This window comes from Candidatus Binatia bacterium, assembly GCA_036563615.1.
Taxonomy (GTDB): domain Bacteria; phylum Desulfobacterota; class Binatia; order UBA12015; family UBA12015; genus DATCMB01.
On record DATCMB010000023.1, the window covers coordinates 1 to 57,671 of the forward strand.

46 protein-coding genes and 1 pseudogene (1 of these 47 running past the window's edge) are annotated in these 57,671 nt (G+C 70.0%); 23 read left to right on the forward strand and 24 right to left on the reverse strand.

Going from position 1 to position 57,671, the window contains the following annotated elements; genetic code table 11:
• From VIS07_21220 to VIS07_21240, 5 genes are all read left to right on the forward strand, one after another.
• Positions 1-765 (forward strand): hypothetical protein (locus VIS07_21220; protein ID HEY8518038.1); only part of this gene is annotated, 765 nt, incomplete at its 5' end.
• A gap of 436 nt (positions 766-1,201) precedes the next feature.
• Positions 1,202-1,801 (forward strand): Lrp/AsnC family transcriptional regulator, encoded by a 600-nt coding sequence (locus VIS07_21225; GenBank protein ID HEY8518039.1) that lies wholly within the window; start codon positions 1,202-1,204, stop codon positions 1,799-1,801.
• Between the two features lie 91 nt (positions 1,802-1,892).
• A complete protein-coding gene (gene gltB / locus VIS07_21230) occupies positions 1,893-6,440 on the forward strand; it encodes a glutamate synthase large subunit (GenBank protein ID HEY8518040.1) in 4,548 nt (1,515 codons plus the stop codon).
• A 74-nt stretch (positions 6,441-6,514) separates the two neighbouring features.
• On the forward strand, positions 6,515-7,966 hold the full coding sequence (locus tag VIS07_21235; GenBank protein HEY8518041.1) for a glutamate synthase subunit beta: 1,452 nt from the start codon (positions 6,515-6,517) through the stop codon (positions 7,964-7,966).
• 376 nt (positions 7,967-8,342) lie between these two features.
• Positions 8,343-10,226 (forward strand): hypothetical protein, encoded by a 1,884-nt coding sequence (locus tag VIS07_21240; protein HEY8518042.1) that lies wholly within the window; start codon positions 8,343-8,345, stop codon positions 10,224-10,226.
• Between the two features lie 150 nt (positions 10,227-10,376).
• Here VIS07_21240 and VIS07_21245 read toward each other — a convergent pair whose 3' ends face one another.
• From VIS07_21245 to VIS07_21300, 12 genes are all read right to left on the reverse strand, one after another.
• Positions 10,377-11,690: a hypothetical protein gene (locus VIS07_21245; protein HEY8518043.1), complete on the reverse strand. Its 1,314-nt coding sequence runs from the start codon at positions 11,688-11,690 to the stop codon at positions 10,377-10,379.
• A gap of 48 nt (positions 11,691-11,738) precedes the next feature.
• The gene (locus VIS07_21250; GenBank protein HEY8518044.1) at positions 11,739-13,007 is read right to left on the reverse strand and encodes a DUF4010 domain-containing protein; all 1,269 of its coding nucleotides are present in this window, start codon (positions 13,005-13,007) and stop codon (positions 11,739-11,741) included.
• 141 nt (positions 13,008-13,148) lie between these two features.
• Positions 13,149-13,415 carry a hypothetical protein gene (locus tag VIS07_21255; protein HEY8518045.1) on the reverse strand — a complete coding sequence of 89 codons (267 nt, stop codon included), beginning with the start codon at positions 13,413-13,415 and terminating at the stop codon, positions 13,149-13,151.
• 1,014 nt (positions 13,416-14,429) lie between these two features.
• Positions 14,430-14,756, reverse strand: coding sequence for a c-type cytochrome (locus VIS07_21260; GenBank protein ID HEY8518046.1), 327 nt, complete (start codon positions 14,754-14,756; stop codon positions 14,430-14,432).
• A gap of 17 nt (positions 14,757-14,773) precedes the next feature.
• The gene (locus VIS07_21265; protein HEY8518047.1) at positions 14,774-14,971 is read right to left on the reverse strand and encodes a hypothetical protein; all 198 of its coding nucleotides are present in this window, start codon (positions 14,969-14,971) and stop codon (positions 14,774-14,776) included.
• Positions 14,968-15,609, reverse strand: a complete 642-nt coding sequence (locus tag VIS07_21270) for a hypothetical protein (GenBank protein HEY8518048.1) — start codon at positions 15,607-15,609, stop codon at positions 14,968-14,970. The genes VIS07_21265 and VIS07_21270 overlap by 4 nt, the downstream gene beginning before the upstream one ends.
• Before the next feature lie 26 nt (positions 15,610-15,635).
• A complete protein-coding gene (locus tag VIS07_21275; protein HEY8518049.1) occupies positions 15,636-17,771 on the reverse strand; it encodes an OmcA/MtrC family decaheme c-type cytochrome in 2,136 nt (711 codons plus the stop codon).
• Between the two features lie 142 nt (positions 17,772-17,913).
• Complete coding sequence (locus tag VIS07_21280) at positions 17,914-18,618, reverse strand: hypothetical protein (GenBank protein ID HEY8518050.1); 705 nt, start codon at positions 18,616-18,618, stop codon at positions 17,914-17,916.
• Positions 18,615-19,184, reverse strand: coding sequence for a hypothetical protein (locus tag VIS07_21285; GenBank protein HEY8518051.1), 570 nt, complete (start codon positions 19,182-19,184; stop codon positions 18,615-18,617). Before VIS07_21285 ends, VIS07_21280 begins: the two co-directional genes overlap by 4 nt.
• 8 nt (positions 19,185-19,192) lie before the next feature.
• Positions 19,193-19,534: a hypothetical protein gene (locus tag VIS07_21290; protein HEY8518052.1), complete on the reverse strand. Its 342-nt coding sequence runs from the start codon at positions 19,532-19,534 to the stop codon at positions 19,193-19,195.
• A gap of 2 nt (positions 19,535-19,536) precedes the next feature.
• Positions 19,537-20,175 carry a cytochrome c3 family protein gene (locus tag VIS07_21295; protein ID HEY8518053.1) on the reverse strand — a complete coding sequence of 213 codons (639 nt, stop codon included), beginning with the start codon at positions 20,173-20,175 and terminating at the stop codon, positions 19,537-19,539.
• Positions 20,172-21,677: a hypothetical protein gene (locus VIS07_21300; protein ID HEY8518054.1), complete on the reverse strand. Its 1,506-nt coding sequence runs from the start codon at positions 21,675-21,677 to the stop codon at positions 20,172-20,174. The genes VIS07_21295 and VIS07_21300 overlap by 4 nt, the downstream gene beginning before the upstream one ends.
• A gap of 295 nt (positions 21,678-21,972) precedes the next feature.
• Here VIS07_21300 and VIS07_21305 point away from each other — a divergent pair, with 295 nt between their 5' ends.
• From VIS07_21305 to VIS07_21315, 3 genes are all read left to right on the forward strand, one after another.
• On the forward strand, positions 21,973-22,746 hold the full coding sequence (locus VIS07_21305; protein ID HEY8518055.1) for a hypothetical protein: 774 nt from the start codon (positions 21,973-21,975) through the stop codon (positions 22,744-22,746).
• A 61-nt stretch (positions 22,747-22,807) separates the two neighbouring features.
• Positions 22,808-24,322, forward strand: coding sequence for a hypothetical protein (locus tag VIS07_21310; GenBank protein ID HEY8518056.1), 1,515 nt, complete (start codon positions 22,808-22,810; stop codon positions 24,320-24,322).
• An 82-nt stretch (positions 24,323-24,404) separates the two neighbouring features.
• Positions 24,405-25,052 (forward strand): alpha-ketoglutarate-dependent dioxygenase AlkB, encoded by a 648-nt coding sequence (locus VIS07_21315; protein HEY8518057.1) that lies wholly within the window; start codon positions 24,405-24,407, stop codon positions 25,050-25,052.
• A gap of 90 nt (positions 25,053-25,142) precedes the next feature.
• Here VIS07_21315 and VIS07_21320 read toward each other — a convergent pair whose 3' ends face one another.
• Positions 25,143-26,534 (reverse strand): alpha/beta fold hydrolase, encoded by a 1,392-nt coding sequence (locus tag VIS07_21320; protein ID HEY8518058.1) that lies wholly within the window; start codon positions 26,532-26,534, stop codon positions 25,143-25,145.
• Between the two features lie 128 nt (positions 26,535-26,662).
• Here VIS07_21320 and VIS07_21325 point away from each other — a divergent pair, with 128 nt between their 5' ends.
• Complete coding sequence (locus VIS07_21325) at positions 26,663-27,859, forward strand: alpha/beta fold hydrolase (GenBank protein ID HEY8518059.1); 1,197 nt, start codon at positions 26,663-26,665, stop codon at positions 27,857-27,859.
• A 133-nt stretch (positions 27,860-27,992) separates the two neighbouring features.
• Here VIS07_21325 and VIS07_21330 read toward each other — a convergent pair whose 3' ends face one another.
• Entirely contained in the window at positions 27,993-28,349 is a 357-nt protein-coding gene (locus VIS07_21330; protein HEY8518060.1) for a hypothetical protein, read from the reverse strand.
• A gap of 227 nt (positions 28,350-28,576) precedes the next feature.
• Between VIS07_21330 and VIS07_21335 the strand changes: the two genes are divergently transcribed.
• The gene (locus VIS07_21335) at positions 28,577-29,353 is read left to right on the forward strand and encodes a hypothetical protein (protein ID HEY8518061.1); all 777 of its coding nucleotides are present in this window, start codon (positions 28,577-28,579) and stop codon (positions 29,351-29,353) included.
• A 112-nt stretch (positions 29,354-29,465) separates the two neighbouring features.
• Positions 29,466-30,302, forward strand: coding sequence for an HPF/RaiA family ribosome-associated protein (locus VIS07_21340; GenBank protein HEY8518062.1), 837 nt, complete (start codon positions 29,466-29,468; stop codon positions 30,300-30,302).
• 149 nt (positions 30,303-30,451) lie between these two features.
• Here the strand turns inward: VIS07_21340 and VIS07_21345 are convergent, their stop codons facing one another.
• Positions 30,452-31,381: an NAD(P)/FAD-dependent oxidoreductase gene (locus VIS07_21345; GenBank protein HEY8518063.1), complete on the reverse strand. Its 930-nt coding sequence runs from the start codon at positions 31,379-31,381 to the stop codon at positions 30,452-30,454.
• Positions 31,382-31,680: 299 nt separating this feature from the next.
• Positions 31,681-33,888, reverse strand: a complete 2,208-nt coding sequence (locus tag VIS07_21350; protein HEY8518064.1) for a hypothetical protein — start codon at positions 33,886-33,888, stop codon at positions 31,681-31,683.
• A gap of 680 nt (positions 33,889-34,568) precedes the next feature.
• Here VIS07_21350 and VIS07_21355 point away from each other — a divergent pair.
• Complete coding sequence (locus tag VIS07_21355) at positions 34,569-36,173, forward strand: carboxylesterase/lipase family protein (protein HEY8518065.1); 1,605 nt, start codon at positions 34,569-34,571, stop codon at positions 36,171-36,173.
• 6 nt (positions 36,174-36,179) lie between these two features.
• On the opposite strand, the gene VIS07_21360 is transcribed toward VIS07_21355, so the two are convergent.
• Both VIS07_21360 and VIS07_21365 read right to left on the reverse strand, forming a co-directional pair.
• Positions 36,180-37,607 carry an amidohydrolase family protein gene (locus VIS07_21360; protein ID HEY8518066.1) on the reverse strand — a complete coding sequence of 476 codons (1,428 nt, stop codon included), beginning with the start codon at positions 37,605-37,607 and terminating at the stop codon, positions 36,180-36,182.
• A 189-nt stretch (positions 37,608-37,796) separates the two neighbouring features.
• Entirely contained in the window at positions 37,797-38,846 is a 1,050-nt protein-coding gene (locus VIS07_21365; GenBank protein ID HEY8518067.1) for a tetratricopeptide repeat protein, read from the reverse strand.
• A 179-nt stretch (positions 38,847-39,025) separates the two neighbouring features.
• Between VIS07_21365 and VIS07_21370 the strand changes: the two genes are divergently transcribed.
• The 3 genes from VIS07_21370 (at position 39,026) to VIS07_21380 (ending at position 44,095) form a co-directional block, all read left to right on the forward strand.
• Positions 39,026-40,006 carry an alpha/beta hydrolase gene (locus tag VIS07_21370; GenBank protein HEY8518068.1) on the forward strand — a complete coding sequence of 327 codons (981 nt, stop codon included), beginning with the start codon at positions 39,026-39,028 and terminating at the stop codon, positions 40,004-40,006.
• Between the two features lie 151 nt (positions 40,007-40,157).
• Positions 40,158-42,836 carry a hypothetical protein gene (locus VIS07_21375; protein HEY8518069.1) on the forward strand — a complete coding sequence of 893 codons (2,679 nt, stop codon included), beginning with the start codon at positions 40,158-40,160 and terminating at the stop codon, positions 42,834-42,836.
• A gap of 182 nt (positions 42,837-43,018) precedes the next feature.
• Positions 43,019-44,095, forward strand: coding sequence for a PQQ-dependent sugar dehydrogenase (locus tag VIS07_21380; GenBank protein ID HEY8518070.1), 1,077 nt, complete (start codon positions 43,019-43,021; stop codon positions 44,093-44,095).
• A gap of 166 nt (positions 44,096-44,261) precedes the next feature.
• On the opposite strand, the gene VIS07_21385 is transcribed toward VIS07_21380, so the two are convergent.
• On the reverse strand, positions 44,262-46,223 hold the full coding sequence (locus VIS07_21385; protein ID HEY8518071.1) for a hypothetical protein: 1,962 nt from the start codon (positions 46,221-46,223) through the stop codon (positions 44,262-44,264).
• Positions 46,224-46,373: 150 nt separating this feature from the next.
• On the opposite strand from VIS07_21385, the gene VIS07_21390 reads away from it, so the two are divergent.
• The 3 genes and pseudogenes from VIS07_21390 (at position 46,374) to VIS07_21400 (ending at position 49,731) form a co-directional block, all read left to right on the forward strand.
• Positions 46,374-47,981 carry a D-aminoacylase gene (locus tag VIS07_21390; protein ID HEY8518072.1) on the forward strand — a complete coding sequence of 536 codons (1,608 nt, stop codon included), beginning with the start codon at positions 46,374-46,376 and terminating at the stop codon, positions 47,979-47,981.
• Positions 47,982-48,119: 138 nt separating this feature from the next.
• Positions 48,120-49,286: a Fic family protein gene (locus VIS07_21395; GenBank protein HEY8518073.1), complete on the forward strand. Its 1,167-nt coding sequence runs from the start codon at positions 48,120-48,122 to the stop codon at positions 49,284-49,286.
• A gap of 124 nt (positions 49,287-49,410) precedes the next feature.
• Positions 49,411-49,731: pseudogene (locus VIS07_21400) on the forward strand (molybdopterin-dependent oxidoreductase).
• Here VIS07_21400 and VIS07_21405 read toward each other — a convergent pair.
• From VIS07_21405 to VIS07_21415, 3 genes are all read right to left on the reverse strand, one after another.
• Positions 49,728-50,738, reverse strand: coding sequence for a zinc-binding alcohol dehydrogenase family protein (locus VIS07_21405; protein HEY8518074.1), 1,011 nt, complete (start codon positions 50,736-50,738; stop codon positions 49,728-49,730). The pseudogene VIS07_21400 and the gene VIS07_21405 overlap by 4 nt on opposite strands.
• Positions 50,739-50,862: 124 nt before the next feature.
• On the reverse strand, positions 50,863-51,798 hold the full coding sequence (locus tag VIS07_21410; protein ID HEY8518075.1) for an aromatic alcohol reductase: 936 nt from the start codon (positions 51,796-51,798) through the stop codon (positions 50,863-50,865).
• 20 nt (positions 51,799-51,818) lie between these two features.
• Positions 51,819-52,367 (reverse strand): SDR family NAD(P)-dependent oxidoreductase, encoded by a 549-nt coding sequence (locus VIS07_21415; GenBank protein ID HEY8518076.1) that lies wholly within the window; start codon positions 52,365-52,367, stop codon positions 51,819-51,821.
• Between the two features lie 111 nt (positions 52,368-52,478).
• Between VIS07_21415 and VIS07_21420 the strand changes: the two genes are divergently transcribed.
• Both VIS07_21420 and VIS07_21425 read left to right on the forward strand, forming a co-directional pair.
• Positions 52,479-53,381 (forward strand): LysR family transcriptional regulator, encoded by a 903-nt coding sequence (locus tag VIS07_21420; GenBank protein HEY8518077.1) that lies wholly within the window; start codon positions 52,479-52,481, stop codon positions 53,379-53,381.
• Positions 53,382-53,441: 60 nt separating this feature from the next.
• Complete coding sequence (locus VIS07_21425; GenBank protein ID HEY8518078.1) at positions 53,442-54,086, forward strand: sulfite oxidase-like oxidoreductase; 645 nt, start codon at positions 53,442-53,444, stop codon at positions 54,084-54,086.
• A gap of 48 nt (positions 54,087-54,134) precedes the next feature.
• On the opposite strand, the gene VIS07_21430 is transcribed toward VIS07_21425, so the two are convergent.
• On the reverse strand, positions 54,135-54,599 hold the full coding sequence (locus tag VIS07_21430) for a GFA family protein (protein ID HEY8518079.1): 465 nt from the start codon (positions 54,597-54,599) through the stop codon (positions 54,135-54,137).
• Positions 54,600-54,788: 189 nt separating this feature from the next.
• Between VIS07_21430 and VIS07_21435 the strand changes: the two genes are divergently transcribed.
• Positions 54,789-55,775 carry a hypothetical protein gene (locus VIS07_21435; GenBank protein HEY8518080.1) on the forward strand — a complete coding sequence of 329 codons (987 nt, stop codon included), beginning with the start codon at positions 54,789-54,791 and terminating at the stop codon, positions 55,773-55,775.
• Here the strand turns inward: VIS07_21435 and VIS07_21440 are convergent.
• Positions 55,729-56,301, reverse strand: a complete 573-nt coding sequence (locus VIS07_21440) for a hypothetical protein (protein HEY8518081.1) — start codon at positions 56,299-56,301, stop codon at positions 55,729-55,731. The genes VIS07_21435 and VIS07_21440 overlap by 47 nt on opposite strands.
• A gap of 179 nt (positions 56,302-56,480) precedes the next feature.
• Here VIS07_21440 and VIS07_21445 point away from each other — a divergent pair, with 179 nt between their 5' ends.
• Both VIS07_21445 and VIS07_21450 read left to right on the forward strand, forming a co-directional pair.
• On the forward strand, positions 56,481-56,963 hold the full coding sequence (locus tag VIS07_21445) for a MaoC family dehydratase (GenBank protein HEY8518082.1): 483 nt from the start codon (positions 56,481-56,483) through the stop codon (positions 56,961-56,963).
• 65 nt (positions 56,964-57,028) lie between these two features.
• Positions 57,029-57,671, forward strand: partial view of a sodium:alanine symporter family protein gene (locus tag VIS07_21450; protein HEY8518083.1) — the beginning only. Its footprint extends 725 nt past the window's final position; the window shows 643 of its 1,368 coding nt (coding positions 1-643); the start codon lies at positions 57,029-57,031; its stop codon lies off the right edge, out of view.

The window sequence follows — 57,671 nt, forward strand, 5'->3', positions numbered from 1 at the left end:
GACGGCTCGAGCTACCTGAGCCTCGAGGACGGCAACCTGGGCAACGAGCCCGGGGTGTCGCAAGCGTGGGCGGCGTTCGCGCTGGCGGGCGAGCCCGGGCCGACGGGACCCACGGGTGAGCAGGGGCCTGCGGGTGAGCAGGGTCCCACGGGTCCCTCGGGACCGCAGGGGCCGACGGGTCCGACGGGACCGACGGGTGAGCAGGGGCCTGCGGGCGAACCGGGGCCTGCGGGCGAACCGGGGCCCGCGGGACCGACGGGTCCGACCGGGCCGACGGGGGCGACGGGCCCCGAGGGTCCTGCGGGGTCGGGCGGCGGCACCCTGCTCGTCGGCGGCACGCTCGACGCGATCGAGGAGGCGGGGACGTACTACGTCGCGCCGGGCGTGGGCACGGTGCAGAACGATCCCTCGCTCGCCTCCGTGCCCGTCCTGGCCGGCACGCTGAGCCGCCTGCAGGTGCACTCGACGCAGCTCCCGTACCCGCTGCAGACGATCATCTTCCACGTGTTCGTGAACTCCCAGGCAACGAACATCTCGTGCCAGCTGTACGGCATGCTGCAGAGCTGCTCGGACACGTCGAACAGCGCGACGGTCGACGACGGGGACCTGGTGTCGATCCAGATCCTCTCGGACTACCCCTTCTCGCAGCCGTCCTTGCTCACCTTCTCCTTGCGCCACGAGGAGGGACCGGCCCCGACGCCGACCCCGGGCCCGACGCCCACGCCGGCGCCGTCGTCGACCCCGCAGCCCACGCTGACGCCGTAGGCTTTCGTCCTGCTCGTCGTCGGCGGCCTCTCGTCGGCGACGGCAGTCGTTCATCGACGACGCCGGAGGCCGGCTCGCCCGAGCCGGCCTCCCGCCGCGGCGCGCGCCGTCACCGCGGCTCGCCGGCGCGCGCCCGCCGGCCACCTGCCCGACGCCGTGTGGGCCCGTGCCGGCGCCGTCGTGCCGACCGGCCCACGGACTCGCCCGGGCCGCAAGCCGGGCCGCCCCGGCGGCTAGCCGAGACGGTCGGCCGACCCCGCCACCACCCTCCGAAAAAAACCGTTCGTTCGCAGCGAACGGGCTCCGTTCGCCCGCACGTCACGCTTCGAACGTGCCGAACGGCGCGTCATAGGAATTTCCACGTTGTGGCAAAACGGACCGTTGACGCAGAGGCGATTCGTTCGCTATCCGTAAGGTCCCCGCCGTGAGGGACCTTATGAAATTAGGCGCTGGAGAAGAGCTCGAGCTTGACGCGATCGATCTGCAGATCCTGCAGACGCTGCAGCAGGACTGCAAGATTCCGCTCGCCCGGATCGGCGACCTGGTGGGGCTGTCGGCCCCGTCGGTGATCGACCGGATCAAGAAGCTCGAGCACAGCGGGGTCATCCGCGGCTACCACGCCGAGATCGACGGCCGCCAGATCGGCCTGGACGTCACCGCCTTCATCGGCGTGCTGGTCGAGCACCCGGCCGGCATCGAGGAGTTCGAGATGAAGGTGTCGGCGCTCGAGGGCGTGCTCGAGTGCCACCACGTCACCGGGCAGCACACCCTGCTGCTCAAGGTGAAGACGGCGAACACGTCGTCGCTCGAGAAGCTGATCCGCCAGATCCGCAGCGTCCACGGCGTCGCGCGCACCGAGACCATGGTGGTGCTGTCGACGCACGCCGAGCGCTCGCAGCTGCCGCTCGGCGCGCAGCTCGAGGCGCTGCGCAAGCCGGCGGGGACGCCGCGCCGGCGCGGAGGGCGCGGCAACGGCGAGCGCAAGGTGCTGGCGATCAAGCCGGCGGACAGCGCCAAGCCGTCGGCGGTTCCGTGATCGAGGCTCGAGAGAGGGAAGTGAGCGAGGGGCAGCGATGATCGAACACCGCGAGGACTGTGAGCTCTACCGCCGCGAAGACGTCGAGGCGATGCGCGAGCGGCGACGGCTCGCCGAGGAGAGAGGCCTCTACCGCTCGATGACGGAACGCGACGCCTGCGGCGTCGGCTTCGTCGTCAACATGCGCGGCGAGAAGTCCCACGACATCGTCCAGAAGGGGCTGCAGATCCTGCGCAACCTCGAGCACCGCGGCGCGTGCGGCTGCGATCCGCTGACCGGCGACGGCGCCGGCATGATGCTGCAGATCCCGCACGAGTTCTTCCTGCGCGAGTGCTTGACGCAGGGAATCGTGCTGCCGCCGGTGGGCGAGTACGGCGTCGGCATGGTGTTCCTGCCGCGCGACGTCTTCGAGCGCAACGTCTGTCTCGAGATCTTCGAGAAGGTCGTGCGCGAGGAGGGGCAGCGTCTGCTCGGCTGGCGCACGGTACCGGTCGATCCGGAGCAGGCGGGTCCGCTGGCGCGCGCGTCGATGCCGGAGATCCGCCAGATCTTCATCGCGCCCGGCCGCGGCGTGAACGACCAGATCGCTCTCGAGCGCAAGCTGTACGTGATCCGCAAGGCGGTCGAGAAGCAGGTCCGCGCGGCGACGCACCTGCGCGACGCGGAGAGCTTCTACGTCCCGAGCCTGTCGTCGCGCACGATCGTCTACAAGGGCCTGCTGCAGCCCGAGCAGATCCCGGCGTTCTACGCCGATCTGCGCGATCCGAACTTCAAGAGCGCGCTCGCGCTGGTGCACCAGCGCTTCTCGACCAACACCTTCCCGTCCTGGGACCGCGCGCACCCGTACCGCTTCATCGCGCACAACGGCGAGATCAACACGCTGCGCGGCAACGAGAACTGGATGCACGCGCGCGAGAAGATGTTCGCCTCCGACGCGTTCGGCGAGGACATCGAGAAGATCCAGCCGGTGATCGACGAGCGCACGAGCGACTCCGGCAAGTTCGACAACGCGCTCGAGCTGCTCGTGCAGACCGGCCGCTCGCTGCCGCACGCCGTCATGATGATGATCCCCGAGGCGTGGCAGAAGCACGAGAGCATGAGCGACACCAAGCGCGCGTTCTACGAGTACCACGCGTGCTTGATGGAGCCGTGGGACGGCCCGGCGTCGATCGCGTTCACCGACGGCACGGTGATCGGCGCGGTGCTCGACCGCAACGGCCTGCGTCCGTCGCGCTACGTCGTCACCAAGGACGGCCTCGTCGTGATGGCCTCCGAGGTCGGCGTGCTCGACATCCCGCAGGGGGACATCGTCGCGAAGAACCGCCTGCAGCCGGGCCGCATGTTCCTCGTCGACACCGCGCAGGGTCGCATCGTCGACGACGAGGAGATCAAGGAAGGCATGGCGGCGCGCAAGCCGTACCGCCAGTGGCTCAAGGACAACCTCGTCAAGCTCGAGCAGGTTCCGGCGGTCGATGCGTCGCACCTGCCGGCGGAGGAGTCGGAGCAGGACCTGCTCAAGCTGCAGCAGGCGTTCGGCTACACGCTCGAGGACCTGCGCTTCATCATGGCGCCGATGGCGATCAACGCGCAGGAGGCGGTCGGCTCGATGGGCACCGACACGCCGCTCGCGGTGCTGTCGGACAAGCCGCAGCTGCTGTTCAACTACTTCAAGCAGCTCTTCGCGCAGGTCACGAACCCGCCGATCGACCCGATCCGCGAAGAGCTCGTGATGTCGCTCAAGACGACGATCGGCTCCGAGCAGAACCTGTTCGAGGAGACGCCGCTCCACTGCCACCAGCTCGAGCTCGAGCAGCCGATCCTCACCAACGAGGAGCTCGCGCGCATCAAGCGGCTCGACAGCGGCAACCTGCGCACGGTCACGCTGTCGACGCTGTACTGGGTGGCGGGCGGCGCGAAGGCGCTCGAGCACGCGCTCGAGGAGCTGTGCGCGAAGGCGTCCGCGGCGATCGCCGACGGCGCGACGCTCCTCGTGCTGTCCGATCGCGGCGTCGACCGCGACTGGGGCGCGATCCCGAGCCTGCTCGCGACCGCTGCGGTGCACCATCACCTGATCCGCGAGGGCACGCGCACGCGCTGCGGTCTGATCGTCGAGAGCGGCGAGCCGCGCGAGGTGCACCACTTCTCGCTGCTCGTCGGCTACGGCGCCGGCGCGATCAATCCGTACCTCGCGTTCCGCACGCTGCGGCAGCAGGTCCGCGACGGCGTGATCAAGAACGTCTCCGAAGAGGAGGCGATCGAGCACTACATCAAGGCGATCGGCAAGGGCTTGCTCAAGGTGATGAGCAAGATGGGGATCTCGACGCTGCAGAGCTACCGCGGCGCGCAGATCTTCGAGGCGGTCGGCCTCAACTCGGAGTTCATCGACAAGTACTTCACCTGGACCGCGTCGCGCATCGAGGGCGTCGGCATCGACGTCGTCGCGCGCGAGACCGAGATGCGCCACAAGGCCGCCTTCCACACGCCGGCGGCGCTCGACGGCGAGCTCGATCCGGGCGGGCAGTACCAGTGGCGGCGGCGGGGCGAGTACCACATGTACAACCCCGAGACGATCGCGACGCTGCAGCACGCGGTCCGCAAGGGCGACTACAAGCTCTTCAAGAAGTACTCGGAGCTGGTCAACACGTACGACCGCAAGCTGTGCACGATCCGCGGCCTGCTGCGCTTCAAGCCCGGCACGCCGATTCCGATCGAGGAGGTCGAGCCGGCGACCGAGATCGTCAAGCGCTTCAAGACCGGCGCGATGTCGCTCGGCTCGATCAGCCGCGAGGCGCACGAGAACCTCGCGATCGCGATGAACCGCCTCGGCGGCAAGTCGAACACCGGCGAGGGCGGCGAGGATCCCGTGCGCTACCAGCCGGATCCGAACGGCGACTCGCGTCGCAGCGCGATCAAGCAGGTCGCGTCGGGACGCTTCGGCGTGACCAGCTACTACCTGGTCAACTCCGACGAGCTGCAGATCAAGATGGCGCAGGGTGCGAAGCCCGGCGAAGGCGGCCAGCTCCCCGGCCACAAGGTCGACGAGTACATCGCCAAGATCCGCTACTCGACGCCCGGCGTGGGTCTGATCTCGCCGCCGCCGCACCACGACATCTACTCGATCGAGGACCTCGCGCAGCTGATCCACGACCTGAAGAACGCCAACAACCGCGCGCGCATCAGCGTCAAGCTGGTCGCGGAGGTCGGCGTCGGGACGGTCGCGGCGGGCGTGTCGAAGGCGAAGGCCGACGTCGTGCTGATCAGCGGCGACTCCGGCGGCACCGGCGCTTCACCGCTGACCTCGATCAAGCACGCTGGCGCGCCGTGGGAGCTCGGCCTCGCGGAGACGCAGCAGGTGCTCGTGATGAACGACCTGCGCGGCCGCATCCGCGTCGAGACCGACGGTCAGCTCAAGACCGGTCGTGACGTCGCGATCGCGGCGCTGCTCGGCGCCGAGGAGTTCGGCTTCGCGACCGCGGCGCTGGTCGCGTCGGGCTGCATCCTGATGCGCGTCTGCCACCTGAACACCTGTCCGGTCGGCATCGCGACGCAGGATCCCGTGCTGCGCGCCAAGTTCGAGGGCAAGCCCGAGCACGTGGTGAACATGATGCTGTTCATCGCGGAGGAGCTGCGCGAGATCATGGCGGAGCTCGGCTTCCGCACCGTCGACGAGATGGTCGGTCGGGTCGATCGCCTGGATGCCGCGGACGCGATCGAGCACTGGAAGGCGAAGGGCATCGATCTCACCGAGATCCTGCACAAGCCCGAGGTGCCCGAGGGCGTCGCGATCCGCTGCGTCGCCGAGCAGGACCACGGGCTCGACAAGGCGCTCGACAACCAGCTCATCGAGCTCTCGCGCGACGCGCTCGAGTACAAGCGTCCGGTCGAGTTCTCGATGCCGATCCGCAACGTGAACCGCACCGTGTGCACGATGCTGTCGGCGGAGATCTCGCGTCGGCACGGCGAGCAGGGTCTGCCGCCCGACACCATCAAGATCCATTTCCGCGGCTCTGCGGGTCAGAGCTTCGGCGCCTTCATGGCGAACGGTTTGTCGGTGACGCTCGAGGGCGACGCCAACGACTACTTCGGCAAGGGCATGTCGGGCGGACGCATCGTCGTGATCCCGCCGCGCGAGGCGACGTTCGTGCCCGAGGAGAACATCATCGTCGGCAACGTGTCGCTCTACGGCGCGACCGGCGGCGAGGTCTTCCTGCGCGGCATGGCGGGCGAGCGCTTCTGCGTGCGCAACAGCGGCGTGACGGCGGTCGTCGAGGGCGTCGGCGACCACGGCTGCGAGTACATGACGAAGGGTCTCGTCGTCGTGCTCGGTCCGACCGGTCGCAACTTCGCTGCGGGAATGAGCGGCGGCATCGCGTACGTGTTCGACGAGCACGGCAAATTCCCCGCGATGTGCAACATGGGGATGGTCGAGATCGATCCGCTCGAGCAGCACGACCTCGAACTGCTGCACAACCTCATCAAGCGGCACTACGACTACACGCAGAGCGCGGTCGCCTGGCGCATCCTGAGCGGCTGGAAGAACCTGTCGCGCTACTTCGCGAAGGTGATGCCGGTCGAGTACCGCAGCATCCTCGCCAAGCAGCACCTCGACAGCGACGCCGCGAAGCTCGCGAGCGTGTGATGGTGCGGAGGGTCCATCGGAAGAGCGCAAGCTCGCGAGCTTCGATCGCGAGCTGAGGACCGCACGGGGACGAGATGGGAAAGATCACGGGTTTCTTGGAGATCGAGCGCGAGCTGCCGCAGCGCCGTCCGGTCGAGGAGCGCCTGAAGGACTGGCGCGAGCTCGAGGGCAAGCTGCCGGAAGACAAGCTGCAGGCCCAGGGCGCGCGCTGCATGGATTGCGGCATCCCCTTCTGCCACAAGGGCTGCCCGCTCGGGAACATCATCCCCGACTGGAACGACCTGGTCTATCGCGGCCGCTGGCGCGACGCGATCGATCGCCTGCACTCGACCAACAACTTCCCCGAGTTCACGGGACGCGTGTGTCCGGCACCATGCGAGGAAGCGTGCGTGCTGAACATCCAGCAGAAGCCCGTGACCATCAAGCAGATCGAGAAGCAGATCATCGACTACGCCTGGAAGCACGAGTGGGTGTCGCCGGTGATCGCCGATCGCAAGACCGGCAAGAAGGTCGCGGTGGTCGGATCGGGTCCTGCGGGTCTCGCGTGCGCGCAGCAGCTCGCGCGCGCCGGGCATGACGTGGTGGTGTTCGAGCGGGCCGACCGGATCGGCGGGCTGCTGCGCTACGGCATCCCCGACTTCAAGATGGAGAAGCACATCCTCGACCGCCGTCTCGCGCAGATGGAGGCCGAGGGCGTCGTGTTCCGCACGAACGTCAACGTCGGCGTCGACGTGACCGCCGACGAGCTGCGCTCGTCGTTCGATGCCGTCGTGCTGTCGACCGGCGCCACGCAGCCGCGCGACCTCCCGGTGCCCGGCCGCGAGCTCAAGGGCATCCACTTCGCGATGGAGTTCCTGCCGCAGCAGAACAAGGTCGTCGCGGGCGATCAGGTGCCGAACCAGATCCTCGCGACCGGCAAGCGCGTCGTCATCCTCGGCGGCGGCGACACCGGGTCGGACTGCCTCGGCACGTCGAACCGTCAAGGTGCAATTTCGGTGCACCAGTTCGAGCTCCTGCCGCAGCCGCCCGCGACGCGCACCGAGGACGTCGCGCCGTGGCCGTACTGGCCGATGATCCTGCGCACCTCGTCGTCGCACGAGGAGGGCGTGATCCGCGACTGGAGCATCAACACCAAGCGCTTCTCCGGCGACGAGCACGGCAACGTCAAGAAGCTGCACGCCGTGCGCCTCGACTGGCAGAAGGGCGAGAACGGCGCGCCGCCGAAGATGGTCGAGATTCCCGGCAGCGAGTTCGAGCTCGAGTGCGACCTCGTGCTGCTCGCGCTGGGCTTCCTCGGTCCGGAGAAGCCGCTGCTCGAGCAGTTCGGCGTTCAGCTCGACGCGCGCGGCAACGTCGTGGCCGATGCGGATTACGCGACGTCGGTGCCCGGCGTGTTCGCGTGCGGCGACGCGCGACGCGGGCAGTCGCTCGTGGTGTGGGCGATCTGGGAAGGGCGCGAGGCCGCGCGCGGCGTCGACAAGTACCTGATGGGCGAGACCGCGCTGCCGGCGAGTCCGATGGTGTGAGGGCGGCGCTCGGCGGTCGCGCGCCGAGGCGTGCGCCGTGCGAGCGTCGTCGGCCTGCGGCGGTGTCGTCGCCGGTCTGAGCACGGCGGCGACACCGCTCGTGTCCTGGCTCCTTCGCGCGCGCCGCCGTTGCGAAGAGCGATCCTGCGGCGTGCGTCGCGCGCGTCCGGGCTGATGCGCTGCTGCTACGGCGATCCGTGCGTGGCGGCTGCTCGGGAGTCTGCTGAGGTGCAGCGGCTCCCGCGTCAGCGCGCGGGTGTTCCGCCTCCGAAAGCGCCCCCGCGAACTCTTGCGTGAGCGCCGCGGTGCATCGCATTTTTTGCAGCGAAGTGGGGTGGCGTCGAGACGGATGGGCCGCCGCCCGGAGGTGAGCTCGATGGCAAGGGGCTTTCGCGCGACAGCGGGCGTCGTCGCGGCGCTCGCCGTCCTCGCCTGTAGCGACTCGCGGTCGGAGCGTCAGACCAAGCCGACCTTCGACTGGGGCTATCCCGAGTACTCGCAGTACACGTCGACGGGCGAGCACGTCGGGACGCACTTCTACCAGCAGGACCCGACCTGCCAGCACCGCCTGACCTTCTACCCCTGCGACTTCGTCGACGCCGAGACGCCCGACGATCCGACGACCAACCCGACCGGCGCGAGCACGGCGCTGACCGGCGGGTTCGACACCTGCACCGCGGCGATCGTCGATGAGCCGCCGAGCTACTGCATCCCCGTCGACGTCTGCAGCCCGACCAAGCAGCGCCCCGCCTGGGCGCCCGGGCAGGGCAGCTCCGACAACCTCGCCTGGCAGCTCTTCCTCGCGCTCAACTGGCCGGCCAACCCCGACGAGCCGGGCTACCCCGACACGACGCGCAAGCCGGGTGCGCTCGACCCCTCGGGCGACGGTCACGCGGAGACGGTCTGGCTCGACTACCCGACGGCGGACGAGCTCTTCGGCATCCCCTCGCCCTGCACGGGCCCGACGCTGCAGATGCGCTCCAAGCGCTCCGCCGCGTTCCTCTCGAAGTTCCCGCCGGGCGCGAGCGACGATCCCGCCCGCGCGGGCGACGGCGTGCTCGTCGACCAGAACGGCGGCATCGTCCACTTCGACGTCCGCGTGAACCGCACGGAGTGGGAGTTCGTCGTCAACCAAAACGATTACTGGAAGACGGGCGTGAGCCTCGACGCGCTCAAGCGCAACCTGCATCGCGACTACAGCTTGCCGCCCGGCCAGACCCCGGGTAGCTTTCCGGCCGCGAAGGTCGCGCAGGACGGCAAGCCGGGCGACATCGGCTCGATGGAGATCAAGGCCGTGTGGAAGCCGCTCACGCCGGCCGAGATCGCGAGCGGGACGTTCTACACCCGCACCTTCGCGCTCTACGACCCCAACGATCCGCCGGAGAAGCAGTGCGAGAAGCGGACCATGGGGCTGGTCGCCATGCACATCGTCTACCAGCCGGCGCTCTTCGGGAACCCCGAGTGGGTGTGGGCGACCTTCGAGCATCGCGCGAACGTCCCCACCGCGGGGGTGAACGACGGCGCGACGTCGTTCTCCTTCTACGACCCGAGCTGCACGCCGGTGAAGACGCCCGAGGAGTGCGCCACGTACCAGCCGGGCGTGTCGTCACCCGCCGAGTTCCGCTGCTGTCCGAATTTGAATCTTTACCCCGATCCGAGCAACGTCCCCGAGAACCCGGTGCCGAGCCAGATCACGCGCGTGACCAACCCCTCGGTGTCGACGATCATTCCGACCAGGTGCACCGAGCAGTACACGGCCGCGATCCGCAAGCACTTCGGCGAGGACAACGTCTGGCTGAACTACTTCCTGGTGAGCACGCAGTGGCCGCTCCGCGGCTCGTCGACCAACTTCCCGTTCTACGAGCCCGCCTTCGAGGCGTACTTCCCGTGCGCGCTGCGCAACTCGGTGATCGAGGCCTTCCTGGTCGGGCCGCAGCCGCCCGCGATGAACGGCTGCAATCTCGCACCGGAGCGTCCGTTCTGTCGCGCCTGCAACGGTGACTGCGTGAAGACGCAGGAGGAAGCGCTCGCCATGTGCCCCGGCGGCGAGGAGCCCAAAGACAGCTTCGCGACCGGCGATTGCATCGGCTGCCACTCGACGTACGCCGCGCACAACTCGTCGTTCATCTTCTCGCACCGCCCGTGCTGCGTGCGCGCCGACGGCTTCCTGCCCAACGTCTGCGGCGTGATCACCGAGCGCGCGGCGTGCGAGGCGAGGGAGGCATGCACGTGGGTCGCGAGCGACCCGGCGTGCGCGTAGGAGGGAAGTGCATGCGCGCCGAGAGCGCGTGACGTTGCGCCGACGAGAGCGACGCCGCGCAGGCGCCGACGCCCCGCACGCCGCTCGCCCGCACGCAGACCCTTTCTCCGGTCCGTTCACGGTGCCACGCTGCGAACGTGTCTCCGCGTCTCAGCCGCCGAGCCCGCGCAGGATCTGCATGTCGCTCCAGTCCCACGCGCGCTCCGGACGCTCGTCGACGTTGATGGGCTGCCCGTTCCATGCCCAAACGTCCCACGTCGTCGCCGCACGGTAGTGCGCGAAGAAGCTCCACGCGACGAGCAGCCCCACGACCCCAAGCGACACGAGCGGCACGCGCCGACCGCCGTCGCGAGCGCCGACGAGCGCCAGCGCCGGGATCATCAGGTACGCGAGCAGCGGCAGGACGTCGGTCGAGAAGCGCGGTCCGTACGAGTGCCCGGCCCACCACTGGCCGGCGAACGAGATCACCAGCAGGTGCGCCGCGACCGTCGAGACGGCCGCGGCGTCAAGCAAATCCAGGCGTCGCCCCCACGCCTTCACCAGCACGCCGACGGGCGCCAGCACCAGCACCGGCGAGAACACCAGCAGACCGCGGTTCGGGCTCACGAGGTGACCCAGAAGCGCCCACGGCACGTCGCGCGACGCGGCGACCGGCTGGCCCCCGGGGCGGAAGTACGACGGCAGGATCGCACCGAACGACCACAGGTTGGCGGCGACGAACGCGCCCAGCACCACGGCCGCGAGCAGGAGAAATGCGGGCAGCTGGCGCGGGTGACGAAGCGCGACGTACGCCGCGATCACCGCGAGCGGCACGACGCCGGTCGGACGCATCACGACGCCGAGCGCCAGCGCAACCCCGGCGAGCGCCGCGGAAACCTCGCGGCGACGTGCAAGTAGAAAAAGGTACAGCGCCGTCGCCGACGCGAGCATCGCCGGACCGTGCTGCCAGAGACCGCGGCTCGCGGTCGACCACGCCGGCGTGCAGAAGGCGAAGATCAGCGCCAGCGCGGCGGCGAGCGGCGTGCCGAGACTGCACTCGCGTCCGATCAGGAAGATCAGAGCGGTCGTGAGCGCGACCACGAGCGAGGCGACCAGCACCTCGAGCAAAGCGGCGCGCTTCTGCCGGATCAGATCTTCGGACGACGGCCAGCCCAGCACGCGCGCCGCGGTGTCGTAGGCGACCACGACCGGCAGCGCGAGGAGCGACGGACCGATCGGGAAGCGCGTGAAGCGCCGCCCGGCGCGCCACTCGACGGCGTAGTCGTCGTCCGCTTTCAGAAGCTCGACGTACTCCTCGAGGTCGGCGTCGCCGCGGTAGGCGAGGCTCACCGCGGTGTGGATCGACCAGCGCGAGTCGAACGAGGTGCGGATCGGTGACGCGAGGTGGGTCGCGAAGACCAGCGCCGCGAGCAGCGTCGCGACCGGGGCGTCACGCGGCGCGCTGCCGGACCAGGTCCGGGGCATGCACGACGCTGCACCGATCGCCGACCGAGCGCAATTCGGTATCCGTCCTCATCCCCCGCGCCCGACGAACGCGCCGAGCACACCCAGCGCCATCACCGCGACCGTCGCCACCGCCAAGCGCAAAGTCAGCGGCCGCACGCGAGCCACCCGGGCGACGATCACGAGATCGACCGCCGCGCTCGCGAGCGACGCGATCACCGCGCCGGCCGCGGCGACGTCGATCGGAATGCGGCCCTGCGACGCGAGCGTGGCCGCCGACGCGACCGCCGACGCGCTCGAGACCAGACCGCCGAGCGCGGTCACGCCGTAGAAGCCGATGTCTCCGAGCATGCGCTGGGCGAACGCGCTCATCACCTCCAGCAGCAGGAAGAGCCCGCCGTAGCGCAGCGCCGAGCTCAGGGAGAACGGCGACACGAGCGGCAGCACGGGCGTCTCGTCCGCTGCGTCGCCGTCGTGGCGCGGCGGCGCGAGCATCGCGACCAGCGCGGCGAGGAGCATGAGGCCGAGCGCCGGCGCCGCGTACACCAGCGCCGGCAGCGCGAGGATGCCGAGCACGAGCGCGTTGCGCAGCGACATCGCGATCGTGGCGAGGATGATGCCGCGGTAGCCGACGTCCGAGAGCGCGACCGGCGCCTCGCGCACGCGCGCCGCGAGCTCGGTGACCGTGACGGTGCTGTTGACCAGCCCGCCGAGCAGCCCGGTGAGCTCCATGCCGACGCGCGGCCCGGCCACCTTCCACAGCACGTAATTCGCAAACCCGATCGCGGCGATCGTGATCACCGTGACCATGGCCGCGCGCGGCACGATGAGCTGCCACGGATCGACCGGCTCGGCCGGCAGGATCGGGTAGATCGCGAACGCGAGCATCGCGAGCAGGATCGCCGAGCGCAGCTCCTCGGCGGTCAAGCGGTGGCTGAAGCCGGCGAGACGCTCCTTCCAGGCGAGCAGCCCGGCGCTCACCACGGCAACCGCGGTCGGCGTGACGCGGTGGCCGAAGCCGCACAGCACGCCGGCGAAGCCGACGACGAGCAGCGCGGTCGACGTCGTGAGCTCCGCTCCCTGCTCGACGCGCAGCGCCTGCCAGTTGATGATCGCGACCAGCACGCCGAGCAGCGCCATCGCGACGATCGCGAAGCTCGGACCGAGCATGCCGCCGACCGCGCCGAGCAGCGCGACGAACGCAAAGGTGCGCAGGCCGGCCTCCTTGCCGCGCCACTCGCGCTCGAGGCCGACGAACATGCCGAGCGCGATCGCCAGCATGACCCGCGACAGCGAATGAAAGGGCGGCCACGCCGCCGCCGTGGGAAAGGTGTCCATCGGTATCCTCCGGTCGCCCGTCAGTCGGGGACGCGAAGGCACCGCGGTGCGGTCGGCTGTCCCCGCTGCGGGCCAAAGAAGAAGGCCCGGGGGTCGACCCGGGCCTTCGAAAGCGCGTCGTCGTTCCGGCGAGGCCGGCGATCAGACGAACCGCGACCGAACGCTCGGGTCGTCGAGACAGCGCGTACAGGAGCGTTCGGTGCGGACGAAGCTCACGCGCTCACCGTGCAGGAGCGCGAAACGCACGTCAAGCCACTCGCGCACGGCGAGCGCCGCCGACCGTCGACTTGCCAGAGGAGAGCCCCCGATCAGCACCGCGGCGCCGACGCTGCCGGTCACGGCGTAGGTGACGCCGCCGGCGACCGTGCGGACGATGACCGACGCGACCGCGATCTGCGCGATGGTCACCGTCGCGCGAGCCGTCGCGCATGCCTGCGAGCCACGGGTTGCCGTTCGGACGCACCTCGAACGGAGCGCCGAGCGGGCAGTGCGCCGGCGTGGCGGTCGGCTCCGGCGACGCGGTGGGCTCCGGCGTGGAGGTCGGCGTCGGCGTGGGGGCGGCGTCGGGGTTGGGCTGGGGTCGGCGACGGCGACGGCGTGACGATCGTCGTGGGGGTCGAGTCGCGGTCGGCGTCGGTGACGGCGTCGCGGTTGGCGAGGGCGTGGCCGTCGGGGTCGGAGTCGGCGTGGCCGTCGCCGTCGGCGTCGGCGTCACGTCGCCGGGGCCCTCGATCGCGCCCGCGTCGAACTCGGCGATGCCGTCGCCGTCCCCGTCGCGCGGGCGCGCGTTGGCGCCGAAGGGGTCGGACTCGAGGATCGCGTCCAGCACGCCGATGCCCAGCGCGCGGATCGAGCGCGTGGTCGATCGCGGGCGAGGTCGGCGCGAGGCGGAAGTCGTCGTCCCGGTGTCGAGCACGCCGTCCTCGCCGGCGCGCGACGCGAAGTGCAGGAGCTCATTCTCGCAGCCCGGGCTCGCGACGACGCCCGGACCTTCGGTTCCCTTCGGCGTCAGGTTGCCGACGTCCTGCGCGTCGAGCAGGACGCCGGACAGCTCGCCGCCCCGGTTGCCGCAGATCACGTTGGTCGCGAGCCACACCTGGTCGGCGGTCTGCGGCGCGCCGCGCAGACGGCAGGCACTGAGGACGGCCCTGGGCCGTCCTCAGGTCGTGCCCCCGGAGGCAGGCACGGTACCAATCGACGCCACGCAGCGAGTGGCCTCGCGTTCCACGAATCCCGCTGCGTTCGCGGCGGCCGATCGCGAGGCCGAGCCGGGGATCGTGGGCGTCGATCTCGTCGACGTGGCGAACGTCAGGGCGTTACGAGGATCCCCATCGGGACCTCACGGCGTCCGCCGCGCGACGACGCAAGGGGATGCGGCCCAGCGTGAGGAGCTGATCACCCGGGCCGCTCGGCGCCGTCAAACTACTTCCCCGCCAACTCCTTCGCGTACCCCGCCGCCGCCTCGATGTCCGCGTCACTCAGCGACTTCACCGTCGGCGGGTGCTTCTTGTTCTCCTTCACCTCCTGCGTGATCTCGGCGATCGACATCTTCTGCACGTCGGCGTCGCCCTTGAGCGGCGGGACCTTGAGCGTCTTCGCGACCGGCGTGTCGGCGTCGCCGGTCTCGCCGTGGCACTTGGCGCACTGCGCCTTGTAGACCTCGGCGCCGTCCGCGGACCAGGCGACCGTCGATCCGCCGAGCAGCAGACCCAGTGAGACCGCAGCAGCCACGAGACTCGACTTCGTCATGAGCAAGCTCCTTTTCCTCAGAGACGACGCGATTCGTCACCAAATCGGAACGCGCCCGCCCGCCAGCGGGCGAGGGCGTACAGCAGCAGCGCCAGCGCGAGCGCGGGGGCGCCGACGAACGAGAACAGGATCGCGGTCGCGCCGGAGAGATCGAGAACCATCATGACCAGAATCACGAGCGCCGCAAGCGCGAGCAGGCAGGCGAGGGCGATCATCGTGCGGCCACCTGTGGTCCCTGCAGCGCGGACTCGGGGTGCGCCGCGGGATGACAGATCCCGGTGCAGCCGATCTCGCGGTCGAGGAGCTGCTTCTGGAGGTCGGGATCCTGATGCGCTTCGACGGCGCGGAAGCTCGGCACCTGCGCGTGGCAGCCGAGGCAGGAGTCGATGTCGAACGGGCCGTGCGTCTTGAGCGGGAACTGGTAGTTGCCGGTGATCGTACGGATCATGTGCCGGACGCCGGCGATCTTCGCGTCGAACGTGCCCCAGATGCCGTAGCCGCTGTGGCACGTGTAGCAGGCCTCGTCATGTGGCACGAGGCCGCGCATGTAGTGCATCGACGCGAGCGTGCCGTCGTTCGCCTCGAGGCTCGCGACGATCGGCGTCATGATGTGGCACGACCCACAGAAGCTCACCTGCTTCGATCTCTCGAGCAGGAACAGCCCGCCGAGGGCGTACGCAGCGATCGGCAGCAGCACCGCCGCCGCGGCGAGCCCGGGCGGAAAATCGCGCTTGACGAGGCGCAGCAGCAGGAGCGCCGCCGCGGCGACCGCGACGATGATCGGCAGCGCCTCGAGCCACGAGAAGCCGTGCGCGCCGGCCGGCCCGTCGAAGAGCGAACGCGTCTGGTTCAAGGCCGCACCCCGCTCGTGAGCTGCACTCAGTCTCTCCCCTCGTGCGCGACCGACACCGCGACCTCACGTCCCTCGGCGTGGCAAACCGGGCACGCTTCGGCGCCGTTCGGCGCGGTCTCGTTCTGCGCGTGCGCGATCGCCGCCTCGCTGTCGTGGCACGACGTGCACGCCGATGTGATCGGACCGGTGCGTCCGTCGACCACCTCGTCGCCCGTCGCGGGATCGAGGTGCGTGCGCAGCGTGCCGAGCGCGGTGCCGGGGAAGGGCGGGATGAGCTGGCTGTCGTCGACGTGGCAGGTCGCGCAGTCGCGGAGGTCGCCGGGATAGAGCACCTCGTTGAAGTCGTGCACGCTGTAGCCCGGTGGCGTCGGACCGAAGCCGTACACGACGTACGGCATCGCGAGGTCGTGGCCGCGGTGGATCTTGTGGATCATCACCTTGAAGTCGATGGTCGCCGTCGGCGAGCCCGCCGCCACCGCTTCGGGGTCGTTGCGCCGACGCGCGGCGTCGGTCGCGTTCGCGTTGTGACAGAGCACGCAGTACTCGACGCGGTCACGCAGCTCGCCGTGCACCGAGAAGCCCTTCGAGAACTCGCCGTGGCACGTCCAGCAGCGCTCGTTCGCGACCACCTGACGCCGCGGCATCGGCTCTCCACCCTCGACCGAGAACGTCGTGACGGGATTGGGCGCCGCCTCGTTGACCGAGATCGACGGCGTGAGCTGCACCGGTCGCCGCGCTTCGGCGCCGACCGCCCACGACCCCATCGCGTCGTCGGGGATCGCCGCGGACGCGACGTACTCGAAGACGCCGTCCGCGTCGGGGCCGATGAGCTCGCCCGCGGCCCCGCCGCCGACCGCCGTGAGCGCGAACACCCGAGCGTAGTCCGTCGTCGGCCCGGCGAAGGTGAAGCCGAGCCGGTTGAGGACGGAAAGATCGCGTAGCGGGTTGCCGGCGTTGTCCGTCACCCGGAAGTCGATGCGCGGCCTCTGCCCCGGCGCCGTGTCGCCGACGTCGAGGATCGACACGTTCAGGCCCGGCAGCATGCTCGACTGCTCGGGGATGACGTGTGCGCCCGGCACCGAGATGTCGAACTCGCTCGCCTCCTCCGCGCGGTGGCAGGCGTAGCACTGGCCGTCGAGGAAGCCACCCGGCGGGTGGTTCGTGCCCGGCGGTCCGGCCTGCGTCGGCTGCAGCGATGGATTGACGTCGTCGTGACAGGTCGCGCAGGCCGCGGTCGACGGCTTCGTCCGCCAGAACTCGGCGGTCAGGCCTTCCGCGTGGCACGTCAAGCACGACTCGAGGGGACGCGGGAAGGTGACGCCCGTCACCGTGCCGTCCGCCTGCTTCTCGGCGAACACGACGTCCTCGTCCGCGAACGAGCTGAAGATCGCGTACGTCGTCCCCGGCGGCCCGTCGACCACCGAGGGCAGCGACGTGCCGGCGTGAATCTTGTGAATCATGTTGCGCAGATCGATGCTGCGCCCGAGCTCGTCGACCGCCGCCTCGGTGTGGCACAGCGTGCACAGCCGCACCTCGCGCCGGTTGCCGTGCGCGATCAGCGGCTGGTGGCAGACGTTGCACTGCGCGGTCGTCGTGTCCTCGCGCACCAGCGGCTCGCCGCCGCCGACCACGAAGTCGAGCACGGGATTCGCCCACTCCTCGACGCCCGCGAACTCGCGATCCACCTGCATGCCGATCGAGTAGGTGCGCCCCTCGACGAAGCCGACGCCGGTACCGAAACGGTACCGGTAGAGGCCCCTCGCGCCGTCGATGAGGTCGAGCGTACCGCCGGAGTCGAACCTGGGGCGCGTCGGGTCGGTCTCGTTGACGTAGCGGATGAACTCGTTGGCGAGGTCGCCGCCGCCCGAGTAGAGCTCGGCGCGCGCGATCACGAGCCGGACGCGCGCCTGCTGGTCGTTCTGTGCCGGCGACAGCGTCGCCGTGAGCGGCACGCCGCGCGCGTCCGTCAAGATGAACGTCGCCTCGACCGTGCCGTCCTCGGCGACCGACGCCCCGGTGAACTCGGCGACGACGCCGGGACCCGCCATCCCGCCGGGCGAGGGTGTGACCGTCGGAATGGGAGTCGGCGTGGGCGACGGCCCGTCGTCGTCGCCGTTGCCGCAGGCCAGCGTCAAGACCAGAGACGCCGCGAGCAGCGCCACGCCCGTCTCGTAAAGAACGCTTCGCGCGGCGAAGCGTGGTGCAGCGTGCCGATGCCCGTTCATGGACCGACCTCCTGACGACTTCGCGGCGCCGCTCCCGCCCGAAGACGTGCGATCCCTCGCGAGCGATGCATGCCGAGCTTCATCGCGGCAGGAACCCCACGCTGTGAGGATGGCACGGGTAGCAGGCCTGCTCGAAGTGCGGCTCGCCCGTGCCGTCCCGACGGTAGTAGCGCGTCGTCGTGTGGCAGACCTCGCACAGGCCGGTGCCGGGCTGCGACGCGCTCGCGAAGCTGCCGTCGGCCTTGCCGGCGAGGTTGGTGAACATGATCGGCGCGGCGCAGCCGCCGGTGCGCCGCGGCACGCCGCACACGCCGCCGACGCCCGCGCACGCGAGCCCGGGAGCGCAGCTCGCGGCGTCGCTGCACGCCTGCGTCTCGTTGCTCGGGTTCGAGAGCGGCACCTCGACACGGATGAGAAGCAGGTTCGGGCTGCCGTGCGGCGTGTGGCAGATCGTGCACTGCCGCGGGCTCGCGACGCCCGGGTCGTGGTGCGTGATCTGCTCGCGATGGCAGTCCGGACAGCTCGGGATCGCGCGGTGGCCGCACTCGGCGAAGCCGGGCTTCAGATCGGCGTGGCAGTCCTCGCACTTGACGTCGAAGCCGCCGTGGCCGCCGTTCGCGGTCATCGCCGCGGCGAGCCCGCGGTGGCAGAACGCGCACTGTCCGTACGCTTGCTCCGGCGTCTGCGGCGGACCGGAGAACTGCTCGGCGCCGTGCCCGCCACAGCCGACGCAGGCGACGAGCAGCAGCGCGACGAGATACGGTGCGCGCGCAACGGCTCTCACGGCAGCACCCGGTGGCACTGGCGGCACAGCGTTCCGTCGCTCACCGGCGCGCGCAGAAGGCGCGTTCCCTCGGCGGCGAACTTCGCCGGCACCGTCTTCTGATCCGCGTCGTGCGCGAGGACCGTCCAGCGCTCGGTGACGCTCTCGCGCACCGCGCCCGAGAGGCCGCCAGCGGGCGGCTTCCAGCCCTCGGCGAGCCACTTCTCCTCGAGCACGTTCGGGTCGTGGAAGAGGTGACACGTGCCGCACCAGATGTGGCCGTCCTCGGCGAGAGGCAGCGCGATCGCGTCCTTGGGGCGGCCCTCCAGCGCTTGCTTGACGCGCGCCGGATCGACCCGCAGGTGCTCGAGCGAGCCGCTGTGCGTCGAGGTCGAGTGGCAGAGCGTGCAGGTCTCGAGCTTCGTGCGCTGCAGCGACATGTCCTCGTTGTGACACGCGCCGCAGGCCTCGGGGTCGAGCTCGCCGTCGGCCGTGGTCATGTCGTGCGGCGCGCCGACCGGCGCACGCGCGGCTGCGGTCGTGACGAGCGTCGCGCAAGCGACGCAGGCGAGCGCCGCGACGAGCACCCCGCGCCTCATTGCACGACCCCGTTGTCGCCGTGGCAGAGCGGACAGCTCGCCTCGCCCTGGTTCTGGATGATCGCGCGGATGCCGGGCAGGTCGACCAGCTCGTCGGGCAGGCCGGTGCGGTTCACCTGGTGCATGTTCTGGAAGGCGTGGCAGCCGAAGCAGTCGGGACGCATCCAGCCCGACGGGTGCTCCTCCTGCAGCACGATCAGCCCGCCCGGCGAGGCGAGCAGGTTGCCGTAATCCTCGCTCTGCGGAGAGGAGCTGCTGCCGCAGCCGGCGAGCGCGACGCCGACGAGCAGCGCGGCCGTGAGCGCAGCGAGCCTCTTGTGTCGCAGCAGGTCGCTCACGCTCACCTCACCGCCTGCGTGTGACAGCCGATGCAGAAGTCCTCGCGGTGGCAGCTCCCGCACTGGACGGGATTCGCGCGCGCATCGACCGAGTGGAACGACAGGTAGTTGCGCTCGTGCATGAAGGTCAGGATCGAGTCGCGGTTCTGGTGGCAGTTCACGCAGAACGAGTCGCGGTGGCAGTTCTGACACTCCACGGGGTCGGCGCTCGCGACCGACGCGTGCACGCGCAGCCACGCGATCTCGTGGTTCGCGGGCAGCAGCGGCACGAGGTTCCTGTGGCACGTCAGGCACGCCGAGGGCGCGGCCGCGAGACGGGTCTCGCTCGGACCGTGGCAGAAGTGGCAGGCGGCGCCGCCGGGATACTGCGCGGTGCCCGACAGCACGCTCGCGAGCTGCTCGTTCGAGGTGTCGATCAGCGCGTCGAAGCGGTGGCAGTCGGCGCACGTCACGCCCTTCTGCGCGAGGATCTTCTCGTGGCGCGCGTGGTTGAACCTGTTCCGCGCATCCGCCGTGCTCAGGCTCCGCTGCTCGGTCGTCCGCGGCCGCAGAAAGCGGTTCTGCGGCAGGATGTCCCGGCATGCGCTGAATGCGGCGATTGTCAAGCATACGCCCGCCAGCAGCCGTGCGCGCCGCTTCACTCCTCCTCCCTGGTCGACGCCGCCCGCGATGCTGGGTCGGAACCGGGCGCGTCCTCGGCGGCGTCCGACGCGCCGGCTGCTTGACGCTCCTTCTCCGCCTCGCGCGCCGCGGCGACGGCGGCGAAGGTCGGCGCGGCCCAGCCGCTCGCCGGCAGACCCGGATTGCGGCTCCAGCGCGCGGGGCGCGGACCCCACGACGCCGGTCCCGTCTGCGCCGGCGCCCACGGCCACGGCCGCCAGTCGTTGCCCACGTAGTCGCGCCGGAGATCCGGCTGGGTCGTGTAGCCGGCGCTGTAGGTCACGAAGAAGCCGAAGCGGTAGTCCTCGGGAAAGAGCTGGTTGCGGTTCGCTTCGAAGTTGACCTCGGCGACGAGCCCCCGTGCGACCTCGTAGCCGACGCCGATCAAGCTCCCGATCGCCGTGCCGTCCTGGTTCGTCGACTTGTCGTAGTAGGCGACGTCGCACTTGGCGCGGAACAGGATCTGCTCGTAGTAGCGGTTCTCGTAGTAGATGCGTCCGCCGTTGACGCTGCCGCCGACGCCGTCGATGCCGTAGTACTCGAGGCGCACGATCTCGAGGCCGTCGCCACCCGGCAGGTACAAGGCGCCGGCGCTCCAGACGTAGCCGTCGACGATCGAGTCGCGCGTCCGCTCGTAGCGCTGGTAGGAGAGGTCGGTGAACGCCGACAGCGTGCGCGACATCTGGTAGCGCAGCCCGCCGCGGAACTGCAGCAGCTCGCTCACCGAGAAGAGCTGGAAGACGGGATCCTCGCGGCGGTTGAGATCGCGCACGACGACGTCGCCGCCGTCGTTCGGCTTGTAGTAGCCGCTCTCGAAGTTGAACAGCAGGTTCGGGCGCCAGACGAAGCTCTGCACGCCGACGCGGATCTGGTCGATGTTCGCGCGGTCGGAGTCGAGCGCAAAGTTGCCGTACAGGCTCGGCCAGCCCGGCAGGTTCGCGAAGGTGCGCGTGCCGGAAAGCGTCACCTGCTGCATGAGCTCGCGGCCTTGCCGATTCTGCTGCAGGTAGCCGAGCGCGAGCGCGCCGCCCTGAAAGCGCATCAGGCGGACCGAGCCGCCGAAGATCTGCTCGTCCTGCGAGATCAGCTCCGGACCGAAGGTCGGCTCCCAGTAGCGCGGCTGCCCGCCGAAGACGGTGAACGACAGCGGCGTGCCGTCGATTCCGATGCGGATCTGGCCCGAGTCCGCGTCCCACAGGCCGACCGGCGACTCGGCGACGATCTGGCGTCCGAGCTGGACGTCGAGGCCGCCCGGCGCGCTCGGCACCCGCATCGCGCCGATGAAGAAGTCGGTCTCGTCGTCCCAGCGCGCGAAGTCCTCTTCCAGGCGGAAGTAGGTGTCGAGCGTCGTGCCGTGCGGCAGACCCGAGATGCCGAAGTCGCCGTAGAGCTCGAGCGGCGCCTCGATCTCGTCGGACCAGTAACCCTCACGCACCTGACCGAGGATGCTGGGCTCGATGCGCAGCTCGATCGCCTGGGCCATGCCTCCGGTGAGGGGTTGGCCGAGGAGCGAAAGGAGCAGGGGGGCCGTCAGGAACCAGCGTCGCATTTGGGCTCGCAATGGGCGGTACGTTCCCAGGCGATGCGCGCGCCGGTGGCCACTGGGCGCACGCCATCACCCAGCTATGCTGACTCTGCCTCCTCCGAGTCTCGCTGGGGCTTCTCTCCTCCTATCCCGATCCAGTGTCAATCTTATCGTGACGATCTGCCGCTAAAATTTTCGTGCAGGTCGCCCGTAAAGCGCACCCGGTCGGCGCCCGACATTAGGTCGTGAGGTCGTGTTCAGAGCGCTTCGCATCGCCATCCTCCTCGCCATCCTGCTCGTGGTCGGCGTCGGCACGTGGCAGGCGAAGGCGCGGATCGCGGACTGGGACGTCCCGCTCCGAGTCGCGGTCTATCCGATCGCGGGCGACGACGGCCCGACGACGCGCAGCTACGTCGCGTCGCTGACCACGGCCACCTACGAGCCGATCGAGCGCTACGTCGCCGAAGAGGCCCGGCGCTACGAGGTTCGCACGTCGTTCGGGGACCCGTTACGCATCCGCCTCGCGCCGCCCGTCGACGAGCTCCCGCCGCCGCCGCCAAGGGACGCCGACGTCCTGAAGATCATGCTGTGGAGCCTGAAGCTGCGCTGGTGGGCGTGGCGCGTCGACACCCACGACGGGCTCGAGCCCGACGTGCAGCTCTTCGTCGTCTACCACGACCCGGAGCGGAGCGACGTCCTCGAGCACTCGCTCGGCCTCGAGAAGGGCAGGATCGGGATCGTCAACGCGTTCGCGTCGAACGCGATGGCGGAGATGAACAACGTCGTGATTGCGCACGAGCTGCTGCACACGCTCGGCGCAAGCGACAAGTACGATGCGCGCACCAACCTGCCGCTCTTCCCCGACGGCTACGCACGGCCCGATCTGCAGCCGCGCCATCCGCAGAAGTTCGCAGAGATCATGGCGGGGCGCATCCCGATCTCCGAAGCGGAAGCCACCATGGCGCCGAGCCTCGACGCGACGCTGATCGGCGAGGCGACGGCGCGCGAGATCAACTGGACGAAGTAGTCTCCACGATGCGCGTTTCCGAGTTGACAGCCGAGCACGGGCCGCGCGTTGATGGACGGATATGACCCGAGATCGAAAGCTCCTTTCGCTCGGCACCGCCTTCGCGTTCCTCGCGGTGGCGGCGCTTCTCCCGCCGCCCGCGGCGCATGCCAGCAGCAACTTCGAGACTGGGCTGCTGCGTGAACGCAATCCCTACCGGCCGATCCGCGGCTACTGCCGCCTCTTCCTCGGCCCGCGCGACTTCCTCGCCGACGGCGAGTTCGAGCTCCTCCTCGGCGACCTCGACCTGAACGACGGCGACGAGCTGCAGCTCAACGGCCGCGTGATCCGCCACGAGGACGGCAGCGTGACCCTCGAGACCGACAAGGAAGCGGCGCGGGAGTTCTACGCCGACGTGCTCGAAGCGACCAAGGACGACTTCGACCTGCACCAGCTCGACGTCGAGGTCTTCAAGGACGACTTCGACCTCGGCCCGCAGGACATCACCTGCGAGATGCGGCTCCTCGGCAAGCTGCGTGGTCGCGCGCCGGTGCGCTCGATCCTCGGGCGCCCGCGCGTCGGCACCGTCGGCGGGACTCACGAGGTGCGTCTCACGTACGAAGGAGCTGGTCTCTTCTACGACGGCGTGACGTCGTCGATCGACGACGTGGCGACGGAAGCTCGAGACGCGACGGCGCAGACGCAGGCCGCGACCGCGTCGGACGTTCCTCCCGCGCAGGCGAGTGCCACGTGCCCGACGCCGAACTTCACACCCGCACCGGACAAGTGCGGCACGCCCGACTGCATGGTGACGTTCGCCGGCTACAAGTGGTGGACGGAGTACCAGTTCTACGGGCACCCGAATTACTTCTACAACATGAAGAACGCCTGGAGCCCGCGGAACGTCACCGTCGACGCGGAGGGGCTCCACCTCTTCGTGCGTCCCGACGACCTGGGCGGCGGCACGCGCTACGCGGCGGCCGAGGCGGTCACGGCGTTCAACGCCGACGGGACCCCGGCGCAGCTCGGCTACGGGACGTACCTCGTCACCGCCACGATCAAGACGGCACCGTCCTGGGATCAGATGGACCCGAACGTCGCGTTCGGCGCTTTCACCTACGAGCGGGATCCCGCGGGTGACGGCAACAACCCGGCTCGCGAGCTCGACCTGGCCGAGATCTCGCGCTGGGGGCGGCGCGACGCGCAGCCGTGTCGCAACATCCCGCAGCTGTGCACGGGCAACGCGCAGTTCACCCTGCAGCGCTGGGAAGGGCATCCGGAAAACGTCCACCGCTACACGATCGCCCCGGGCGTCAAGACCATCACGCTGGTGATGAAGTGGACCGGCCCGAACCAGCCGGTGACCTTCCAGCAGTTCGACGGCGCGTACACGCTCGACACGCTGCCGGCCGTGGCGAGCCACGAGTGGACGACGTCGCCCGACCAGAACCCGTTCATCCCGGCGAGCGGCTGCCAGCAGTTCCACCTGAACTTCTGGATGGGCAACTTCCCCGAGGAGAAAGACGGCTACAACCCGCCGCCGGCGAGCCCGCAGGAGGTCGTGGTCTCGAACTTCCAGTACCGCCCGGCGTCATGAAGCGTCGCGCTCCCGGTGCGCGCGTCGTGCTGCAGCTTTGGCCCGAGCCGAGTAGACTCGGTCGAGGGCGAGCCTGCCGACGATGCGCGCACCGAAGGAGCAGCGGGAGCTTTTCGCGTCGCTCGCGGACGGCGAGCCGACGCCGCAGCAGGAAGCCCTCCGAGGTCCGGCGAGCGGACTTCCGGAGGGCTTTCTCTATCGCCCGAGCTTCCTTACGCCCGACGAGGAGCGCGCGCTGCTCGACGCCATCGCGACGCTGACGCTCGTCGAGGCGCGCTACCGCGACTTCACCGCCAAGCGCCGCATCGCGAGCTTCGGCGCGGGCTACGACTTCGCGCGCAACGCGCCGGTCGAAGCACCACCGCTGCCGGCTTTCCTCGAGCCGCTGCGCGCGCGTCTCTCGGCGTTCGGTGGCGTGCCCGAGGACGAGCTCGTGCAGTGCACCGTCGCCGAGTACCGCCCCGGGACGCAGCTCGGCTGGCACCGCGACGCGCCGAGCTTCGGCGTCGTGCTCGGCGTCTCGCTCGCGTCACCGGCGCGCATGCGCTTCCGGCCGTACCCGCACCAGAAGGGCTCCGGCGAGCGCGCGCTCGTCCTGACGCTCGAGCCGCGCTCGGCGTACGTCATTCGCGACGGCGCGCGCTGGGGCTGGCAGCACGCGATCTCGCCGACCAAGGCGCTGCGCTACTCGATCACCTTTCGCACGATGCGCGGCCGTCGTCCGGCCTGACGGTCGACGGTGCCGCGCTCCGGCGCCGGATCCTCCGACGCCGGAGCGCGACGAAACGCGCTGCTCGGGGTGTGATGCTCGACGCTGGTCTCAGGGCGCGACGCGATTCCGCGGCACCGGCAGGCGCTTGCCGCGCAGCGCGCGCCGCGCCGGCTCGACGTCGTAGTCGTTGAGCCGCACGCTGATCGCGGCCGCGGTCGACGCCACACTCGGGAAGCTCACCGAGCGCGCCGCGGTCAGGCGACCGCGCGGCTTCAGCGTCACGGTGGTGGTCTCGCTCCCCTCCTGATCGCCCGGCACGAACACGTCGACGCCGGTCAGGAAGGGGATGTTGAAGATGGTCTCGAGCGGCGCCGTCAGGTCGGTGACGCCGTCCGAGCCACGGTCGAAGACGAACAGGCCGATCGTGCGGTTGTCGATCGGGCTCGTCGCGGGGTTGATGACGTTGACGCCGTTGACCTGCAGCACGTCGCTCTCGACGCCCTGATCACCCCACAGCTCCTTGTAGCGGATGATCGTCATCGACACGTGGCGGTCGCTCTTCTCGATCAGGTTGTCGATCGCGCCGTTGGGCTCCGACGTCAGCAAGCGCAGAAAACGATTGCTGCGCACCATCGGCTCGCCGTAGAAGCGGTGCACGCGCTCGCTGCCCGGGCGACGCAGCACGAACTCCCAGCTCCGTCCGGCGCCGATCGTGAACGGCCCGAACGAGCCGTCCGCCGGCAAGACGACGCTGTTCAGCGGCCGGCTGCGGAGCCGCCGTCCGTTGGCGCGGCGTACCTCCCAGAGCTCGAGGGTTGCGCCCTCGACGCCCACGTTCTGCGGGAAGAGCACCGCGCGTCCCTCGACCACGATGCGCCCGCTCTCCGGCACGACGTGGATCGTCGCCGGCTCGTGGCCGGTGAGGAACTCGTACATCGCGGCGAACGCTTCCGGCGAGGTCGCCGCCTCGACGTGCGTCTGGTTCGGCAGGATCACGTTGACCGCGCCGGGGATGCGCCGCGACGGATCGCCGCGGCCGGCCCAGAGCGCGAGCGTCGGCACGCCGCCCGGCGGCGCGTCTGCCGGGAAACCGTCGATGTTCACGTAGTGCGCGACGCGCGCCGCACGCTCGGGCGAGCTCAGGAACTCCTGCGACACGCGCGTGCCGAGCGAGTGCCCCATGAGGTCGACCTGCTCGGCGCCGGTGCGCGCGAGGACCTCGTCGATCAGCACGTCGAGCTTCGCGAGCACGTCCTCGAAGCTCTCGACGCCGAAGGTCGAGTCGTACTCGAGCGCGGCGAGGTGGCTGTCCGGGTAGCCGTTGCTCGAGAAGCGCATCGCTTGCGACTCGAACTGTCCCGCCGAGCCGAAGCCACCGTGGACGAAGATCACGGGGTTCCTGCCGGCGGCGTGCGCCACGTTCGGCGCCGCCACGACCAGCGTCAAGAACAAGAGCCGTGCCGCGTGCAGCGCGCAACGGCCGATCCTTCCGAGGCTCATCGTCGATCGCATGCGTCCCTCCCGGATGATCGGTCCATTGAGCACCCGGTCGGGCCTCGTTGTCCAGACCGATTGTGCCGGAGGCCCGCAGGCATGGAGGCCGGCGACCTTCCCGGTATGATGTCGCCATGGTCCTGAGCCCGTCGATCGCGCACGCGCGCGGCGCGACGGTCCTCGAGCGGATGCTCGATCGCTTCGACGGCAGCGTGCTCGACGGCGCCCAGCGCGTGTCGCGGATCCGGCTCGTCATCACCGACGGCGGAACGTGGGACGCGCTCGTCTCGCCCTCGGGCGCGACGCTCGAGCAGGCCCGCACGTCCGTCCGCCCGGCGGCCGTCATCGGGGCCGACGCGGCGACCTGGGAGCGGGTCGCCGACGACCTGCGCGGCGGCATGGACGCATACCGCGAAGGGCGGCTCGTCGTGCGCCACAACCTGCACCTCGGCGTATCGTTCCTCGCCGCGACGAGCGGCATGACCGGTCCCGAGCGGCTGCGCTTCGACTGCGTGTCCACCTCGCTCGGCACGATCTCGGTGTGCGCCGCGGGCCTCGGCGAGCCGGTCATCCTCCTGCACGGCCTCGGCGCGACCAAGGTGTCGTTCCTGCCGACGATCGCCGCGCTCGCGCCGACGTACCGCACGATCGCGCTCGACCTGCCGGGCTTCGGCGACTCCACGAAGCCGGTGCTCGCGCCCTACCATCCGCCGTTCTTCGCGCGCGCGGTGTGCGAGCTGATGGACGAGCTCGGGATCGAGCGCGCGCACTTCGTCGGCAACAGCATGGGCGGACGCATCGCGCTCGAGATCGGGCTCCGCCATCCCGAGCGTGCGTGCAGCCTGTCGCTGCTCGCGCCGTCGCTCGCGTGGCGGCGGCCGCGTCCGTGGGCGCCGCTCGTGCGTGTGCTGCGTCCCGAGCTGGGTCTGGTGCAGCTCTCACCGCGCTGGGCGATCGAGGCGGTCGTGCACCAGATCGTTCCGCGCGCCGCCGCGAGCTGGCTGCACGCCGGCGTCGACGAGTTCCTGCGCAGCTACACGACGGCGCGCGGGCGCGTCGCGTTCTACGCCGCCGCGCGCCAGATCTACCTCGAGGAGCCGCACGGCGCGCGCGGCTTCTGGACGCGGCTCGAGAGCCTCGCGACGCCGGCGCTCTTCGTCTGGGGCAAGCTCGATCGGCTGGTGCCGTTCGGGTTCGCGGCGCACGTCCGCCGCGCGCTGCCGAGCTCGCGCCACCTCGAGCTCGACTGCGGACACGTGCCGCAGCTCGAGCGTCCGCAGGAGACGCACGGCGCGATCGCGGCGTTTCTCGCGGAGCACCGCGCCGTCTAGCGTCGCGGCCGGACCGTGACGCGTCAGCGCGCGGCCCGCGAGCGAGCTGCGCGCCGGCGATCGGGCTGCGCGCCGGCGATCGGGCTGCGCGCGGCGGGGGGCGCAGCCGGTGCGCCCGCTCGGGGGGCGCGCGCTACAGCGCGGTCCGCGCCGTCCGCAGCACGACGAGCGCGACGATCACCTCGACGCCGATGAACAGCCAGGCGAGGTCCGCGCCGTGCAGCGCCCACGCGAGCGTCCGGCCGAGCGCGGCGCATCCCATCAGAGACGCCGCGACGTGCAGCAGGGTGCGGTCCTGCCAGCGCGCGCCGAGCAGCATGGTCGCGCCGGCGACGGCGAAGAACGCCGCGAAGTCGCCGATCTGGGTGCTGCGTCCGAGGCCGTCGAGCAGCGGCATGCCGAGACCGCCCGCCGCCTGGCCGGGGACGACGAGCCAGCCGAGCGCCTGGAGCAGGAAGAAGACGCCGAGAAGCGTGGTGAGGGTGCGCATCGAGACCTCCTGAACGTTGGTCGCCGACGGTGCCGAATGGAGGCGCGCGGTGCAACGCCGCGCTCGCAGGCCACGCTTACCGAAATCTCACCGGAAACCTACCGCACTCTTATGACTCGATGCGTGGGAACGCGCATCGTCCGACGCGTGAGACACACCCGGACGGAAGGAGCCGTCCGGTGAATCCCGCCTGAGGACAGGCGGCGCTTGGAAAAGGAGTTTCGTCCATGCGTTCGACGATCGGATTGACCATGGTGGCGCTGAGCGCCCTCATTTGCTTGACGACGGCCCCGAGCCACGCCGCGCTGGTGCGCGGCACCGGCGCCTCCGAGGTGCTCTTCGGGCTCGACGACGACAACGTCGACGATCCGGAGGTCCAGCCCGAGGGGGTCGCGGCGAACCAGAGCCTGAACAACGCCGACATGATCGACGGTCGCGGCGGGCACGACGTGCTGATCGGTCTGCTCGGCAGCGACACGATCGACGGCGGCCCCGGCGACGACGTCATCATCGGCGGCACGGAGCAGGGGCAGGCGCCCAACTCGGACATCCAGCTCGGCAACCGCGGCAACGACGTCGCGATCTGGGCGGGTGGCGACGGCAGCGACCTGTTCGACGGCGGCGACGGCAACCTCGACGCCCTGGTGTTCGGCACGATCGACCGCGTCGACAACATCCCGGTCCTTTCTCCGGCGACCGGCAAGTACCGCGACACAGGTCTGCCGACGGCCGACGTCACGGGGCAGGGCGGCTTCTGCGAGCTCGAGGCCGTCGCCGACCCGCAGACGCGCGGCTACGAGTTCCTGGTCCGCTTCTTCTCGCGCAGCACCGGCAACCTGCTGGTGACCGTCCGCACGCACGACGTGGAGCAGGTCTTCTGCACCTCGGAGGCGGGCGGCGCGATCACCTACGCCGACCTCACCGTCGACGATCCGGCGTTCGTCGAGGTGTCGCTCGATCAGGTCGAAAAACTGAACCGCACGGTGCGGGCGATCATCCGCTGACCTCGGGTCGCGGGTGAGCGGATGCGCGCCGTCGTCGCGGGCGAGCCTCGCTCGCGGCGGCGGCGCCGCCGCGCCGGATTCCTCGAACGGACCACCGTGGTAGGCTCGACCCATGGCGCGCTGGACACCTTTCGCGACGACACTTCCGAAGAAGGCGAAGGCCACTGCGGGCCGCACCGGCGTGAGCTCGACGCCGGTCGCGATCCGCAGCGACGTGGACATCGACGAGGCGCTGCGCGACGACGTGCGCAAGCGGCTTGCGCGCAAGGTCGGCAAGTTCGCGACGCACCTCGAGCGGCTCTCGGTGCGCTTCCTCGACGTCAACGGCCCGAAGGGCGGCATCGACGTCGTGTGCCGGATCAACGCCACGCTGAGCGCGCTGCCGAGTCTCGTCGTCGAGGAGAGCGCGGCCGACGCGGCGCTCGCGTTCCGTCGCGCCGCCGACACCCTCGGTCGCACGCTGCGTCGCACGCTCGACCGTGCCGGCTTCTCCACCCCGCGCTCGGGCAAGGCCGTCAAGCGAGCGCCGGCGCCGAAGAGCGGCAAGGCCGCGGCCATCAAGAGCGCGCTCATGCGCGACGACGATGGCAGCATGATCGGCAAGCGCGTCGGGCACTCGGCGGCCGACCTCGAGGACGCGCTCGCGCGACCGGAGAAGCGTCGCCGCGACGTGTTCGTCGACACCTCGAAGCCGGGTGTCAGCGCGACCGACCGCAGCGCCGGCTACGGCGCGACCGCGGCGCGCAACACCAAGCGCAACACCGCGGGCATGACGGCGGCGCTCGAGGACTCGCGCACCAAGCCGTCGCGCAAGTCGACGCGCGGCTCGACCAACCGGATCAAGGCCGCGACGCCGAAGCAGCGTACCGCGCAGCTCGCGGTGCACGATCCGAGCGCGCGCGCGATGCGGCAGAAGGTCGCGAAGAACCGGCCGCGCAGCGCGCGCTGAGCAGGCTTCGTGCGCTGAGCGCGGCGTACGCGCACGGCGCAACGCCTGCATGCGCCGAGCGCGCTTGCGTGCCTCGAGTGAACCGGGGCGCGTTGGCGACGTCCAAGCGCGGAGCCCTCCGCGATGCCCTGCGCGGAGCCGCGCTCGCCTTACGCGAGCTCCTCGTCCTGCAGCTCGGTGTTGATCGCGAACGCCGCCTTGACGCCCTCGGCGACCGCCACCGCGACCAGCAACACGTCGCGCGACGCATCCCCCGCGACCCAGACGCCCGGCGTCGCGGTGCGCTCCATCGCGTCGGTCGCGACCCCGTCGCTCGGCGTCGTCGTGATGCCGAGGCGCTGCGCGAGGTCCGAATGCTGGCGCTGCTCGAGCTTCAGGAACAGCGCGCGGCGCGGCACGACCTCGCCGTTCTCGAGCTCGACGCCGGCGAGGTGTCCGTTCACGCCGACGAGGCGCACGACGCGCTCGCGGCGCAGCTCGACGCCGTGGCGCTCGAGCTGCGCCTCCTCGGCCGCGTCGAGCCGGCACGGGCCGTCGGTGAACAGCACGACGTCGCGGCTCCACGTCAGCAGGTGCAGCGCGAGCGTGATGCCGTCCTCGTTGCGGCCGTAGACCGCGAGCGGCTGGTCGCGCACCTCCCAGCCGTCGCAGTACGGGCAGTGGTGGACGCCCTTGCCGTAGAGCTCGGCCATCCCCTCGACGTCGGGCAGCACGTCGACCAGGCCCGTCGCGAGCAGCAGCTTGCGACAGTGGTGCCGCGTGCCGTCCGCGGCCACGACGCAGAAGCCGTCGTCGCGGCGCGCGACGTCGACCGCCTCGAGCGCGCGCAGCTCGACCGGGTACTGCGCGAGCTGCTCGCGGGCGACGCGCAGGAACTCGCGCGGCGGCATGCCGTCGCGCGAGAGGAAGCCGTGCATCGCCGACGACGCCGCGTTGCGCGGCTCGCCGGTGTCGAGCACCAGCACGCGACGCCGGCAGCGGCCGAGGATCAACGCGGCGCTGAGACCCGCCGGGCCGCCGCCGACCACGACCACGTCCCACGACGGGGCGTTGCCTGCATCGGATGCGGTCTGCCCCATGCCCGCCAGTCAATCCCGGAAGGCGCGGCGGCACAACGGGGCGCGGCCACGCAACTCCTCGCGGCGCGGCCGCGCAATACGAAGGCGCCAACGTCTCGTCTCCCTCCCCAAGTCGGAGAGCTTCCGGCCCTACGGAGGATGCGATCATGGAAGCGCAGTTGGCCCGTTTGCTGTCCGTCTCGTCGGCGATCGCGATGCTGCTCGCCGCGACGTCCACCTACCTGAGCCTTCGGTGACCCGTGGGCGGGGACGGCGCCCGGGGCGAGCGAATGCCCCGGGCGCCGCGTGTCACGCCCGACTCAGCCTTCCTTGCAGGCCAGCCCCGCGGTGTTCGACTGACAGTCCGAGATGTCGCCGATGCGGTCGACGGCGCCATAGGTGAGCGTGACGTCGACCGGCGCGGCGAACGGTCCGCTGACCGCCAGACGCCGCAGCACCATGGTGAACTTGTAGACTTGCGGCTGTGACGCGGAGATCGGGTTCACCGCGCGGAACGTCGCCGTGTAGTTCTTGTCCGGCGACCTGCAGGTGACGTTGCGCACCACGGCCGTCTTCGGGTGGAGCCGCGTCTTGCAGTCCGCTCCCGTCCAGCTCGGCTGCGTGACGAGCGTCGACGTGTCGAGGTTCAGCGCGTCCTCGACGTGCAGCGCGAGCCCCGACGTCACGTCGAGCACGTCGCCGCCCGGCAGGTTGACGATCATGTCGCCCGCGACCCTGATCATGCCGCTCGGGCGCGCCGGGTTCACCGACGTGTTGCGCCGCAGCCGCACCTGCGTGACGTTGATCGCGCCGTCGAGGGCGTCGCAGGCGTCGCCGTCGCCGTCGCCGTCGAGATCGGACTGGCTTGGGTTCGCGGCGCTCGGACAGTTGTCGTCGGCGCTGCACACCGCGTCGCCGTCTGGGTCGCCGCCGCCACCCTCGACGCAGCTTCCCGCCTGGCAGGTGTCGGCGAGCGAGCAGGAGTCCGGATCGCCGCTGCACACCGTGCCGTTCGCGACCGGCTCGCAGGTGCCGCTCGGCTCGAGGCACGCTCCGGTCTCGCACGGACCGTCGCAGACCACCTCGGTGCCGAACTCGCACTCGTTGGTCGCGAGGTTGCACGTCTCGGCGCCGTTGCAGGCGAGCCCGTCGTCACACTGCGAGTCCATCGTGCAGGTGAGCGCCTTGACGACCTTGATCTGCACGCCGACCGTGGCCGCGACGTTGGCGCCGTCGAACGCCGTCAAGCGCAGGTCGTAGCGACCGATCTTGTTGGCGTCGAAGGGAAAGCCGGGGCCGTCGTAGAACGGGTAGCGCCACGAGTTCTGCGCGACGTTGTCGGTCGAGAGCTGGCTCATGTACTGCGCCTGGCTCCCGGCCTCGACGCCGCCGCCGTTGGGCGTCGCGTTGTTCCCCATCGCGTGGTCGTAGAAGCCGCCGGGCTGCATCGACGGCGGGTCGTGCGGGATCGGCGCGACCGGGAACGAGATGTGGTCCCAGGCGAGGAAGCTCGTTCCCGCGCCCGGATCGAAGTCCATCTCGAGGAGGTAGGTGTAGTCGTCGAGCTTCTTGCCGGTCGTCCCCGTGTAGTCGGTGTTGACCGACCAGTCGAAGCCCCACTGCGGGTTCTCGACGCCGCCGAACACGCCGGCGAGGAACGTGTACGTGCCGTCGAAGTTGCTGTTGAACTGGTTGAGCGGATCCGGGAAGCGCACCTTGCCGCGGATGCCGAGCTCGACGCCGCTCGTGCGTGCGAGCGTGAAGCCGCCGTTCGCATTCCCGGTGCCGAAGATCGCGTCGGGCGTGACGAAGCCGTCGACCAGGATCTCGATCCCGACCTGCGCCATCTCGACGCCGTTCTTGAACGCGGTGAGAACGACGTCGTAGGTGCCCGTCGCGTTCGCGCTGAACGGGAAGCCGGGCCCGTCGAAGAACGTGAGCCGCCACGAGTTCTGCGCGACGTGGTTGTTCTGCAGGAGCGCCGCGTAGCTCGCCTGATCCGTCGCCTGGGCGCCGCCGCCGTTGGGCGTCGCGTTGTTCCCCATCGCGTGGTCGTGGAAGCCACCGGGCTGCATCGACGGCGGGTCGTGCGGGACCGCCGCGAGCGGGAACGAGACGTGGTCCCAGGCGAGGAAGTGTGTCCCCGCGCCGGGGTCGTAGTCGATCGCGAGCTCGAAGGTGTACTCGTCGAGGTTGCCGCCCGTGCCGTCGTAGTTGGTGTTGATCGACCAGTCGAAGTTCCACTGCGGGTGCTCGGTGCCGCCGAAGATGCCCGCCGTGAACGTGTACGTGCCGTCGCCGTTGCTGTTGTAGGTCTCCTGCGGCGCCGGGAAGCGCACCTTGCCGCGCAAGGCGAGCTCGACGCCGTTCGCGCGGTCGACGGTGAAGCCGGCGTTCACGTTGCCGGTGCCGAAGATCATCTCCGACGTCACCTGGTCGTCGTAGGTCACGACCGCGTGCGCGGAGCTCGCAAGCGCGAGCGCCATCGTGCACGCGCCCAGCGCCATCCCTCCTAAGACTCGCGACATGGGTGAGGCTCCTTTCCCCGCAATGGGCGCACGCAGCTCGACTGCGCCGCCGCGAGACGTCCGCTCGGCGGACTCGGTGCCGGCGGAGGGAGCGCTCGCTCGGACCGCCGGGTTCTGACGCGGCGCAGGCCGCGTCGACCGTGGCGGATCCAAGCAGAGTCCCGGACGAGCGTCAAGAAATTTTTATGTCATGACGACTGCTCGAAGTGGAAAAGTGGGTGAGTGAGCGGTATGCGGTGGTTGTGGCGGCGCTCATGCTTGACGCTTCGATTGCGTCGCAGGGCGTGGGGGTGGCGTCAAGGACAAAGGCGCCATTCCCCTTGCGCCGCATGGAGAAGCAGGCGGGCGCCGGTTGGTCGTGCCGGCGTGTTGCTGCACGGCAGACATGGCATGCGACGCAATGTCGGCCATGCGCCGTCACCCAAATGGGTTAGATAAAAAAGTTGTTTGACATCGCTCGTGCGGCGTGTCAGGTACAGAGCTGCGGGCTGCATCAGTGGCTCGGACGAGGTTTTCAGAGCTCCTCCGGACGGCTCGTCCCGCGCCGGGGGAGTTGGGCTAGGCAGCTGCATCACTGCTCTTGCCCTCCGCGGCGCGGGCGGCCGGATGGTCCGGCTGCCCGCTCGTGTCTCGGGAGCAGGCTGCTTGACGCGCCCGGCCGCGACCCCGTAGGGGGCGTCATGCGAGCCATCAGCGTCCCGAATCGGACGGCCCCGGCGCGAACGCGCGGCGCGCACCTCGCCCTCTGCGCGCTGCTGCTGACCGCCGCGTGCAGCGACCGCAGCGCGAGCTCGTCGATCCAGCAAGGCACCCTGCTGCGCATCGGCGACGGCTGGGTGCAGGGCGAGATCGTCGGCGGCACGCGGCGCTTTCTCGGCATCCCGTTCGCGGCGCCGCCGGTCGGCGAGCTGCGCTGGCGTCCGCCCGCGCCGGTCGTGCCGTGGGAGGGAACGCTCGACGCGCGCGCGTTCGGCAGCGCGTGCCCGCAGCGTCCGTCGACGCTCGGCACGCCGAGCGAGAACGAGGACTGCCTCTACTTGAACGTCTGGACGCCGGAGCCGGCACCGAACGAGCCGCTGCCGGTCATGGTGTGGTTCCACGGCGGCGGCAACGAGTTCGGCTCGGCCGGTGACGAGGTGCCGCTCGGCCTCGGCGGCTTGATCTTCGACGGTCAGCTCCTCTCCGAGCGCCGCAACGTGGTCGTGGTGACGATCAACTACCGCCTCGGCAAGCTCGGCTTCTTCGCGCACCCGGCGCTCGCGTCGGAAGACCCGAGCCATCCGTACGCGGGCAACCAAGGGCTGCTCGACCAGCGCGCCGCGCTCGAGTGGGTGCGCGACGAGATCCTCGCGTTCGGCGGCGACCCGGAGAACGTGACGATCTTCGGCGAGTCGGCGGGCTCGGTCGACGTCTGTCTGCAGGTCGCGTCGCCGGGTAGCCGCGGTCTCTTCCACCGCGCGATCAGCGAGAGCGGCGGCTGCACGACGCGTCAGGACACGGCGGAGGAAGGTGCGGCGCTCGCCGAGCGCATCGCCGAGGTGGTCGGCTGCGGCGACGCCGCGGACCAGCTCGCGTGCCTGCGCGCGGCGCCGGTCGGCGCGCTGCTCGACAGCGGCGTCGACGTCGGCCCGACGGTCGACGGCGGCTTCCTGCCCGATCAGCCGCGCGCGCTGTTCGACCGCGGCGAGGTCGCGCGGGTGCCGTACATCCTGGGCTCGAACGCGGACGAGGGCACGATCTTCTTCCTCGGCGTCCCGCCGGTGACGAGCGAAGCGGAGTACCTCGAGGCGCTACGCGAGCGGTACGGCGAGCGCGCGGAGGAGATCGCGCGGGTCTATCCCGCGTCGAGCTTCCCGACGCCGCAGGACGCGCTCGTGCGCGTCGTCGGCGACAGCGGGCTCGTCTGCGGGACGTACGACAGCGCGCGCCGCGCGGCGGCCGCCGGGTTGCCGGTCTACCTCTACAACTTCGCGCGCTGGGTGCAGATCCCGGAGCTCGTCCCGCTCGACCTGCGCGCGCTGCACGGCGCCGAGATCGCCTACGTCTTCGGCTCGCCGCCGCCGCCCACGCCGGAGGACGCGGCGCTCGTCGACGCAATCCAGGGCTACTGGACGCGGCTCGCGCGCGACGGCGACCCGAACGGCGACGGCGCGATCGTCTGGCCGACGTACGACGACGCGACCGACGAGCGTCTGAACCTCGACGCCGAGATCACCGTCGTGCAGGGATTCCGGCGGCGCGAGTGCGAGTACTGGTGGAGCGTCTACGACGCCGCGTTCGAGTGAGCCGCGCTACGCCCGCCCGAAGATCGACAGGAACTCGCGCCGCGTGCGCGCACCGTAGACGCGCAGGCTGCGGTCGGCGCGCAGGCCGCCTTGCTCCTGCTGCAGCTGCTCGAGGCGATCGGCCGGCACCGAGCAGCGCCGCCGTCCGCGGCTGATGCGGTAGAGGCGCGCCGCGTTCTGACCGAGGATGCGCCGCTTGGTCGCGGGCGTGAGCGCCGGGTAGCCGAACTGCTCCTGCATCGCCGGCGGGATTTGCAAGTTCTTGAACGCGTCGATCAGCCACTGCGGCGAGCCCCACCAGATCGAGTCCGTGCCCCAGAGGATGTTGCGCGGACCGAGCGCCTTCAGGAGCTGGCCGAGGAGGTGCGCCGCCTGATCCGGTCCCTGCAGCAGCGTGACGGCGAACGTGCTGCCGATCTCCGCATACACGCGTCGACGCTGCGGGCGCGGGATGCGCTCCACCACCTCGAGGAACTCCGTCAGCCCGTCCTTCCCCTCGGGGTGGTCGCCGGCCTGGAAGTAGCCCGAGTGGTAGGCGCAGAACTTGAGCCGCGGCCAGTCGGCGACCGCCTTCGGAAAGTCGGTGGTGCGCACCGACTCTTCGCTGCCCGGCGCGAAGATCGCCGGTAGGCCCTTGTGGCAGTTGATCAGCGTCAAGCCAAGACGCTGCGCCTCGGCGAGCATCGGGTAGGCGACCTCTTCGTCGTCGAGCCGCCAGTTGCCGCTGTAGGTGTAGCACTTGAGCGCGCGGCCCTTGAGGTCGCGCACCTGGTGCTCGAGGCTGTCGATCGCGGTCGGCGAGCCCGGCGGCGCCTTCGGATCGACCATCGCCTGCGACAGGCAGCGCTCGGAGCCGGCGAGCTCGTTCACCAGGTCGCGCGTTTGCGCCATCACCTCGGGGCCGAGCGGCACGCCGTTCGGCAGCCCGCTGATGATGCCGATCGTCGTCTCGCTGTCGACGAAGGTCTCCTTGATGAAGTTGAGCTGACCGATCATCTCGGGGTTCTGCTGGCAGCCCTGCTGGTCGAGGAAGCGCAGGAAGCAGAGCCCCGTGCCGGGAAACATCTGCGTGTCGGCGTGGTGCGTCTGCACGTCGACGATGAAGTCGGCGCGCCGGTCGAGGAGCTCGCGCGCGGCGTCGAGGTCCTCGCAGTGCTGGCGCGAGATCGGCATCGCCGCGGCCTCGCCGCTCTGCGGCAGCCCGTTGACCTTGTTCAGCACCCAGAACGCGCACGCGGTGCCAGCGGCGGTGCGCAGGAACTGCGCGCGCGTCATGCCGTGGCGCTTCGCCTGCGCGTCGGCCTCTTCCGCGATGAGCTTCGCGGTGAGGCGCGCCTTGGCGGAGATCGACTCCGGTGGCAGCCACTCGCCGTTCGACACCGGTGCGACCGGAAACGGCGTGCTCGCGTGATCGTCGCTCGTCTGGCGCGTCATTCGGACCTCCGGGCCAACCATCGGCCGCCGACCTTCCGGCCAAGAAGGGCCCAGCATGGCAGGGTGCCGCGCCGTACGTAAAGCGACTTAATGCGACTTACGCGCGAACGGTCGCGGGCGGCGTCCGCGTGACACCACGCGGCGCCGCCCGTTCGCGCGAAACGTCCGGCCGCTCGGGCGGCCGTCGGGTCAGGCGGCCTCGGCCGGTCGCACCTCGCCGAGGCTGACGATGCCGAGCGCGCTGTCGGGCCACGCGCGCTCGCGGGCGCTCTTGGCGATCACGCGCGCCCACGCGATCCAGGCGTCCCAGCCGAGACGCTTGTCCCACGCGGTGCCCCACGTCCCGAGCAGGTCGAGCGCCGCGCGCGCCTCGGCGAGCGCCTCGTCCCAGCGTCCCGCGCCGATCGCGATCTGCGCGAGCAGCACGTGCGGCTCGCCGATGAACGGATTGGCGCGCACGCACTTCTGCAGCAGCTCGCGGGCGCGCTCGTGGTCGTCGCCCTCGCTGGTCTCGCGCACGACCTGCCAGTAGAGGTCGCGTGCCTCGCGCTCGGCCTCGCCGGAGAGCTGCGCGCTGCAGCTCTCGAACACCGGCGGCAGCGGCTCGGCGCCGCAGCGAGCGGCGCGCTGCGCGAGCCACGCGTTGAGGCTCATCCAGAGCCCGGGGCGGCTGTCGCCCGGCCACAGGACGCGCGGGTTGCCGGCGAACAGACGGTCCTGCCATGCGAAGTGCTGCTCGGCGAAGTCGGCCATGGTGACGACGAGGAACGTCGCGAAGTCGCGCCGCGAGAGCCGCACCTTCTCGCCCGTGCGGTACAGCGACACCTCGACGCCGTCCGTGCCGTTCGTGGGCTCGGCGACGCTCAGCAGCTCGTCGCGCTGGATCTCGCAGAAGAGGTGCGTGAGACGCTCCGCCTCCTCGCCGATCAGCGCGCGCACCTCGTCGCGACCGTCGCGCGTCGAGTCGAACAGCTTCATGCGCACGAAGCTGTTCGAGTAGACGCTGTGCATCAGGCCGAGCAGGCAGACGTCGCGCGGCTGACGCCAGGCGGCGAGGATGCGCCACACGCCGAGCAGGTGATCGAGGAAGGTCCCGTGCTTGTGCCAGATCTCGCTCGCGCCGTGACGCGCGAGCCGATCGAGCAGCTCGGGAAGCCGCGGATCGAGGCGCGCGAAGTCGCGACGCACGAGGTCGTGCACGTGCTCGGGGAGATCGCTGTCGAGTCGCTGCGTGTCCATGATCGACTCGAGCGCTCGCATGCGGCTCGGCGCGACGTCAACCCCGGTGCCACGGCTGCCCGCACGCCTTGAACGTCGTTGCCTCGCACCCCGCCTTGGCTCTATGGAAACGATCCCATGGAATCGTTTCCACCCGCGACGGACGCGGGCGAGCGAACGATCCGGCGAAGGAGGGAGTCATGCGAAGCACGCGTACACGGCGAACGATCGTGGCCCTCGGCAGCATCGCGGCCCTCGGCATGGTCGGCGCGCTCCGGGTCGGGGCGGCGTCGGCGCAGACCCCGCCGGGACAGCCTTCGAGCGGTCCCGGCGGCAGCTCGTACCCGCACGCCGGCTACACGGTGGTCTCGAACGGCTCGGGCAACACGCAGTACTGGGTGTACCAGCCGGCGAGCCCGCAGCCGGCGTCGGCGCCGGTCGTGGTCTTCAACCACGGCTACGGCGCGATGGAGCCGACCTACTACCTCGCCTGGCTCGAGCACCTCGTGCGGCGCGGCAACATCGTCATCTACCCGCGCTACCAGGCGACGCTGCTCACACTGCCGCGCAACTACACCGGCAACGCGATCACCGCGGTGAAGAACGCGCTCGCCTGGCTGCAGGCGTCGCCGTCGCGCGTGCAGCCGCAGCTCTCGCGCTTCGCGATCGCGGGACACTCCTACGGAGGTGTCGTGACGATGAACATGGCGCACCGCTGGCAGTCGGCGGGGCTGCCGCAGCCGCGCGCGCTGCTCGCGGTCGCGCCGTGGCACGACAACCTCGACACGCTCTCCGGCGTGCCGGCGTCGGTGCTCATGAACTGCGTCGTCGGCGACGAGGACGTCCTCGCCGCGGATGACGGTTGCGACCTCATCTGGAGCCGCACCGCGCACGTGCCGCTCGCGAACCGCGACTACGTGTGGATGTTCTCCGACACGCGCGGAACGCCCGACCTGGTCGCCGACCACACGTTCGCGACGACCGGCGGCGGCGGCGGGCGCGTCGTCGACGCGCTCGACTGGTACGGCACCTGGAAGATCCTCGACGGCCTCACCGATTGCGCGTTCTTCGGCACCAACTGTGCGTACGGCTTGGGAGACACGCCGGAGCACCGCTTCATGGGGACGTGGAGCGACGGCGCGCCGGTCACCGAGCTCGCGATCCTCGACGCCGCGCCGTGACCACGGCGTCGAGCACGTGACGAGCGCGTGACGCACGGGCGCGCCCGAACCCCGTGTCGGGCGCGCCCACGCCGTGCCATTCTGCTGGCGCGTTTCTTGGGTGCGGCGCACGCCGTCGCGCCCGCGACGGTCGCCAGGAGGGGGACGATCGATGCACGGCAAGCTCACGACGCTCGCGCTCGCACTGCCATTTCTGCTCTCGACGGTCGCCCACGCGCAGCCCGCGCCGACGACGCCGAATCCGATCCTGTTCGTCACTCAGGTGCCGGTCGGCGGTTTCGCGTCGGTGACGAGCACGTTCGGCAACCACGTACCGAGTCTCGTCGCGGCGCCGCGCGGCGGCGACCTCGTCATTCGCTATGGCGACGGCACGCTGCGCTTCCTCACGCAGGAGGCGGGCTACGGCAGCGACGGCATGCAAGGGGCCAACGCGATCGCCGTGCGCGAGCCGTGCGTGCACTGGAGCGGCACCAAGGCGCTGTTCTCGATGGTGGTCGGCGCGCCGACGCGGCAGTACGAGGTGCGCTCGTACCGCTGGCAGATCTACGAGGTGACGGGCCTCGGCCGGAACGAGACCGCGAGCATCCGCCCGATCGCCGGACAGCCGACCAACTTCAACAACGTCTCGCCGATCTACGCGACCGACGGCCGCATCCTCTTCACCTCCGACCGTCCGCCGAGCGGTGCCGCGCACCACTACCCGCCGCGCGACGAGTACGAGTCGGCGCCGACGGTCGCCGGCATCTACGCGCTCGACGAGGCGACCGGCGAGCTCGAGCTCATCGAGCACGCGCCGAGCGGCGCGTTCGGGCTGTCGCTCGACAGCTTCGGCCGCGTGATCTTCACCAAGTGGGACCACCTGCAGCGCGACCAGCAGGCCGACTCGCCGTCGACCGCGGCGACCTACGGCGCGATCACGTGGGCGAGTGAGGCGGCGGACGCGCCGGTCACGACCAGCATCGTCGGCGCCGAGGTCTTCCCCGAGCCGCGCAACCAGAACGATCCGGCGTACTCGCCGGCGCTCGCGCGCCACCGCTTCAACCACTTCTTCCCCTGGGAGGTGAACGAGGACGGCACGGCGGAGGAGACGCTGAACCACGTCGGCCGCCACGAGCTCGGCGGCAGCTACACCGACGGCAGCTTCGTCGACGATCCGAACCTGACCTACTACGTGCCCGAGCACCTGCACGCGAACCGGCTGCGGCTGCGCGGCGACGGCGGGCTCTTCCACCTGCGCGAGGATCCGACGCGTCCGGGCGACTTCCTCGCCACCTACGCGCCGGAGTTCGGCACCGCGACCGGCGGCACGCTTCTGCGCTTGACGGGCGCGCCGTCGCTCAACGCGGCCGAGATGGTGCTGACCGCCGTGACGCCGACCAGCGACGACGCGGACGTCCCCGAGGAGACCGGCTACTTCCGCAACCCGCTGCCGCTCTCCGACGGCACGCTCATCGCCGTGCACACCGACGCCGACGGACAGCTCGAGAACCGCGGCAGCGGCACGTCCCCGAACTGGTCGTACGACTACCGGCTCAAGAAGCTCGTCAAGCAGGGCGAGCACTACGCGCCGGTCGCGAACCTGACGCCGGGCATCGTCAAGCAAGTGAGCTGGTGGTCGCCCGACGTGCTGGTCACGTACGACGGACCGCTCTGGGAGCTCGATCCGGTCGAGGTCGTGAGCCGTCCGGTGCCGCAGCCGCGGCGCTCGGTGCTGCCGGCGATCGAGGCGCAGGTGTTCGCCGAGGAGAACGTCGACCTGGACGCCTTCCGCGCCTGGCTGCGCGCCAACGAGCTCGCGCTCATCGTCAGCCGCAACGTCACGCAGCGCGACCGCGCCGACCGCCAGCAGCCGTTCAACCTGCGCGTGCCGGATGGAGTGTCGTCGATCGCCGCGAGCGGCACGGTGTACGACGTGAGCTACATGCAGATCTTCCAGGCCGACTACGTGCGCGGCTACGGCGGTGTGGATCAGCCGAGCCCGGGACGCCGTCCGCTCGCGCGGCCGATGCACGGCCCGCTCGTGTCGCAGGCGGAAGGCGCGCCCGAGGGCGCCGTCGAGATCGCGCCCGACGGCTCCGTCGCAGCGCTCGTGCCCGCGCGTCGCGCGCTGAGCTGGCAGCTCACCGACGACGACGGCACGGGCATCGTGCGCGAGCGCAACTGGCTCAGCTTCCAGGCCGGCGAGATCCGCGTCTGCTCGAGCTGCCACGGCATCAACCAGCTCAGCCAGACGGGTGATCCCGAGCCGACCAATCCGCCGCAGGCGCTACGTTTGCTCTTGACGGCATGGAAGCAGGGCACGGACGACCCGCCTGCGCCGACGCCCGCGCCGACCGCCACGCCGGCGGCGACGCCGGTCGCCGACCCCGAGGTGTGCACGATCCCGCTCGAGAAGCCCCGCATGCGTGCGCGCGCCGCGAGGGGTCAGCTCGTGATCGAGGGCACGGCGCTCGTGCCGAAGCCGTGGACGCGGCTCTCGCCGGCGACGAACGGCGTGCGCCTCGTCGTCGCCGGCGTGCTCGACGTCACCATCCCTGGCGGCGAAGGGTGGAAGACGAACCGCGCCGGCACGCGCTGGCGCTACAGCGATCCGAAGGGGCTGCGCGGCGCCGTGCGCGCGCTCGACGTCGCCGACCGCTCGGCGCGCGAGAACGGACGGCTCGCGATCAAGGCGCGCTTGCTCGGTGCGCCGGCCGTGCCCGCGGCGGGCGCGCACGACGTCACGATCGGCTTCGGCACCTCGGCCGAGTGCGCGACCGTGCACTTCGGCGACGCGGGGGCGCCGTCGCCGAGCTGCCGGGCGACGAAGGCGAACCTGCTCTGCCGCTGATCGCGTCCGGGCTGTTTCGTCGGTGCGTGGTTCGAGTACGCTCGAAGCGGAGGGGAGCCATGCACCGACGAGCGACACGGGCACGCGGAGGACACGGATACGGAGCGCGGGCGGCGCTTGCCGCGCTGCCGCTCGTGCTCCTGCTGGCGAGCGAGCGCGCGAGCGCGGTCGAGCCATCTGGGATGCCGCCGCGGGTGACGGGCTACGAGCTCACGCTGGTGGCGCGCGGCATCGATCAGCCGTGGTCGATCGCCTGGTTGCCCGACGGGCGCGCGCTCGTCACCGCGAAGAAGGGCGCGCTCTACGTCCTCGAGGGCGACCGCTTCCGCGAGATCGAGCTCGAGGGCCTGCCGCCGGTGATGAGCGAGGGGCAGGGCGGGCTGATGGACGTCGCGCCGCACCCGAAGGACACGGGTCCGACGCCGCGCATCTACTTGACGATGTCGACCGGCACGGCGAACGCCAACCGCACGATCCTCGTGCGCGGCGTCCTCGACGGCAATCGGCTGCGCGACATCGAGACGCTCTTCGAGGTCGAGCCGGTGAAGAGCGGAGGACAGCACTTCGGCTCGCGGCTCCTCTGGCTGCCCGACGGCACGCTGCTGATGAGCGTCGGCGACGGCGGCAACCCGCCGCTCGAGATCGGCGGCGCGCTCTCTCGCGAGCAGGCGCAGCGCCTCGACAGCCATCTGGGGAAGATCCTGCGCTTGACGGAGGACGGCAAGCCGGCGCTCGGCAACCCGTTCGCCGACAAACCGGGCGCGAAGCCCGAGATCTGGACCTACGGCCACCGCAACATCCAGGGGCTCGCGCGCGATCCCGCGACGGGCCGCGTCTGGGCGAGCGAGCACGGACCGCGGGGCGGCGACGAGATCAACCTGATCGAGGGCGGCAAGAACTACGGCTGGCCGCTCCAGAGCTTCGGCCGCGACTACCGCACGAACGAGCCGGTCGGCCAGCCCTCGGTGCCCGGCATGGTCGACCCGGTTGTGGCCTGGGTGCCGTCGCCGGCGCCGTCCGGGCTCGCGGTGTACAGCGGCGACCGCTACCCGGGCTGGCGCGGCAGCCTGCTGAGCGGCGGCCTCGTCAGCAAGGACGTGCGCCGCGTCGAGCTCGACGCGCAGGGCAACGCCGTCGGGCAGGAGAGCATCCTGGTCGGCGACCGCGTGCGCGACGTCCGTCAGGGGCCGGACGGCTTCGTCTACGTCCTCACCGACGAGGACGACGGGCGCTTGCTCCGTATCGAGCCGCGGCGCTGAGCGGAAGCGCGCGCCCGCCGCGAGGGCGCGCTCGACCCGACGCGGCGGCGACGCTGCGGACGCCGACGCTGCGAGCGCTGCAAACGCGACGGCCCGGCCCGCGCACGAGGCGTCGGGCCGGGCCGTCGAGGATCACGCCGTCAAACCATTTAGACGGCGGGTTGGATCACCGGCGGCAGGTCAGCCGGTTGCCCTTCGGGTTGAAGCGGCAGTCGGCCGGGGCGTACGCGCTCTCGCCGCACAGCCCCGCGGCGGCCGCCGTCTCGTCGCCGAGCGTGACGATCGCCTGCACCGGCACGTCGGCGCCGGTCACCGCGTAGGTGCTCTTCTTGCCCTTGACCAGCACCTTCACGCGGCGCGGCGTCTTCGGGCTGTTCTTGTCGTTGATCACGACCTGGTGGATGCCGCCCGCGGCCGCTCCGCTGCGGTCGTTGAAGCGGATCGCCTTGCCGTTGCCCGAGCGCTTCCAGCCCACCTTGGTCGCCTTGTCGTAGGCGCCCGGCGGGATCGTGACGTCGAGGCGCGGCGTGCCGTCCTGCGCGAGCAGCACGATGCGCGCGCCCTGCAGGTCGGGCTGGACCTCCGCGAACGTCTTGCCGACGGGCAGCGTGAAGGACGCGCTGATCGTCAGACCGTCGTTGCCCGGGGTCGCGTCGGTGTTGATCTTGGTCAGCACGACGCGCGACTTCGGCTTGGTCTCGAACACGCCGCCGCCGATGCACGCACTCGGGTCGTCGGGGATGAAGCAGGTGCCGGGCTCGGCGTCGGCGCCCGTGGTGAGCCACGGCTCGTAGTCGACGACGCCCGCGCCGGCCGGACCGCCGCTCGCGCCGATCGCCGCGCCGGTGCCCGACGGATTGGTCGCCACGGTCGGGCCGCTCGCCGCGCCGTACCAGTTGTTCGTGGCGTCGAAGGGCGTCGTGCCCCACCAGTCGATCGCGAACGTGCCGATGTTCGTGAAGCTGTTCTCGTTCAGCGCGATCCCGGTCGCGACCTGACCGCCGGTGCCCTCGCGCGCTTGCACCGCGGTGTCGACGCCATCAATTTCGTTATTGACGATGGTCGGGCTGCTGACCAGGCCGCTCAGGCGGATGCCGATCGAGCCGGGCGCTCCCGGACCGCTGATCTGGTTGCACGAGACCACGGCGTTGATGATCTCGCCGTTGGTGCCCGGCGCGGCGGAGCCGTTGGTCAGCGCGATGGCGCGGCGGTAGTCGACGACGTTGGTGATCGTGTTGCCCGTGATCTCGACGTTGCTGAACGTGCCGAGCGTCCCGCCGAAGGCACCGTAGAACTGGATGCCGGTGCTCGCGTTGGCCTCGGTGTACGGTCCCGGGTCGTTGCCCAGGTTGATCACGTTGTTGCTCACGCGCTGGAGCGAGGTGATCGGCAGGTTGCCGTAGGCCATGTTGAAGTACGCCGACACGCCCGCCGCAGCGACGCCGCGATCGAACGTGTTGTAGCTCACGTCCGTCGGGCCGGGGTGGTTCTCGATCAGGATCGGATTCGAGCCCGTGTTGCGCAGGATGTTGTGCTGGATGATCAGCGTCTCGACGGCCGCCGGACCGTTCGCGTAGATGCCGTAGTCCTGGTTCTTCGTCGGGTCGTTCGTGCCTTCGATGATGTTGTTGGTGATCGTGTAGGTCACCGGCTGGTTCGCCTTGACGCTGAAGCCGAAGCGGACGCCGTTCGGATTCGCGCCCACGGCGGCTGGATTGCGCACCGTGAAGCCGTCGACCTTGACGTCGCCGGTGTTGGTGCGGATGCGGATCGTGCCGCCGTCGGTGAGGCCCGTGCCGCCGCCGCCGTCGATGATCGTGCTCTCCGCGCCCGAGCCCTGCAGGGTGATCGCCTTGGTGATGTTGATCTGCGGCTCGTTGTAGACGCCGGGGCAGACGAAGATCGTGTCACCGTCGGACGCCGCGGCGTGCGCGGCGTTGATCGTGCTGAACGTGGGATCCGTGCCGTCGCAGCCGTCGGTGGCGGCGTCGTAGGTGCCGTCGGCGTCGACCACGATGGTCGCGGCGCTGGCTGCGGTCGGCAGCAGGAGCGCCGCGCACAGCAGGCCGAGGCGAAGCGTCCCGCTACGCCGGACGGGGCGAACGCAAGACGAGGGTAGGCGGTTCATGGAGCTCCTTTCGCGGGTTTTGAGGCCGTAGGGCGGGGTGAATCGGAGATCGGTCTCTACCGCCTTGGTTCAGGCCTACGCAAGAGTCAAAAAATTCGCCGCAGCGTTCGCGGTGTGGCGCGCTTGCAGTCGACGTGCAAAGTGGCCCGCATGAGCTTCGATCTCGTTCTCGCAGGCGGCACGATCGTCGACGGCACGGGTGGCGAGCCCTTCGTCGGCGCGGTGGGCGTCAAGGACGGACGCATCGCCGCGGTCGGCGACCTCGCGGGCGCGGAGGCCGCGCGCACGATCGACTGCGCGGGCCGCGTGGTCGCGCCCGGGTTCATCGACATGCACTCGCACAGCGACTGGGTACTGCCGCAGCCCGATCACGGCGAGGTGCTGGCGCCGCTCCTCGAGCAGGGCATCACCACGATCGTCGCCGGCAACTGCGGCTGCTCCCCGGCGCCACTCGAGGGCCGCAACCAGAGCCTCGTGCCCTCGATCGGCCGCATGCTGCACGACCGCGACCTCGACTACGGCTGGTCGAGCATGGCGAGCTATCTCGACGCGCTCGAGCAGCGCGGGCTCGCGCTGAACGTCGCGCAGCTCGTCGGCCACGGCACGGTGCGCGCCGCGGTGAAGGGCGGCGACGGCTCGCCCGCGACGCCCGAGGAGCTCGCGCGCATGGCGGACATCGTGCGCCGCGCGCTCGACGAGGGCGCGATCGGGCTCTCGACCGGTCTCGGCTACGCGCCGGGCGTGTTCGCCGACACCGACGAGCTGGTCGCGGTGAGCGCGCCCTTGAAGGAGCGAGGCGGCGTCTACACCTCGCACGCGCGCAGCTACATCGCGCTCGGCTTCCTCCAGCACCCCGACCGTCCGCCCAGCAACTTGACGGCGCTCGACGAGACGGCCGCGATCTGGCGCGCGCACGGCGTCAAGGTGCAGCACTCGCACCTGATCTTCGTCGGCGACACCACGTGGCCCACGACGGATCGCGTCCTCGAGCACCTCGACGCGCTGATCGACGAGGGCGTCGACATCGCCTGCGACGCGTTCCCGTACGTCGGCGGCAACACGACGCTGGTCGTGTTCCTGCCGCCCTGGGCATTGGAGGACATCCAGAAGTCGGTGACCGATCCCGAGTCGCGCGAGCGGCTGGTGAGCGGCCTCGACTTCGTCCTGCCCGCGCTCGGCATGCGCTGGGAGGACACGCAGATCCTCTGGGTCCCCAAGCGCGACCGCGCGCACTACGAGGGTCTGACGATCGCGGAGATCGCGCGCGACCGCGGCACGCCGCCGGCGGTGACGTATCTGGACTTGATCGCCGAGCTCGGCAGCCAGACGCGGATCATGAACTGGAACTACTCCGGCCGCGAAGCCGAGGAGACGAGCCTGCGCAAGGTGATGGCGCACCGCGCGTGCTGCTTCGAGACCGACACGATCCTCACCGGCAACGGCGTCGACAACCCCGCGTCGTACGGGACGTTCCCGCGGGTGCTCGGGCGCTACGTGCGCGAGCTCGGGCTGCTGTCGCTCCCGGAGGCCGTGCGGCGCATGACCGGGTTCAATGCGGAGCGCATGAACCTGCGCGATCGCGGGCGGATCGAGCGCGGGCTCGCGGCGGATCTGGTGGTGTTCGACCCGGCGACGGTGGCGGATGCGTGGCGCGAGAAGCCGGTGGGGATCGAGGTGGTGGTGCTGAACGGGCGCGTGGTCGTGGAGGAGGGGAGGTTCGATCGGAAGGCGCGCGCGGGGGGGGTGTTGAGGGGGTAGGGTTCCGAACGACGCCACGTACGCGCCGGTGCGCGGAGAGTCCTGGCAACTGCGTTATTGAACGTTGCGTTGCGCATGGCGCGGAAAGCGCGCCATGATAAACGCAACGTTTATTATGGTGCCTGAGCCCCACCCGTCATGAACGCACGCGGTAGCATGCGTCTCCGGGCCGGCCGGTACGTGCGGCAGCTTTCCGGCTATCGCGCCTTCGTCCCCGCGCCCCTCCCGCCCGATCCGTCCCTGGATCTTTCCGGACCGCTCCGCGAGCGGCTGTCCGATGCCGACTACGCCCTGGGGCGGCTCGACGGCGCCGTTCTCACGTTGCCCAACCCCGACCTCTTCGTGTTCATGTACGTGCGCAAGGAGGCGGTGCTTTCTAGCCAGATCGAAGGCACGCAGAGCTCTCTGCAAAACCTCCTGGCCGCCGAAGCACAGCTGTTCGACCCCGACACGCCCAAGGACGTGCACGAGGTGGCGAACTACGTGCGCGCCATGAACCATGGTCTTGCGCGATTGAGCGAGCTCCCGGTGTCGGTGCGCCTGATCCGCGAGATCCACGCTGAGCTGATGCAGGGAGTGCGCGGTGGTGGCTTGGCGCCCGGTGAGCTGCGCACGAGTCAGAACTGGATCGGCCCCGCAGGCTGCACGCTGGCCAACGCCACATTCGTGCCGCCACCACCCCACGAAGTACCCCAGGCCCTGGCCGATCTAGAAAAATTTTTGCATGACGACGTAGGGCTGCCAGGGCTGATCCAGGTGGGGCTCGCCCATGCCCAGTTCGAGACCATCCACCCTTTCCTCGACGGTAACGGCCGTATGGGGCGGCTGCTCATCACGTTCCTGCTCACCGAGAAGCAGCTCTTGAAGAAGCCCGTGCTCTACCTCTCGCACTACTTCAAGCAGCGCCGCGCCGAGTATTATGACCGTCTGCAAGCCGTGCGCGATGCCGGCGACTGGGAAGACTGGCTCGCGTTCTTCCTGGAAGGCGTCATGCACGTCAGCCGGGAAGCTGCCGAGACCGCGGCCGCCATCTTGCGGATGCGCGAGGAGTACCGTGCCCGCATCACCGAGGGGCTCGGACGCGCCGCGGGTAACGGGCTCCGCGTGATGGATCGACTCTTTGACCACCCCGTCGTGGCTGTTGCGACGGTGCGCGAATGGCTCGACCTCACCACCGCCGGGGCCAACCAGATCGTGAGCCGGTTGGAGAGCATCGGTTTGCTTCGAGAGATCACCGGCTACGCCCGCAACCGGCGGTTCGTGTTCGAGCCGTACTTACGGTTGTTCGAGGACGTGCGCGAATGAGCGAGTGGAGCAATGCGGAATTGCCCTTGGATCGGCCCAAGCATGAGGCCGATTCCACCCGAGCTCGCGCACCGGATCCCACCCGGCCAGGCGCTGACCGACAAGTAGCCGGTCCGTCGATCCTGCCACCTGGACCTTCCGCTGCTTCGGCCTCGTCGAGCGCGAGACGACGTGGGCCTGGCGGGAGTGTCTCGAACGGCCGCACGTGCGCGTGACCTCCGACATTCGCTGCGTCACCATGCGGTCGCGGCTCGACAATGAGTGGGGGGCATCCCGCTGCGCGCGATCCTCGACGTCGTCAAGGCCAAAGCCGGAGGCGAAGTACGTCCTGCAGCGCGCATACGGAGGCTACACCATCAACACGACGCTCGCGGATTTGCTCGACGACGTCGTGCTGGCGCTGAAGCACGACGGTCGCGACCTCGAGCCGGATGGCCTAACCTAGAACCCCTCCAGTACGATCTTGCCGCGCGCCCGGTTGCTCTCGAGCAGGGCGTGGGCGCGCTTCAGATTCTCGGCATTGATGCGCCCAAAGTGCTCCGCCAGCGTGGTGCGGATCGTGCCGGCATCGACGAGATTGGAGATCTCGTCCAGCAACGCGGCCTGCTGCTCGATGTCGGGGGTGGAGAACATCGAGCGCGTGAACATCAGCTCCCAGTGGATCGAGACCGACTTGCGCTTGAATGCCACGACGTCGAGCGTCTCTGGATCGTCGATCAAGGCGAAGCGGCCTTGCGGGGCAATGAGCTCGGCAATCTCGTCCAGATGTTCGTCCGTGTGCGTCGTGGAGAACACGAAGCCCGGCGCCGCCAGACCGGCTCTGGCGATCTCGTCGGCCAGGGGCTTGGAATGGTCAAGCACGAGATCCGCACCCAGATCTTGCACCCAGGCGCGGGTCTCGGGCCGAGATGCGGTTGCGATCACCGTCAGGTCGGTCAGCTTGCGGGCGAGCTGCACGGCGATCGAGCCGACGCCGCCTGCGCCGCCGATGATCAGGATGCTGGACGCGCCGGGCACGCCGCGCCGCACGTCCAGGCGGTCGAACAGGGTCTCCCAGGCGGTGATCGCCGTCAGCGGCAGGGCCGCCGCTTCCGCCCATCCGAGTGAGGTGGGCTTCCGGCCGACGATGCGCTCGTCCACGAGGTGGAACTCCGCGTTGGCGCCGGGGCGGGTGAGATCGCCGGCGTAGAAGACGGCGTCGCCCGGCTTGAAACGGCGCACATCCGGTCCGACGGCGGCAACGGTACCCGCTGCGTCCCAGCCCAGCACGGCATATTGGCCTTCGGGGGGCTGGTTCCGGACGCGCATCTTGGTGTCCACCGGATTGACGGAGATCGCCTCGACCTCGACCAGGATGTCGCGCCCGCGCGGCTCTGGGCGAGGAAGCTCGATGTCGATCAAGGCGTCCGCACGCTCGATCGGGCCGCTCGTTTTGTAGCCAACTGCACGCATCATGCACCTCCCATTCGTTCGCTGAGGCGAGGCGAGCGCCGGAAGGCGCCACCGAACTTTCCTCGACGACGGTCACGTGTGCCGCCGGATCGAATGCGACGGCACGGCGTGACGGATCGCTCCGTCAGCAGCCGAGCTGCTCCTGCAGGTATTCTTCGACGTTCTTGACCTCGAGCCGTCTCTTCGCGTTGAAGGTTTTCGACTTGTCCCACCACATGCCGTCGCCGAGAGCGAACGCGGCGCGATAACGGGTCATGACGTCGGTGGGTGCCGCGGCCAGATCGGCGCGTAGCTTGTCGATGGTCCATTCCGTCTTCTCGAACGTCTGGCCGGTGACCCGTTCGACCACCTCCGCGAGCTTGCCGTAAGAAATCGTATCGCCCGCGACGTAGACGACTTCATTGGCGATTCGCGGTTCCGTCAGCAGGATTTCGGTCGTCAGCTTTCCGATGTCTTCCGGTGTCGTCACCGTGACCTTCGTGTCCCAGCTGCCCAGTCCGTGGATCGTCCTCCGCTCGAGATTGACGACGTCGAAGGTCGGTTCGAAGAGGAAGCTCGTGAACATTCCGGTCGACACGATCACCCACTCGGTGCTTTCTTGCGCCCTGAGGAGCTCGCGAACTTCGTACTGCTCATCGAAAACCGGTTGCCCGCTGCCGCGGCCGACGACGTCGTAGTCGACACCGAACTGCCACGGGAAGTACCGCTTGACCCCAGCCGCCAGCACGGCGCGCGTGATCCGCAACTGGGTGCCCGGGCCGGCGACGAAACCCGTGCAATTCACGACGGTACGAAAACGCCTGAACAAGGTCGTCAGCGCGGCCTCGTCCGCGCTGAGATCGAAGCCGATGATCTCTACGCCGAGGGCACGCAGCTCTGCCAAGTGTTCGGCATCCTGCTCGGATGCGCCGTTCGACGTCCGCGGGGAGACGACGACGGTGATCGGCTTTCTTGCTGCACGAACTCTCGGCGCCAACGCGCGCAGCACGGCCATCCCGAGCTGACCGGCACCGAGCACGAGAATGTCCCGCAGATCTACTTTTCGATTGTGGCCTGCCATGTGGATCGTCCTTTCGGCGCTCAAAGCCGCGCCAGCTCCTCGTCGGTGAACTCTGCCGCGATCGCGACGTTCTTCTGCCTGTCGGTCATGCGGTCGGGATCGCCCTTGATCACCCAGGAGCCACCGACCGAGTGGCGGACATCATCGGCGGGGTCCCGTCGTAGGCTGCGATCCGCGCTCGACACCTGCAGGACCCTGCCGCCACCTTGCCGTCGCAGGTACGGCAATACCGACTGGATGAGCGTGATCGAGCCGAGGAGATTGGTCTCGACGATGTCCCGGACCTGCATGTCGCTCGCCTCTTCCGCCGCGCCGAGAAGGCCGTAACCGGCCTTGCTGACGACGACGTCGATGCGAGCGGACGCGGCGAAGGCACGGTCGACCGCAGCACGGACCGAGCTCGGATCCCTGAGGTCGATCGCGATGATGCGAAGCTGTCGAGCGTAGCGTGAGCGCGGATCGGAAAGCGCCTCCGCGCTGCGGCTGGTGCCGATGACGCGGTCGCCCTGAGCAGGGCCTTCTCCGCCAGCAGCCGGCCGAAACCGCTCGCCACGCCCGTGATGAGCCAAGTCGTCTCCATTTCTCCCACCTCCGTACTGCCTACGGGTGGAAAGTTAGGAGGAGCGAATTGTGCTCACTAGACGTTGAAACCGGCATGGGGTGATGCAGAAATCCGAACAATGTCGCGCCCCTCGCTCAGCGATCTCACCGCCTTCGTGGCCGTCGCCACGCACCGCAGCTTTCGCCGCGCAGCGGACGAGATCGGCATGGCGCCTTCGACGTTGAGCCACGCGATGCGCGCGCTCGAGGAGCGCATGGGGGTGCGTCTCCTGAACCGCACCACGCGCAGCGTCTCGCCGACGGAAGCCGGCTATCAGCTCCTCGGCCGTCTTCAGCCGGCGCTCGCCTCGCTGGACGAGGCGCTCGACAGCGTCGCGGAGTTCCGGGGCAATGTCGCGGGAACGGTTCGCATCAACGCATCGCGATTGGTGGCAGGGCTGCTCGTGCGCGAGGCGCTTCCGCAGATGGCAGAGCGCCATCCGGACGTGACCGTGGACATCGTCGTCGAGGGGCGGCTCGTCGACATCGTGTCCAGCGGCTTCGATGCCGGCGTGCGCCTCGTCGGATCGATCCCCAAGGACATGATCGCCGTGCCGCTTCCCCGCGCGTTTGCGTACGTCTGTGTCGCGTCCCCCGACTATCTCGACCGCTTCGGGGAGCCGAGAACCCCAGCGGAACTGGACCGCCACCGTTGCGTTGGGCACCGCATGCCCAGCGGGAAGCTCTATCGATGGGAATTCGAGCGCGCCGGTCAGGAAGTTGTGATTGACGCAAGCGGCCCCGTCGTTCTCGACGACCACGAGCTGATGGTCGAAGCCGCGATCAGGGGCATGGGCATCGCCTACGTGGCGGATTGGGCCGCCGAAGCGGCGGTGTCCGACGGCCGGCTACGCAAGGTCCTGACCGCGTGGATGCCCGCTCCGGAAGAGATTGCGGTCTACTACCCCGGACATCGAGCCGTGCCGCCGGCACTGCGGGCCTTTCTCGACGTCGTCAGGGATTTGCGGAGGAAGAAGCCTTAGCGTGATCGACGAAGTGCTCCATCTGGCTCTCCGCCGTCGAGCGTGTATCGTCTTCCTCTCATGAGACGCATCCCACCCGAGCTCGCGCACCGCGTCCCGCCCGGCCAGACGCTGACCGACAAGTGGCCGGTCCTCACCTACGGGCCGACGCCGCCCTTCGATCCCGCCACGTGGACCTTCCGCTGCTTCGGCCTCGTCGAGCGCGAGACGTCGTGGACCTGGCAGGAGTTTCTCGAGCTGCCGCGCGTGCGCATGACCTCCGACATCCACTGCGTCACCACGTGGTCGCGCCTGGACAACGAGTGGGAGGGCGTCCCGCTGCGCGCGATCCTCGACGTCGTCAAGCCAAAGCCCGAGGCGAAGTACGTCATGCAGCACGCCTACGGCGGCTACACCACCAACACGACGCTCGCGGATTTGCTCGACGACGACGTCGTGCTGGCGCTGAAGCACGACGGCCGCGACCTCGAGCCCGACCACGGCGGGCCGATGCGCATGGTCATCCCGAAGCTCTACTTCTGGAAGAGCGCGAAGTGGCTGCGCGCGCTCGAGTTCCTCGACGTGAACCCGCCGGGCTTCTGGGAGGAGAACGGCTACCACATGAACGGCGACCCGTGGCGCGAGGAGCGCTACGCCGACCAGGAGACGCACGCGATGCAGCGCATGCGCGCCGAGGCGGCGCGGGCGCTGCGCAGCAGGCGGTAGGCGCGGCTGCGTGCGAGCGCGGTTCCGCGCCGGCGCGCCTTCATTCGCTCACGACCCGAACCGCCCCTGACGCTGGAAGCGCTCGAGGAACGGCCCGTAGTCCGTCGGCTGCTTCTCGATGCGGATCCGGTCGCCCCACAGCGCCCACGCCCGGGCGCTGCGCGTCCAGATGTCGCCGACCGGCTCGACCCACGAGGGATCGTCGAGCGTCCCGCTGCGGACGCTGAGGATCCCCGAGGACGGGATCGCGCCGTGGGCGATGCGGCAGCCGCAGTCGCCGCAGAACCAGCCGAAGCGCCGCGTGCCGACGTCCGAGGTCCACTCGAAGGTGCGTGGCTCGCCCTGGGTGAAGGCGAAGCCGTCTTCGAGCACGACAAGCGGCGTCGAGAAGGCGCCGCCGCCGATCCGCTGGCAGTTGGTGCAGTGGCAGTTGTAGGCCACGAGCGGCGTTCGACGGATCTCGTAGCGCAGCGTGCCGCACTGGCAGCCGCCGGTGAGGGGAAGCTCGACCATCACGTCACCTCCTTGTCCGGCGTGTAGCCGGCGCGCCGAGCTACGGCGATCGGAGTCCAAGGGAGCTTCCGGGATGGAGTTGATTCCGTCGCTGCATCCTCGTTGAAGATGAAGCGCCGAGACGCCTCGCGCGGTGCGCACGTGCGGAAGCGCGCGGGGCGGTCCGAGGCGAGATCGACGAACATGCGCTTGAAGGCGACCAGCGAGCAGACGGCCGCGATTCTCGGCGCGATGGCCGCGATCGCGTCCGTTCGCGGCTCGGGCGGCGTCACGGCTGCGGACCGGGCGTCGGTGCGCGCGGCGGCGCACTACCTGTTCGGCGCCGAGCAACCGAGCGATCCGTTCGCGGGGGATCGCATCGCGCCGCAGCAGCTCGCGTCCGCGCTCGTGGGATCGGACGCGCTCGCGCGCGACGCGGCCCACCTCCTCACGGTCATGGCCTTCGTCGACGGCACGCTCGACCGCGACAAGGTCGACGCGGTCCTCGCGTACGCCGCGGCGCTCGGCATCGACGAGCCCTACGTCCGCGACGTCGCGAGCGCCGCGCACGGCGAGCTGCAGCGCGCGCTCGCCGACATGACGCGGCGCAACCTCGAGAGCGTCACGAACCATCCGTGGCCCGCGAGCGACTCCGACCAGGCGCACGCGATGGCCTTTCTGCTGCCGTACCGCGAGCGGCCCGATCTTGCGCTGCACGCGCGCTACGAGGCGCTCGGCAAGCTCCCCGAAGGGACGTTCGGCCTCGCGTACTTCCGGCACTACCGCGCGAACGGCTACGCGCTGCCCGGCGCGCCGAGCGCGCTCAACGAGGCCTTCGCGACGCCGCACGACTCGGTGCACGTGCTCGCCGGCTACGACACCTCGCCGCGCGGCGAGATCCTCACCTCGACCTTCACCGCCGCGATGCACCCGAACCAGCCGATGGCGGGGCACGTCCTGCCGGTGCTGTTCAGCTGGCACCTCGGCATCGAGATCAACCAGGTCGCGCGCTCGGCAAGGGGCGCGCTCGACCCGGTGCGCTTCTGGGAGGCGTGGTCACGCGGCGCCGCGACCAGCGTGGACGTCTTCGCGCCGGATTGGGACTTTTGGATTTACGTCGAGGAGCCGCTCGAGGCGCTGCGCGAGCGCTTCACGATCCCGCCGCTCGACTCACGTGCTCCGGATAGCGCTTCGTGAACAGGATCGCGCCCGCGAGCGCGATCGCGGGGATCACCCAGTAGAAGACCGTCGCGAGCGTCGCGTTCTCGTCGCGCAGCGTCGCCGCGGGATCGACCAGCGGCGGCACCGCGGCCGACACCGTCATCACCGCGAACGCCGCGATCCAGACCCACGTGATGACGTTCACGGTGCGCAGGAAGAGCGGCTCGTTCCAGATCTCGGGCGGCGCGTCCTCCTTGGCGTAGGCGAGCACGAACGGCTTGCCGATCAGGACCGACGCGAGCGCGATCGCGAACAGCGCGCCGTTGCCGAGCGCCTGCATCCAGCGCTCGAGAAAGTCCTCGTCGAGCACCCAGGTGAGCGCGAGCAGCACCGCGAAGGCGACCGCCGTGCCGACGTCGAGCACCTTCACGTTGCCCGTCGCACGCGCTTCGCGGAACGCGTGCAGCGCGGCGATCGCCAGGGCGACCAGCATCGCGAGCCGGAAGTCGACGTTGCCGATCAGGATCCAGAAGACGATCCACGGCGCGAAGGACGTGAGCACGCCGCCGCGAGGCCGAGCGCGCTGGGCGTCGGCTGCGCCTACCGTCGACTCGGCTCGGGCAGCCACGGCGGGCCTCCTATCCCATTCGGCCCGCGGAAGCACGCGGTCCCGCGCCCGGCCGGGCACCGTTGAACGAGCCGCGGCAGATGGCTAGGGGAAGCCGCGAAAGTGAGGTCGACATGGCGAACAACGCAGACAAGGCGGTCGAGATCTTCAAGGGGCTGATCGGCAAGGTCGAGGAGCCGGGCGAGTGGTTCCAGATCACGCAGGAGCGGATCAACCAGTTCGCCGACTGCACGCTCGACCACCAGTTCATCCACGTCGACCCGGAGAAGGCGGCGCAGCTCTCGCCCTACAAGGTGACGATTGCGCACGGCTTCCTCACGCTGTCGATGCTGACGCACCTGACCACGACCCTGAAGCCGCTCGCGCCCGAGGCCTACAACGGCGTCATCATGGGCGTGAACTACGGCTTCGACAAGGTGCGCTTCGTGAACGCGGTCAAGGTGAATTCCAAGATCCGCGTGCACCGCAAGCTGATCGACGTCCAGAAGAAGGGCGACAACAACGTGCAGCTCAACCACGAGTGCACGGTCGAGATCGAGGGCGAGACCAAGCCCGCGCTCGTCGCGCAGTGGTTGACGATGCTCACCTACGCCTGACGAGCCCGTTTCCCTCGCACGTCCGGACGCGCTAAGCGAGCCCGGTGCAAGGGCAAATCCATGCGATGCTAGCGGCCGCCTCAGACTTCCTCTGGGGCTGGCCGCTCATCATTCTTCTGTTCGGGACGCACCTGTTCTTGACGGTGCGTCTCGGCTTCGTCCAGCGCTACGTCGGGCTCGCGATCCGGCTGTCGGTCGCGCGTGACCCGAAGGGCGACGGCGACGTCAGCCACTTCGGCGCGCTCACCACGGCGCTCGCCGCGACCATCGGCACCGGCAACATCTACGGCGTCGCCGGCGCGGTGCTGCTCGGCGGCCCGGGCGCCGTGCTGTGGATGTGGCTGACCGGCGTCTTCGGGATCGCGACCAAGTACGCGGAGTCGCTGCTCGCCGTCAAGTATCGCGTCAAGAACGAGCGCGGCGAGATGGCGGGCGGCGCGATGTACGTCCTCGAGCGCGCGCTCGGCATGCGCTGGCTCGGCGTCCTGTTCGCGCTGTTCACGTCGCTCGCCGCCTTCGGCATCGGCAACATGACGCAGGCGAACGCGATCGCCGAGATGATGACGGTGCAGTTCCCGGGCTTCCCGAAGTGGCTGGTCGGGCTCGTGCTCGCGGGGGCGACCGCGGCCGTCATCCTGGGCGGCATCCGCTCGATCGCGCGCGTCTGCGAGTGGCTGGTGCCGTTCATGGCGCTGTTCTACGTGATCG

Coding starts and splice junctions, on each gene's coding strand:
- VIS07_21225 (HEY8518039.1), top strand. CDS start 1,202: ATGAAATTAGGCGCTGGAGAAGAGCTCGAGCTTGACGCGATCGATCTG.
- gltB (HEY8518040.1), top strand. CDS start 1,893: ATGCGCGAGCGGCGACGGCTCGCCGAGGAGAGAGGCCTCTACCGCTCG.
- VIS07_21235 (HEY8518041.1), top strand. CDS start 6,515: ATGGGAAAGATCACGGGTTTCTTGGAGATCGAGCGCGAGCTGCCGCAG.
- VIS07_21240 (HEY8518042.1), top strand. CDS start 8,343: ATGGCAAGGGGCTTTCGCGCGACAGCGGGCGTCGTCGCGGCGCTCGCC.
- VIS07_21245 (HEY8518043.1), bottom strand. CDS start 11,690: ATGCCCCGGACCTGGTCCGGCAGCGCGCCGCGTGACGCCCCGGTCGCG.
- VIS07_21250 (HEY8518044.1), bottom strand. CDS start 13,007: ATGGACACCTTTCCCACGGCGGCGGCGTGGCCGCCCTTTCATTCGCTG.
- VIS07_21260 (HEY8518046.1), bottom strand. CDS start 14,756: ATGACGAAGTCGAGTCTCGTGGCTGCTGCGGTCTCACTGGGTCTGCTG.
- VIS07_21265 (HEY8518047.1), bottom strand. CDS start 14,971: ATGATCGCCCTCGCCTGCCTGCTCGCGCTTGCGGCGCTCGTGATTCTG.
- VIS07_21300 (HEY8518054.1), bottom strand. CDS start 21,677: ATGGCCCAGGCGATCGAGCTGCGCATCGAGCCCAGCATCCTCGGTCAG.
- VIS07_21310 (HEY8518056.1), top strand. CDS start 22,808: ATGACCCGAGATCGAAAGCTCCTTTCGCTCGGCACCGCCTTCGCGTTC.
- VIS07_21315 (HEY8518057.1), top strand. CDS start 24,405: ATGCGCGCACCGAAGGAGCAGCGGGAGCTTTTCGCGTCGCTCGCGGAC.
- VIS07_21320 (HEY8518058.1), bottom strand. CDS start 26,534: ATGAGCCTCGGAAGGATCGGCCGTTGCGCGCTGCACGCGGCACGGCTC.
- VIS07_21325 (HEY8518059.1), top strand. CDS start 26,663: ATGGTCCTGAGCCCGTCGATCGCGCACGCGCGCGGCGCGACGGTCCTC.
- VIS07_21330 (HEY8518060.1), bottom strand. CDS start 28,349: ATGCGCACCCTCACCACGCTTCTCGGCGTCTTCTTCCTGCTCCAGGCG.
- VIS07_21335 (HEY8518061.1), top strand. CDS start 28,577: ATGCGTTCGACGATCGGATTGACCATGGTGGCGCTGAGCGCCCTCATT.
- VIS07_21340 (HEY8518062.1), top strand. CDS start 29,466: ATGGCGCGCTGGACACCTTTCGCGACGACACTTCCGAAGAAGGCGAAG.
- VIS07_21345 (HEY8518063.1), bottom strand. CDS start 31,381: ATGGGGCAGACCGCATCCGATGCAGGCAACGCCCCGTCGTGGGACGTG.
- VIS07_21350 (HEY8518064.1), bottom strand. CDS start 33,888: ATGTCGCGAGTCTTAGGAGGGATGGCGCTGGGCGCGTGCACGATGGCG.
- VIS07_21355 (HEY8518065.1), top strand. CDS start 34,569: ATGCGAGCCATCAGCGTCCCGAATCGGACGGCCCCGGCGCGAACGCGC.
- VIS07_21360 (HEY8518066.1), bottom strand. CDS start 37,607: ATGACGCGCCAGACGAGCGACGATCACGCGAGCACGCCGTTTCCGGTC.
- VIS07_21365 (HEY8518067.1), bottom strand. CDS start 38,846: ATGGACACGCAGCGACTCGACAGCGATCTCCCCGAGCACGTGCACGAC.
- VIS07_21370 (HEY8518068.1), top strand. CDS start 39,026: ATGCGAAGCACGCGTACACGGCGAACGATCGTGGCCCTCGGCAGCATC.
- VIS07_21375 (HEY8518069.1), top strand. CDS start 40,158: ATGCACGGCAAGCTCACGACGCTCGCGCTCGCACTGCCATTTCTGCTC.
- VIS07_21380 (HEY8518070.1), top strand. CDS start 43,019: ATGCCGCCGCGGGTGACGGGCTACGAGCTCACGCTGGTGGCGCGCGGC.
- VIS07_21385 (HEY8518071.1), bottom strand. CDS start 46,223: ATGAACCGCCTACCCTCGTCTTGCGTTCGCCCCGTCCGGCGTAGCGGG.
- VIS07_21390 (HEY8518072.1), top strand. CDS start 46,374: ATGAGCTTCGATCTCGTTCTCGCAGGCGGCACGATCGTCGACGGCACG.
- VIS07_21395 (HEY8518073.1), top strand. CDS start 48,120: ATGAACGCACGCGGTAGCATGCGTCTCCGGGCCGGCCGGTACGTGCGG.
- VIS07_21405 (HEY8518074.1), bottom strand. CDS start 50,738: ATGCGTGCAGTTGGCTACAAAACGAGCGGCCCGATCGAGCGTGCGGAC.
- VIS07_21410 (HEY8518075.1), bottom strand. CDS start 51,798: ATGGCAGGCCACAATCGAAAAGTAGATCTGCGGGACATTCTCGTGCTC.
- VIS07_21420 (HEY8518077.1), top strand. CDS start 52,479: ATGTCGCGCCCCTCGCTCAGCGATCTCACCGCCTTCGTGGCCGTCGCC.
- VIS07_21425 (HEY8518078.1), top strand. CDS start 53,442: ATGAGACGCATCCCACCCGAGCTCGCGCACCGCGTCCCGCCCGGCCAG.
- VIS07_21430 (HEY8518079.1), bottom strand. CDS start 54,599: ATGGTCGAGCTTCCCCTCACCGGCGGCTGCCAGTGCGGCACGCTGCGC.
- VIS07_21445 (HEY8518082.1), top strand. CDS start 56,481: ATGGCGAACAACGCAGACAAGGCGGTCGAGATCTTCAAGGGGCTGATC.